This is a genomic window from Priestia sp. Y58, from assembly GCF_029522095.1.
Lineage (GTDB): Bacteria > Bacillota > Bacilli > Bacillales > Bacillaceae_H > Priestia > Priestia megaterium_E.
This window is the reverse complement of record NZ_JAKWFL010000006.1, coordinates 1-55,474: the sequence shown is the minus strand read 5'-3', so window position 1 is coordinate 55,474 and position 55,474 is coordinate 1. Positions and strand designations below refer to the sequence as shown.

Annotated in this window: 66 protein-coding genes, 1 rRNA gene and 1 riboswitch (1 of these 68 cut by a window edge); of the genes, 39 read left to right on the top strand and 28 right to left on the bottom strand. The window is 38.0% G+C overall.

From position 1 onward, the window contains the following. Positions 1–264 carry the final stretch of a sporulation protein YunB gene (gene yunB / locus MMB68_RS18330; RefSeq protein ID WP_013059640.1) on the top strand. It extends 489 nt beyond the left edge of the window, so 264 of the gene's 753 nt are visible here — the last part of the coding sequence; its start codon lies beyond the left edge, outside the window; the stop codon is at positions 262–264. A gap of 62 nt (positions 265–326) precedes the next feature. On the opposite strand, the gene MMB68_RS18325 is transcribed toward yunB, so the two are convergent. After that, positions 327–1,328, bottom strand: a complete 1,002-nt coding sequence (locus tag MMB68_RS18325; RefSeq protein WP_277448440.1) for a M23 family metallopeptidase — start codon at positions 1,326–1,328, stop codon at positions 327–329. A 316-nt stretch (positions 1,329–1,644) separates the two neighbouring features. On the opposite strand from MMB68_RS18325, the gene lipA reads away from it, so the two are divergent. Further along, positions 1,645–2,544, top strand: coding sequence for a lipoyl synthase (gene lipA / locus MMB68_RS18320; protein ID WP_013059637.1), 900 nt, complete (start codon positions 1,645–1,647; stop codon positions 2,542–2,544). A 341-nt stretch (positions 2,545–2,885) separates the two neighbouring features. Here lipA and MMB68_RS18315 read toward each other — a convergent pair whose 3' ends face one another. Then, on the bottom strand, positions 2,886–3,527 hold the full coding sequence (locus MMB68_RS18315) for a YhcN/YlaJ family sporulation lipoprotein (RefSeq protein WP_264408650.1): 642 nt from the start codon (positions 3,525–3,527) through the stop codon (positions 2,886–2,888). Between the two features lie 196 nt (positions 3,528–3,723). On the opposite strand from MMB68_RS18315, the gene MMB68_RS18310 reads away from it, so the two are divergent. Then, a complete protein-coding gene (locus tag MMB68_RS18310; RefSeq protein WP_013059635.1) occupies positions 3,724–3,999 on the top strand; it encodes a YutD family protein in 276 nt (91 codons plus the stop codon). 48 nt (positions 4,000–4,047) lie between these two features. Here MMB68_RS18310 and MMB68_RS18305 read toward each other — a convergent pair whose 3' ends face one another. After that, entirely contained in the window at positions 4,048–4,314 is a 267-nt protein-coding gene (locus MMB68_RS18305) for a DUF3055 domain-containing protein (protein ID WP_013059634.1), read from the bottom strand. A gap of 162 nt (positions 4,315–4,476) precedes the next feature. Here MMB68_RS18305 and MMB68_RS18300 point away from each other — a divergent pair, with 162 nt between their 5' ends. Both MMB68_RS18300 and MMB68_RS18295 read left to right on the top strand, forming a co-directional pair. Beyond that, positions 4,477–4,914, top strand: coding sequence for a DUF86 domain-containing protein (locus MMB68_RS18300; RefSeq protein ID WP_014457896.1), 438 nt, complete (start codon positions 4,477–4,479; stop codon positions 4,912–4,914). 74 nt (positions 4,915–4,988) lie between these two features. Further along, positions 4,989–5,759: a TIGR01457 family HAD-type hydrolase gene (locus MMB68_RS18295; RefSeq protein ID WP_013059632.1), complete on the top strand. Its 771-nt coding sequence runs from the start codon at positions 4,989–4,991 to the stop codon at positions 5,757–5,759. A 37-nt stretch (positions 5,760–5,796) separates the two neighbouring features. On the opposite strand, the gene MMB68_RS18290 is transcribed toward MMB68_RS18295, so the two are convergent. Further along, positions 5,797–6,297, bottom strand: a complete 501-nt coding sequence (locus tag MMB68_RS18290; RefSeq protein WP_221785798.1) for a phosphatidylglycerophosphatase A family protein — start codon at positions 6,295–6,297, stop codon at positions 5,797–5,799. A gap of 176 nt (positions 6,298–6,473) precedes the next feature. Between MMB68_RS18290 and yutH the strand changes: the two genes are divergently transcribed. From yutH to thrB, 5 genes are all read left to right on the top strand, one after another. Further along, positions 6,474–7,475 carry a spore coat putative kinase YutH gene (gene yutH / locus MMB68_RS18285; protein ID WP_013059630.1) on the top strand — a complete coding sequence of 334 codons (1,002 nt, stop codon included), beginning with the start codon at positions 6,474–6,476 and terminating at the stop codon, positions 7,473–7,475. A gap of 117 nt (positions 7,476–7,592) precedes the next feature. Further along, the gene (locus MMB68_RS18280) at positions 7,593–8,582 is read left to right on the top strand and encodes a 2-hydroxyacid dehydrogenase (RefSeq protein ID WP_221785797.1); all 990 of its coding nucleotides are present in this window, start codon (positions 7,593–7,595) and stop codon (positions 8,580–8,582) included. A gap of 241 nt (positions 8,583–8,823) precedes the next feature. Then, positions 8,824–10,125: a homoserine dehydrogenase gene (locus tag MMB68_RS18275; RefSeq protein ID WP_013059628.1), complete on the top strand. Its 1,302-nt coding sequence runs from the start codon at positions 8,824–8,826 to the stop codon at positions 10,123–10,125. Further along, positions 10,125–11,186: a threonine synthase gene (thrC, locus tag MMB68_RS18270; RefSeq protein ID WP_221785929.1), complete on the top strand. Its 1,062-nt coding sequence runs from the start codon at positions 10,125–10,127 to the stop codon at positions 11,184–11,186. Before MMB68_RS18275 ends, thrC begins: the two co-directional genes overlap by 1 nt. Then, positions 11,180–12,094 carry a homoserine kinase gene (thrB, locus tag MMB68_RS18265; RefSeq protein ID WP_221785796.1) on the top strand — a complete coding sequence of 305 codons (915 nt, stop codon included), beginning with the start codon at positions 11,180–11,182 and terminating at the stop codon, positions 12,092–12,094. Before thrC ends, thrB begins: the two co-directional genes overlap by 7 nt. A gap of 89 nt (positions 12,095–12,183) precedes the next feature. Here thrB and MMB68_RS18260 read toward each other — a convergent pair whose 3' ends face one another. Beyond that, positions 12,184–12,414 carry a NifU family protein gene (locus MMB68_RS18260; protein ID WP_013059625.1) on the bottom strand — a complete coding sequence of 77 codons (231 nt, stop codon included), beginning with the start codon at positions 12,412–12,414 and terminating at the stop codon, positions 12,184–12,186. Positions 12,415–12,607: 193 nt separating this feature from the next. Here MMB68_RS18260 and MMB68_RS18255 point away from each other — a divergent pair, with 193 nt between their 5' ends. After that, positions 12,608–12,934 carry a YuzD family protein gene (locus MMB68_RS18255; RefSeq protein ID WP_098600767.1) on the top strand — a complete coding sequence of 109 codons (327 nt, stop codon included), beginning with the start codon at positions 12,608–12,610 and terminating at the stop codon, positions 12,932–12,934. A gap of 43 nt (positions 12,935–12,977) precedes the next feature. Here the strand turns inward: MMB68_RS18255 and MMB68_RS18250 are convergent, their stop codons facing one another. Further along, complete coding sequence (locus tag MMB68_RS18250) at positions 12,978–14,042, bottom strand: NAD(P)/FAD-dependent oxidoreductase (RefSeq protein ID WP_013085326.1); 1,065 nt, start codon at positions 14,040–14,042, stop codon at positions 12,978–12,980. Positions 14,043–14,423: 381 nt separating this feature from the next. Here MMB68_RS18250 and MMB68_RS18245 point away from each other — a divergent pair, with 381 nt between their 5' ends. The 4 genes from MMB68_RS18245 to MMB68_RS18230 all read left to right on the top strand — a co-directional run bounded on the left by MMB68_RS18245 (position 14,424) and on the right by MMB68_RS18230 (position 16,928). Further along, positions 14,424–14,663 carry a YuzB family protein gene (locus tag MMB68_RS18245; RefSeq protein ID WP_013059622.1) on the top strand — a complete coding sequence of 80 codons (240 nt, stop codon included), beginning with the start codon at positions 14,424–14,426 and terminating at the stop codon, positions 14,661–14,663. Between the two features lie 301 nt (positions 14,664–14,964). Beyond that, positions 14,965–15,819 (top strand): diaminopimelate epimerase, encoded by an 855-nt coding sequence (dapF, locus tag MMB68_RS18240; RefSeq protein WP_277448438.1) that lies wholly within the window; start codon positions 14,965–14,967, stop codon positions 15,817–15,819. A gap of 75 nt (positions 15,820–15,894) precedes the next feature. Further along, positions 15,895–16,260, top strand: coding sequence for a HesB/IscA family protein (locus MMB68_RS18235; protein WP_013059620.1), 366 nt, complete (start codon positions 15,895–15,897; stop codon positions 16,258–16,260). A 149-nt stretch (positions 16,261–16,409) separates the two neighbouring features. Then, positions 16,410–16,928, top strand: coding sequence for a hypothetical protein (locus MMB68_RS18230; protein WP_013059619.1), 519 nt, complete (start codon positions 16,410–16,412; stop codon positions 16,926–16,928). Positions 16,929–16,955: 27 nt separating this feature from the next. On the opposite strand, the gene MMB68_RS18225 is transcribed toward MMB68_RS18230, so the two are convergent. Beyond that, positions 16,956–17,948: an NAD(P)/FAD-dependent oxidoreductase gene (locus MMB68_RS18225; RefSeq protein ID WP_277448437.1), complete on the bottom strand. Its 993-nt coding sequence runs from the start codon at positions 17,946–17,948 to the stop codon at positions 16,956–16,958. A gap of 493 nt (positions 17,949–18,441) precedes the next feature. Here MMB68_RS18225 and MMB68_RS18220 point away from each other — a divergent pair, with 493 nt between their 5' ends. The 3 genes from MMB68_RS18220 to MMB68_RS18210 all read left to right on the top strand — a co-directional run bounded on the left by MMB68_RS18220 (position 18,442) and on the right by MMB68_RS18210 (position 20,831). Continuing rightward, complete coding sequence (locus tag MMB68_RS18220) at positions 18,442–19,656, top strand: NAD(P)/FAD-dependent oxidoreductase (RefSeq protein WP_221785792.1); 1,215 nt, start codon at positions 18,442–18,444, stop codon at positions 19,654–19,656. A gap of 122 nt (positions 19,657–19,778) precedes the next feature. Continuing rightward, positions 19,779–20,102, top strand: coding sequence for a YuiB family protein (locus MMB68_RS18215; protein WP_013059616.1), 324 nt, complete (start codon positions 19,779–19,781; stop codon positions 20,100–20,102). Between the two features lie 81 nt (positions 20,103–20,183). After that, a complete protein-coding gene (locus MMB68_RS18210; RefSeq protein ID WP_277448436.1) occupies positions 20,184–20,831 on the top strand; it encodes a 3D domain-containing protein in 648 nt (215 codons plus the stop codon). Positions 20,832–20,873: 42 nt separating this feature from the next. Here the strand turns inward: MMB68_RS18210 and MMB68_RS18205 are convergent, their stop codons facing one another. Then, a complete protein-coding gene (locus MMB68_RS18205; protein WP_013085319.1) occupies positions 20,874–21,350 on the bottom strand; it encodes a divergent PAP2 family protein in 477 nt (158 codons plus the stop codon). Between the two features lie 246 nt (positions 21,351–21,596). Here MMB68_RS18205 and MMB68_RS18200 point away from each other — a divergent pair, with 246 nt between their 5' ends. Together MMB68_RS18200 and MMB68_RS18195 are read left to right on the top strand one after the other, a co-directional pair. Then, positions 21,597–23,090, top strand: a complete 1,494-nt coding sequence (locus MMB68_RS18200) for a leucyl aminopeptidase (protein ID WP_264408646.1) — start codon at positions 21,597–21,599, stop codon at positions 23,088–23,090. A gap of 266 nt (positions 23,091–23,356) precedes the next feature. Further along, complete coding sequence (locus MMB68_RS18195; protein WP_221785789.1) at positions 23,357–24,676, top strand: Na+/H+ antiporter family protein; 1,320 nt, start codon at positions 23,357–23,359, stop codon at positions 24,674–24,676. Between the two features lie 52 nt (positions 24,677–24,728). Here the strand turns inward: MMB68_RS18195 and MMB68_RS18190 are convergent, their stop codons facing one another. The 3 genes from MMB68_RS18190 to MMB68_RS18180 form a co-directional block, all read right to left on the bottom strand. Further along, positions 24,729–24,920, bottom strand: a complete 192-nt coding sequence (locus tag MMB68_RS18190) for a hypothetical protein (RefSeq protein ID WP_013059611.1) — start codon at positions 24,918–24,920, stop codon at positions 24,729–24,731. Between the two features lie 116 nt (positions 24,921–25,036). Next, positions 25,037–25,573 carry an HD domain-containing protein gene (locus MMB68_RS18185; protein WP_153253900.1) on the bottom strand — a complete coding sequence of 179 codons (537 nt, stop codon included), beginning with the start codon at positions 25,571–25,573 and terminating at the stop codon, positions 25,037–25,039. Between the two features lie 176 nt (positions 25,574–25,749). After that, positions 25,750–26,118, bottom strand: coding sequence for a YuzC family spore coat inner layer protein (locus MMB68_RS18180; protein WP_221785788.1), 369 nt, complete (start codon positions 26,116–26,118; stop codon positions 25,750–25,752). 106 nt (positions 26,119–26,224) lie between these two features. On the opposite strand from MMB68_RS18180, the gene MMB68_RS18175 reads away from it, so the two are divergent. Next, complete coding sequence (locus MMB68_RS18175; RefSeq protein ID WP_028409588.1) at positions 26,225–26,608, top strand: hotdog fold thioesterase; 384 nt, start codon at positions 26,225–26,227, stop codon at positions 26,606–26,608. 346 nt (positions 26,609–26,954) lie between these two features. Beyond that, on the top strand, positions 26,955–27,569 hold the full coding sequence (kapD, locus tag MMB68_RS18170; RefSeq protein ID WP_013059607.1) for a 3'-5' exonuclease KapD: 615 nt from the start codon (positions 26,955–26,957) through the stop codon (positions 27,567–27,569). 36 nt (positions 27,570–27,605) lie between these two features. Here kapD and kapB read toward each other — a convergent pair whose 3' ends face one another. Next, on the bottom strand, positions 27,606–27,986 hold the full coding sequence (gene kapB, locus MMB68_RS18165; RefSeq protein ID WP_013059606.1) for a kinase-associated lipoprotein KapB: 381 nt from the start codon (positions 27,984–27,986) through the stop codon (positions 27,606–27,608). An 85-nt stretch (positions 27,987–28,071) separates the two neighbouring features. Here kapB and MMB68_RS18160 point away from each other — a divergent pair, with 85 nt between their 5' ends. After that, on the top strand, positions 28,072–28,269 hold the full coding sequence (locus MMB68_RS18160) for a hypothetical protein (RefSeq protein ID WP_082595915.1): 198 nt from the start codon (positions 28,072–28,074) through the stop codon (positions 28,267–28,269). A gap of 103 nt (positions 28,270–28,372) precedes the next feature. Beyond that, on the top strand, positions 28,373–28,897 hold the full coding sequence (locus MMB68_RS18155) for a superoxide dismutase family protein (protein WP_221785787.1): 525 nt from the start codon (positions 28,373–28,375) through the stop codon (positions 28,895–28,897). A gap of 35 nt (positions 28,898–28,932) precedes the next feature. Here MMB68_RS18155 and MMB68_RS18150 read toward each other — a convergent pair whose 3' ends face one another. Beyond that, positions 28,933–30,105, bottom strand: a complete 1,173-nt coding sequence (locus MMB68_RS18150; RefSeq protein WP_221785786.1) for a MalY/PatB family protein — start codon at positions 30,103–30,105, stop codon at positions 28,933–28,935. Between the two features lie 168 nt (positions 30,106–30,273). Then, complete coding sequence (locus MMB68_RS18145; protein ID WP_277549239.1) at positions 30,274–31,122, bottom strand: alpha/beta fold hydrolase; 849 nt, start codon at positions 31,120–31,122, stop codon at positions 30,274–30,276. 158 nt (positions 31,123–31,280) lie between these two features. Here MMB68_RS18145 and MMB68_RS18140 point away from each other — a divergent pair, with 158 nt between their 5' ends. The 3 genes from MMB68_RS18140 to yugI all read left to right on the top strand — a co-directional run bounded on the left by MMB68_RS18140 (position 31,281) and on the right by yugI (position 33,550). Continuing rightward, complete coding sequence (locus MMB68_RS18140; RefSeq protein WP_013059601.1) at positions 31,281–31,781, top strand: Lrp/AsnC family transcriptional regulator; 501 nt, start codon at positions 31,281–31,283, stop codon at positions 31,779–31,781. Then, positions 31,781–32,941, top strand: a complete 1,161-nt coding sequence (locus MMB68_RS18135) for an aminotransferase (RefSeq protein WP_277549238.1) — start codon at positions 31,781–31,783, stop codon at positions 32,939–32,941. The genes MMB68_RS18140 and MMB68_RS18135 overlap by 1 nt, the downstream gene beginning before the upstream one ends. 207 nt (positions 32,942–33,148) lie before the next feature. Next, entirely contained in the window at positions 33,149–33,550 is a 402-nt protein-coding gene (gene yugI / locus MMB68_RS18130) for a S1 domain-containing post-transcriptional regulator GSP13 (protein ID WP_013059599.1), read from the top strand. Positions 33,551–33,586: 36 nt separating this feature from the next. Here yugI and MMB68_RS18125 read toward each other — a convergent pair whose 3' ends face one another. Then, positions 33,587–33,817 carry a DUF378 domain-containing protein gene (locus MMB68_RS18125; RefSeq protein ID WP_013059598.1) on the bottom strand — a complete coding sequence of 77 codons (231 nt, stop codon included), beginning with the start codon at positions 33,815–33,817 and terminating at the stop codon, positions 33,587–33,589. A gap of 220 nt (positions 33,818–34,037) precedes the next feature. Here MMB68_RS18125 and MMB68_RS18120 point away from each other — a divergent pair, with 220 nt between their 5' ends. Continuing rightward, entirely contained in the window at positions 34,038–35,201 is a 1,164-nt protein-coding gene (locus tag MMB68_RS18120; RefSeq protein WP_013085305.1) for an iron-containing alcohol dehydrogenase, read from the top strand. A gap of 44 nt (positions 35,202–35,245) precedes the next feature. Here the strand turns inward: MMB68_RS18120 and mnhG are convergent, their stop codons facing one another. The 7 genes from mnhG to MMB68_RS18085 are packed head-to-tail and all read right to left on the bottom strand — an operon-like array spanning position 35,246 to position 40,999. Beyond that, entirely contained in the window at positions 35,246–35,608 is a 363-nt protein-coding gene (gene mnhG / locus MMB68_RS18115; protein WP_221785928.1) for a monovalent cation/H(+) antiporter subunit G, read from the bottom strand. After that, positions 35,592–35,876, bottom strand: coding sequence for a Na(+)/H(+) antiporter subunit F1 (locus tag MMB68_RS18110; protein WP_013059595.1), 285 nt, complete (start codon positions 35,874–35,876; stop codon positions 35,592–35,594). Before MMB68_RS18110 ends, mnhG begins: the two co-directional genes overlap by 17 nt. After that, positions 35,877–36,353, bottom strand: a complete 477-nt coding sequence (locus MMB68_RS18105) for a Na+/H+ antiporter subunit E (protein WP_277549237.1) — start codon at positions 36,351–36,353, stop codon at positions 35,877–35,879. A 6-nt stretch (positions 36,354–36,359) separates the two neighbouring features. Then, positions 36,360–37,844 carry a Na+/H+ antiporter subunit D gene (locus MMB68_RS18100; protein ID WP_277549236.1) on the bottom strand — a complete coding sequence of 495 codons (1,485 nt, stop codon included), beginning with the start codon at positions 37,842–37,844 and terminating at the stop codon, positions 36,360–36,362. Further along, positions 37,834–38,175, bottom strand: a complete 342-nt coding sequence (locus tag MMB68_RS18095) for a Na(+)/H(+) antiporter subunit C (protein WP_013059592.1) — start codon at positions 38,173–38,175, stop codon at positions 37,834–37,836. Before MMB68_RS18095 ends, MMB68_RS18100 begins: the two co-directional genes overlap by 11 nt. Then, positions 38,175–38,597 (bottom strand): Na(+)/H(+) antiporter subunit B, encoded by a 423-nt coding sequence (locus tag MMB68_RS18090; protein ID WP_013085301.1) that lies wholly within the window; start codon positions 38,595–38,597, stop codon positions 38,175–38,177. The genes MMB68_RS18095 and MMB68_RS18090 overlap by 1 nt, the downstream gene beginning before the upstream one ends. Continuing rightward, positions 38,594–40,999, bottom strand: a complete 2,406-nt coding sequence (locus MMB68_RS18085) for a Na+/H+ antiporter subunit A (RefSeq protein WP_277549235.1) — start codon at positions 40,997–40,999, stop codon at positions 38,594–38,596. Before MMB68_RS18085 ends, MMB68_RS18090 begins: the two co-directional genes overlap by 4 nt. A 214-nt stretch (positions 41,000–41,213) precedes the next feature. On the opposite strand from MMB68_RS18085, the gene MMB68_RS18080 reads away from it, so the two are divergent. The 3 genes from MMB68_RS18080 to MMB68_RS18070 all read left to right on the top strand — a co-directional run bounded on the left by MMB68_RS18080 (position 41,214) and on the right by MMB68_RS18070 (position 43,562). Then, positions 41,214–41,462 (top strand): hypothetical protein, encoded by a 249-nt coding sequence (locus MMB68_RS18080; RefSeq protein ID WP_277549234.1) that lies wholly within the window; start codon positions 41,214–41,216, stop codon positions 41,460–41,462. Positions 41,463–41,707: 245 nt separating this feature from the next. Further along, positions 41,708–43,057: a glucose-6-phosphate isomerase gene (locus tag MMB68_RS18075; RefSeq protein WP_013059589.1), complete on the top strand. Its 1,350-nt coding sequence runs from the start codon at positions 41,708–41,710 to the stop codon at positions 43,055–43,057. 100 nt (positions 43,058–43,157) lie between these two features. Then, positions 43,158–43,562: a YugN-like family protein gene (locus tag MMB68_RS18070; protein WP_014457925.1), complete on the top strand. Its 405-nt coding sequence runs from the start codon at positions 43,158–43,160 to the stop codon at positions 43,560–43,562. Positions 43,563–43,571: 9 nt separating this feature from the next. Here the strand turns inward: MMB68_RS18070 and MMB68_RS18065 are convergent, their stop codons facing one another. The 3 genes from MMB68_RS18065 to cdaS all read right to left on the bottom strand — a co-directional run bounded on the left by MMB68_RS18065 (position 43,572) and on the right by cdaS (position 45,535). After that, entirely contained in the window at positions 43,572–44,360 is a 789-nt protein-coding gene (locus MMB68_RS18065) for a potassium channel family protein (protein WP_028409582.1), read from the bottom strand. 67 nt (positions 44,361–44,427) lie between these two features. Beyond that, a complete protein-coding gene (locus MMB68_RS18060; protein ID WP_013085297.1) occupies positions 44,428–44,811 on the bottom strand; it encodes a VOC family protein in 384 nt (127 codons plus the stop codon). A gap of 97 nt (positions 44,812–44,908) precedes the next feature. After that, a complete protein-coding gene (gene cdaS, locus MMB68_RS18055) occupies positions 44,909–45,535 on the bottom strand; it encodes a sporulation-specific diadenylate cyclase CdaS (protein WP_025752722.1) in 627 nt (208 codons plus the stop codon). Between the two features lie 313 nt (positions 45,536–45,848). Beyond that, a riboswitch (SAM riboswitch) is annotated at positions 45,849–45,951 on the top strand. Positions 45,952–46,205: 254 nt separating this feature from the next. On the opposite strand from cdaS, the gene MMB68_RS18050 reads away from it, so the two are divergent. The 7 genes from MMB68_RS18050 to MMB68_RS18020 all read left to right on the top strand — a co-directional run bounded on the left by MMB68_RS18050 (position 46,206) and on the right by MMB68_RS18020 (position 52,075). Further along, complete coding sequence (locus MMB68_RS18050) at positions 46,206–46,919, top strand: phosphoadenylyl-sulfate reductase (protein WP_025752724.1); 714 nt, start codon at positions 46,206–46,208, stop codon at positions 46,917–46,919. 19 nt (positions 46,920–46,938) lie between these two features. Further along, positions 46,939–48,018: an inorganic phosphate transporter gene (locus tag MMB68_RS18045; protein WP_221785781.1), complete on the top strand. Its 1,080-nt coding sequence runs from the start codon at positions 46,939–46,941 to the stop codon at positions 48,016–48,018. A 52-nt stretch (positions 48,019–48,070) separates the two neighbouring features. Further along, positions 48,071–49,222 carry a sulfate adenylyltransferase gene (gene sat / locus MMB68_RS18040; RefSeq protein ID WP_025752727.1) on the top strand — a complete coding sequence of 384 codons (1,152 nt, stop codon included), beginning with the start codon at positions 48,071–48,073 and terminating at the stop codon, positions 49,220–49,222. 12 nt (positions 49,223–49,234) lie between these two features. Continuing rightward, positions 49,235–49,834, top strand: a complete 600-nt coding sequence (gene cysC / locus MMB68_RS18035; RefSeq protein ID WP_014457932.1) for an adenylyl-sulfate kinase — start codon at positions 49,235–49,237, stop codon at positions 49,832–49,834. Between the two features lie 91 nt (positions 49,835–49,925). After that, the gene (gene cobA / locus MMB68_RS18030; RefSeq protein ID WP_221785780.1) at positions 49,926–50,705 is read left to right on the top strand and encodes a uroporphyrinogen-III C-methyltransferase; all 780 of its coding nucleotides are present in this window, start codon (positions 49,926–49,928) and stop codon (positions 50,703–50,705) included. 13 nt (positions 50,706–50,718) lie between these two features. Next, positions 50,719–51,486: a sirohydrochlorin chelatase gene (locus MMB68_RS18025; RefSeq protein ID WP_221785779.1), complete on the top strand. Its 768-nt coding sequence runs from the start codon at positions 50,719–50,721 to the stop codon at positions 51,484–51,486. After that, positions 51,467–52,075 (top strand): NAD(P)-binding protein, encoded by a 609-nt coding sequence (locus tag MMB68_RS18020; RefSeq protein WP_221785778.1) that lies wholly within the window; start codon positions 51,467–51,469, stop codon positions 52,073–52,075. The genes MMB68_RS18025 and MMB68_RS18020 overlap by 20 nt, the downstream gene beginning before the upstream one ends. 26 nt (positions 52,076–52,101) lie before the next feature. Here the strand turns inward: MMB68_RS18020 and MMB68_RS18015 are convergent, their stop codons facing one another. From MMB68_RS18015 to MMB68_RS18005, 3 genes are all read right to left on the bottom strand, one after another. Next, the gene (locus MMB68_RS18015) at positions 52,102–52,779 is read right to left on the bottom strand and encodes an MgtC/SapB family protein (RefSeq protein WP_013059577.1); all 678 of its coding nucleotides are present in this window, start codon (positions 52,777–52,779) and stop codon (positions 52,102–52,104) included. 119 nt (positions 52,780–52,898) lie between these two features. Further along, entirely contained in the window at positions 52,899–54,485 is a 1,587-nt protein-coding gene (locus tag MMB68_RS18010; RefSeq protein WP_221785777.1) for an AMP-binding protein, read from the bottom strand. Positions 54,486–54,729: 244 nt separating this feature from the next. After that, positions 54,730–54,924 carry a hypothetical protein gene (locus tag MMB68_RS18005; RefSeq protein WP_028409574.1) on the bottom strand — a complete coding sequence of 65 codons (195 nt, stop codon included), beginning with the start codon at positions 54,922–54,924 and terminating at the stop codon, positions 54,730–54,732. Between the two features lie 354 nt (positions 54,925–55,278). Between MMB68_RS18005 and MMB68_RS18000 the strand changes: the two genes are divergently transcribed. After that, positions 55,279–55,474: ribosomal RNA gene (locus tag MMB68_RS18000) — 16S ribosomal RNA — on the top strand; the annotation flags it as partial.

Genomic DNA, 55,474 nt, shown 5'->3' with positions numbered 1-55,474 from the left:
ATTCCGGTTAAATTTCATGCTATTGGTGACGTTCAAACAGACGTAGTGCGAAAAATCGAGGAGTATGGAATAAATAATGCGTTTCTTGAAGTATCTATCAAAGTAAAAGTAAACATGCAAATCATTATCCCATTTGCAACGAGAAAAACAACCGTTACGGCTACAATTCCTGTAGGAGGAACTGTTATCCCTGGAAATGTTCCTGATTATTTTAACGGTGGAAATTCATCTTCTCCGGCAATTGAACTTCCGAAGAAAAATTAACAATATGATATTAACTTAAAGCATCAGGATAAAAAAACAGGAAGCATCAGCTTCCTGTTTTTTTATTTTTTCTTTAGTTCTAAACGATCATTTCGTTCCCAAGTTCTTAACTGAGGATATGGGTCAAACGACCACTCATTTTTGCCGTTATCTTTATACATTCCATAGTGCAAGTGAGGAGGGAATTTCCCAGAAGTTCCAGGAGGTCCATAACCGGAACTTCCTACTCCGCCAATGAGTGTTCCTGGTTCTACAATTTGTCCTACTTTTAAATTTTTTGCAAATCCGCTTAAATGAGCTAAATAGTGATAGTTATTATGAAGGTCACGAATACCGATTCGCCAGCCTCCATATTTATTCCATCCTTTAAGCTCAATAATGCCATAGCAAGGGGATTTTACTGGAACTCCATAATCTGCAAAAATGTCTGTTCCTTCATGAATTCGTTTGCCACCCCAGCCGCGCGCATCTCCCCATGTACTGCGGTAACTGTAGTTCGCACGGAGAGGCACAGGAAATGAAGAACCTTTTAAATCAATGCGACCGTAATGGCGAAAAATTTTAGCATTCCCTAAAATAATATCAACCGCTTTAGCCCGGTGATAATAGTTCCAAAGCGCAATTTTAATATAGTCTTCGGACACCCCGAACGTCCGAATATAATCTGCCATTGTAAAAAGCATATCTTCATCATTAAATTGGTCTGCTTTTTTGTCTCCGTTCCCATCTTTACCCATTCCCCCGAGGAGAGAAATAGTAAGTGGGTTTGTATCTTCCAAATTTGGATTTAAAGAACCTGACCATTTTTCTGGAGGATAATAAATGGCGATTCCACCTTTTTCTCTTGGAATATCTTTATGAGAGCGTCGAATATTTCGTTCATACTGGTCAATCCCAGCAAAGTAGTACCAGGGAATCGTAGTAGCGGCTTCCATTTGTTTATACAGCTCTAATCTTTTTTGAATAAGTATTTTTTCTTGATCTGCTGATGATTCAGCTGTTACGTGTTGCCATCCTGTGAATATAGACATGAACATAAAAAGTAAGATAATCGTTTTGCGCATCGTGTTTCCCCCTTTCTAAAAATAGTGTGTAACACTAGTTTGCAGCGAGAAAAAAGATTTCATAAATATTAATTAATGGAAATCGCGTCAAAACTTTTTTAAAGAATTTTATTCAGAAGATAAATGGAAATTATACGGAGGATGAAAACGCACACATTTGAGTGGAAAATAGAAGAAAACTGAGGAAAATAAAGAGCAGACAACTTGTCGAATCTCACTTTTTTATGATAAAGTGACATATAGTTATGTTTTTAATATGTAGTTAAAATTAAGCATATAGGTTATAGACATTTTCTAGATTGGTGGAGTTGATAATATGGCAACAAAAGAAGAGCATGTCCGCAAACCCGAGTGGCTGAAGATTAAGCTAAACACAAACGAAAATTACACAGGCTTAAAGAAAATGATGCGTGAGAAAAACCTTCATACAGTTTGTGAAGAAGCAAGATGTCCGAATATTCATGAGTGTTGGGCTGTTCGTCGTACGGCAACTTTTATGATTTTAGGAGAAGTATGTACACGTGCCTGTCGTTTTTGCGCGGTTAAGACAGGTTTACCAACAGAATTAGATTTAGAAGAGCCAGAACGCGTAGCGGATTCCGTTCAGCTAATGAACTTAAAACATGCGGTTATTACAGTAGTAGCTCGCGATGATTTAAAAGACGGAGGAGCAAGCGTATTAGCTGAAACAATTCGTGCGATTCGTCGTAAAAATCCATTCACAACAATTGAAGTATTGCCTTCTGATATGGGTGGTGTGGAAGAGAACTTACGTATTGTAATGGACGCACGTCCTGATATTTTAAATCATAATATTGAAACAGTACGCAGCCTTACTCCTCGTGTTCGTGCTCGTGCTAAATATGAGCGTTCTCTTGAGTTCCTTCGCCGTGCAAAAGAAATGCAGCCGGATATCCCTACGAAATCAAGTATCATGCTTGGTCTAGGAGAAACAAAAGAAGAAATTATTGAAACGATGGATGATTTGCGTGCAAATAATGTAGATATTATGACGCTAGGCCAATATCTACAGCCAACTAAAAAGCACATAAAAGTTCAAAAATATTACCATCCAAATGAATTTGAAGAGCTAAAAGAAATTGCATTATCAAAAGGATTCAGCCATGTTGAAGCAGGTCCTCTTGTACGTTCTTCTTACCATGCAGATGAGCAAGTTAACGCTGCTGCAAAAAACAAAGCACAAGAAAGTAAATAAGGTAAAAAGAGGCTGGAACAAAAGTAGTTTAGCCGAAGTGAAAAACGAACCACTAATCAAACTGTTTGATTAGTGGTTCGTTTTTTTGTTACGGTTAACGTAAAATTTATCTGTTTTGTTCCTTCTAGCAGTTGATTGGAGGGCAAGGCGAAGACTCCTGCGGGAACAGCGGAACAGGTGAGACCCCACAGGAGCGTACGCGACGAGGAGGCTCAGCGCCCGCCCGCGGAAAGCGAAGCCTTGCACGGAAATCAACTGCGGTGTCACAAGCGGTTCAGCTCATGTGTCTCATTTCTTCGTCTTTCGATCACATTCTTTTAGTTACGTCTCAACTTTTTTGTTTATTCCACCATATCTTTGTCCGTCATTGGTTCATTCAATTCGTTTTTCTCTCTTCCATTTGCATCTTCTCCGCCGTTCATTTTACGCCCTTGGGGAGATTTTAGCATTTGTTGAATAACGTCATCGATTCGTTTTCTAGCATCATTCGTTTGCGTATTCATTTCACTGATATTTTCAATTTGATCCATCTGTTTCGGATTATCTGAGACGTATACATGATAATAACGAGGAACTACAGACATAGCTGTCCGTTTTACCTGATCGGCTGCGTTATTCCTGTTTTTAGCATCTGTTTTATAAGCAACAAGCACATCTTTATCGGTTACTAGCGTAGCGGCTTGCTTAATATCTGGTATAGCGGTGCTCAGTTTACTAATATTGTCGGCTGCTTCTTCTCGATTAAATGTTCCTACTTGGTTCATATTGGAATTTTGTTCATTTGTGTTTTTAGTGTATCGGACATATCCATAATTTGTGCCGCTATTATTATTTGGATTATAATAGTGATTAGGCTCGTTTACATTAATGGCATCTGGGTTGTTTGGTGATAAATTTTCATTTTCAGCTGTGTTTTTATTTTGACAGCCAATGGTTAAAATACTTGTTATCAAAGCGATTCCAAGAATAGATTTCTTCACCATTTCCACCTCCTGTAGTTAAATATCGTACGCCAGGTAAACCGGCGAACCTTCATGTGGAGCATAAAAGATCAGTAGGTATACCGATAAAACTCCTACAGGATTAGAGTGCTGCTTATACGTGAAAAATTTCATGTTAATTGATGGTTTCATCATCATAATTATGGTATGGTAAATTTTAAGAGAAGAGGTGTGAGCAATGGTCTGTATCAATAATATTTGTTATGAAGTATTAAAAGATGAGCGCGAGGCATTTAATGAAGAGGCGTTTAGAGGTCGCTTTATTGACGTGCTGAGCCGCTATGACTATATTGTGGGAGATTGGGGATACAATCAGCTTCGACTGCGAGGCTTTTTTGATGACCGAAATCAAAAGGCAACGTATGATACGAAGATTAGTACGCTTCAAGACTATTTACATGAGTATTGTAATTTTGGCTGTGCGTATTTTGTCTTAAAAAAAGTCCATAAGTAAAAAAAGGCAAGCCGAAGACACTAATTGTCCTTCACGCTGCCTTTTTTTTTAGATGATTTCATATAAAAATTCGCGAAGTTCCTGACCGTCTTCACTGTTTAATTTAAATACTTCTTCAAGATAGTTTGGTTCTTCAAGGTCATCTTGTCCAATGATGGCAAAGCGTCCTCCTTGAATATCAAGAACAACTTGTTTGCCATAATAACGGTCGGTTTGGATAATAGCTAAATCAAATCGTTGATTTTCGCCCATAAAGCTGACAAACCGGGTCTTTGTAGATACAACATCGTCATATAGATAAAAGCGTTCGCTCATAGGTATACTCCTTTCATAGGTTGTATTTGTATCATATCAAATAAGGTCAAAAACAAAAATGAATTTATCAAATGGATAATGGGTCATGATAAAATAGAACAGGAGCCCCGTTTGTTTATGAAAAAAGATTTATAGAGAGCTGACAACTAGGGAGGAAATAATATGTACTTTGTAGATCGTGAAAAAATAGAAGCTACGCTTGTTTTTTTTGATGAGCACGTTCGTTTGTTTGCTGAGCATGGGAGCTGGAACACAGAAATAGAGAAAAAGGCATTAGAGAGAATTGTACACCTTTTAATTGAAAACGTTTTAGATGTAGGAAATGCAATGATTGATGGGTTTATTATGAGAGACCCAGGCAGTTACGATGATATCATTGACATTTTAGTTGATGAGAAAGTGGTTAAAAAAGAGGAAGAAACGCCATTAAAAGAGATCGTTCAATTGCGTAAAAGCCTTGTTCAAGAATATGTGGATGTTAATCATCAGGATATTTATCAAAAAGTGATGCAGCATAAAGACGTACTGGCAGCATTTTCAGAGCGCGTAAGGACATATCTAGAGACAGAGTTAGGACCTGTGTCTGCTTTTCGTAACTAAAGGCAAGCAATTTGTAGTTGTATAAAAAATAAGCTATGATTTCAAGTATGAGACTTGAAAGGAGATCACACAACATGAAGGAATATAAAGGATATTTGATTGATTTAGATGGAACAATGTACAAAGGAACAGAGCTAATTGCCGAGGCGCGTGATTTTGTTATTAAATTAAAGGAAAAAGGAATTCCTTATTTATTTGTAACAAACAACTCAACAAAAACGCCCGATAAAGTAGCTGAAAAGCTAGAGGCATTTGGCATTCCTGCAACAGAAGAGCAAGTTTTTACAACGAGCCAGGCAACAGCTAATTATTTACACGAACGCAAAGCAAATGCTTCAGCTTATGTAATTGGTGGAGAAGGAATCCGACATGCGTTGCTTGAAAAAGGATTTACCATTGAAGAGGAAGATACGGATTTCGTAGTTGTTGGTTTGGATCAGGAAATTACATATGAAAAATTAGCAAAAGCATGTTTAAACGTTCGAAACGGTGCCTTTTTTGTTTCAACGAACGGAGATATTGCGATTCCTACTGAAAGAGGCTTACTGCCTGGTAATGGATCTATCACGTCCGTTATTACGGTTTCTACTCAAACAAATCCAGTATTTATTGGCAAACCAGAAAGTATTATTATGGAGCAAGCCCTTGAAGTCATCGGTACGCCAAAAGAAGAAACAATCATGATTGGTGATTACTATGATACAGATATTTTAGCAGGGATGAATGCAGGATTAGATACATTATTAGTCCATACAGGAGTAACTACAAGAGAGTTACTAGAAGGATATGAGAAAAAGCCAACTTATACGGTAGATTCACTAAAAGAGTGGATGGAGCGAATTTAAAAAGCTGTCAATTGACAGCTTTTTTTGTTTTTAAAACCTATTCTTGACTGGCAGCCCGATGCGCTAACCGGCTAGAAGCAGCGGCGGCAATTGCGCCTACTAAATCATCTAAGAAAGTGTGGCACTCTCCAGTCGATTTATCGTTTAATCGTTCTAGAATACCTGGTTTTTGTTTATCAATATACCCGTAATTGGTAAAGCCGATTGATCCGTACACATTTACAATCGATAATGCTAAAATCTCGTCGATACCGTATAAACCTTCGTCTTTTTCAAGAATATCTAACAGAGGCGGCTCAATCACTTTTTTTTCCGTGAGGACATCTAGTTGAATACCCGTTAAAATAGCATTTTGAACTTCTCGTTTAGAAATGACGCGTTCAACGTTATATAAACAGTCTTCGATTGTTAAGTTTGGGTGATACTTTTTTTGCAAGTAATAGACCAGTTCAGCAATGTCTGTAAGAGCCACGCCGCGTTCTATTAACCATTCTCTTGCTTTTTTTTCTAACTCACTTTGTTTATGTTTTTTCTCCAAGTATCATCACCTGTTTTCTATATATTTTTAAGTCTAAAGTTGTTTCATACTACTAACCCGGAGTAAATAACTATAAATGGTGTATTTCTAATCTATTCATTCCTCCGTAAATATTATGACAAGTAATGTTGTTTTCCATCATATAATTTCTCGAATGAATGAAGAGAGGGATTAAAATGATACAAACCATTTATGAGCATTACGGATTACGTCCAAATGAATTTATGCCCGTTGGTAAATTTGAAGGTTTTCAGTATCGAGATATTTTATATACAATCATTAATGTAAAGCAAATGGAGCAAGACGAGTTAAATGAACTATATCAAATGAGTCAATTTCTGATGGGCCAAGGTGATCGCCATGTGGCAACATTTATGCCTAATTTGAATGGTGAAATGATTACAGAAACTGAAACTGAAAAATTTATCATTTGCCGCTGTCTTGCGGAAGAGAAAAACCCCAATTTTTCACCTGGGCATGAGCTAGCTGTTTTTCATCAAAAAGGGAGGCTGTTTCCTTATGAAGTGGAAAAAGCAAACCGGCTAGGGCAATGGAAGTCCATGTGGGAGAAGCGTCTCGACCAGATGGAGCAATTTTGGTATGGAAGATTACGTGCTTTACCTAATCAAGAGATGGAAAAACGTTTTTTAGAAACTTTTCCTTATTACCTAGGATTAACGGAAAATGCTATTCAATACCTAGTAGACACGGAAATTGACGATTTGCCTCGTTCAGTTGACGCTGCGACGATTTGTCACCATCGGTTCGGGCAAAAAACATGGGGGGAAGACTACGTTTACAAGCTCCCAGCAGACTGGGTCTTCGACCATCCTAGCAGAGATATAGCTGAATATATAAGGGAACAATATTTATTAACATACGCTGTCGATGAAAGGCACATGCATCAGTTTTTAAGTGAATACGAAAAGGTAAATCCACTTTCTTCTTTTTCATGGAGACTGTTATATGCTAGACTTCTTTTTCCCGTTCATTATTTTGAGGTCATTGAAGGGTACTACAGTGTACAAGATGAGCGGCAAAAACAAAAGTATTATGAGAAGCTTGAAGGAGTATTGGCTCACTCTTCTCACTACGAAGCTTTTCTGAAGCGCTTTTACCAGTCGGTGGGTATTTCAACGTCTCGTTATCACATTCCTGAATTAACATGGATTCATTAAAAAGCGATTACTATAGAATATGATAAAATAGAAAAATAGGTGTTGGATAATCCAAACCCGTTTTTCTATTTTGTTTTTGTGCATGCAGTTTAAAAAGGATAAAGAGGTGGCGTACATATGGACAAGCCGTTTGTATTTATTACGAGAAAAATACCGAATGAATTAATCGAACCTTTAAAGGCAGTAGCGAATGTGGAAATGTGGGATAAAGAAGATGAGGCAGTCCCTCATGAGCTGCTTTGTGAAAAAGCTAAGCGCGCACATGCTCTATTAACAATGCTTTCAGATCGTATTGACAGTGAATTGCTTACGCAAGCTCCTCATTTAAAGCTTGTAGCTAACTTGGCGGTCGGATTCGATAATATTGACGTAGAAGCGGCAACTGAACGAGGAGTTATCGTTTCTAATACGCCCGATGTTTTATCTGATACAACAGCAGATTTAACGTTTGGTTTATTAATGAGTGTAGCTAGACGTTTAGTAGAAGCTGCTGAATATGTGAAAGAAAATCAGTGGAAAAGCTGGAGTCCATTTTTGTTAGCGGGCAGAGATGTTCATCATAAAACATTAGGTATTGTTGGAATGGGGAAAATTGGAGAGACGCTTGCGAAACGTGCTACAGGTTTTGATATGGAAATCTTGTACCACAATCGAAGCCGCAACCTTCAAGCAGAAAAAAAACTCGATGCAGTTTACTGTGAGTTAAATGAGCTGCTTGAACGATCTGATTTTGTTGTTTGTTTGACACCGTTAACGGACGAAACCAAACATTTATTTAATGCTTCAGCATTTGAACAGATGAAAAAAACTGCGATTTTTATTAATGCTTCAAGAGGAGCAGTGGTTGATGAGCAAGCATTGTTACATGCGATTCAATCCGGTGAAATTGCTGGAGCTGGCTTGGATGTATTCGATCAAGAGCCTATTTCTGCTTCTCACCCTCTTCTTCAATTGCCTAATGTTGTAGCTCTTCCTCATATCGGCAGTGCGAGTATCGAAACGCGCACGGAAATGATTTCTTTATGTGTTAAAAATATTAAAGCAGTACTTACAAACGAGTCTCCTATTACAATTGTAAATAAAGAAGCGTTTGCGAAAAAATCATAACAGAAAAAGGCAATTTCATTTCGGTGAAATTGTCTTTTTTTTATTAAAAAACAGTGGGAGCCATGTTATGATAATAAAATGAAATATTTTAAAAATTTACATTTATCTTTATATACAAATTTTTTTAGCGAGTTTATGAGAAAAGATGGCAAGTAAACCTTGTAAAAAAGAAAAATAAGGTCTATAATGTCCTCTATAAGAGAACAAATGTATACGTAGAAAGAACACAGAGGTGAGGAATATGACAAAAAGTATTTCAGTAGGATTATTAGGGTTAGGAACGGTAGGAAGCGGAGTAGTCAAAATTATTGAAAATCATCAGGATAAATTAAGTCATCAAGTCGGGTGTCCTGTAGAAGTTAAAAAAGTAGTAGTTAAAGATATTGATAAGAAACGTGACGTAGAAATCAGTGAAGATAAATTAACAACGAATGTTGAAGACGTTTTACATAACGCGGAGATTGACGTTGTCATTGAAGTAATGGGTGGCGTTGAAGAAACAAGAGATTATATCTTAACAGCCCTTCGTAATAAAAAGCATGTTGTAACGGCAAACAAAGATTTAATGGCAGTTTACGGCTCAGAATTGTTAACAGTAGCTTCTGAAAATAACTGTGATTTATTTTATGAAGCAAGTGTAGCAGGCGGTATTCCAATTCTTCGTGGATTAGCAGATGGATTAGCATCGGATCGTATTACCAAAATGATGGGAATTGTAAATGGTACAACAAACTTCATTTTAACGAAAATGACAAAAGAAGGAAGCGCTTATGATGAAGTGTTAAAAGAAGCGCAGGATTTAGGATATGCTGAAGCGGATCCAACTTCTGACGTAGGTGGTTTAGACGCTGCTCGCAAAATGGCAATCTTGGCTACACTAGGATTTTCAATGAAAATTGACTTGGACGATGTTCGTGTTCAAGGTATTACAGAAGTAACCGAAGAAGACTTGCAATATAGTAAACAATTAGGCTATACGATGAAACTGATTGGATATGCACATCGTGACGGCGACAATGTAGAAGTTAGTGTTCAGCCAACTCTTTTAGCAGACACACATCCTCTTGCTTCAGTAAGCGATGAGTACAATGCTGTATATGTATACGGAGAAGCTGTTGGAGAAACGATGTTTTATGGACCGGGGGCAGGAAGCCTGCCAACTGCCACTGCTGTCGTGTCAGATTTAGTAGGCGTTATGAAAAACATGCGTTTAGGTGTGAATGGTAAAAGTGCGGTAACACCTCAGTATCCAAAACAGTTAAAAGCAGAAGATGAAATGTTCTCGAAGCATTTCTTACGTATTCATGTTAAAGATCAAGTTGGAGCATTTGCAAAATTAACAACACTATTTTCAGAGCGTGGCGTGAGTTTCGAAAAAATTATTCAACTTCCTGTGAAAGGAAGCGAATTAGCTGAGATTGTTGTTGTTACACACAAAACATCTCAAAAAGATTATGAGGAAATCCTTCAGCAGCTTCGGGATTTACCAATTGTAGAAAATGTAAAAAGCAGTTACCGCGTAGAGGGAGTTGGCACAGTATGATGTGGAAAGGTCTATTAGCTGAATATAAAGAGTTTTTACCTGTAACAGAGAACACACCTATGCTTACACTACATGAAGGAAATACGCCTTTAATTCATCTTGCTCATTTATCAAAAGAGCTAGGCATTGATTTACATGTGAAAGTAGAAGGGTTAAATCCAACGGGGTCATTTAAAGACCGCGGAATGGTAATGGCTGTAGCAAAAGCGAAAGAAGAAGGAAGCAATACGGTTATTTGTGCATCTACAGGTAACACATCCGCAGCTGCAGCAGCTTATGCATCACGCGCTGGCATGCGCTGTATCGTTGTTATTCCAAATGGAAAAATTGCGATGGGAAAATTAGCTCAAGCAGTTATGTATGGTGCAGAAATTGTAGCAATTGAAGGAAACTTTGACCAAGCGCTTTCTATGGTTCGTAAGCTAAGTGAAACATCACCGGTTGCACTTGTGAACTCTGTAAACCCCTACCGTATTGAAGGGCAAAAAACAGCTTCTTTCGAGATTTGTGAACAGCTTGGAAAAGCGCCTGATGTTTTAGCTATCCCAGTGGGGAATGCAGGAAATATTACAGCTTACTGGAAAGGCTTCAAAGAATACAGTGAGCGTCACCAAACGTCTCTTCCTCACATGCACGGGTTTGAAGCAGAAGGTGCAGCGGCGATCGTGCGTAATCAAGTTATCGAAAATCCAGAAACAATTGCAACGGCTATTCGAATCGGAAATCCAGCAAGCTGGGATTATGCTGTAAACGCAGCAAAAGAATCAAACGGAAAAATTGATGAAGTAACAGATGAACAAATCTTAGAAGCATATCGTACAATTGCACGCAAAGAAGGTGTATTTGCAGAGCCGGGTTCTTGCGCTTCAATAGCTGGTGTGTTTAAAGATGTAGCTTCTGGTAAAATTGCAAAAGGTTCAACGGTTGTAGCTGTACTAACAGGTAACGGATTAAAAGATCCAAACGTAGCAATCGATGCTCATAATGTAAAGCCAGTGGTTTTACCAAATGATGAAGAAAAGGTATTTGATTATATCCAAGGTGTCGTTGCTTCATGCTAGAAAATGAGCGTTTTGTCATTACGGTCCCAGCTAGCTCTGCTAACTTAGGGCCGGGATTTGATTCCATTGGAGTGGCTTTGTCTCGCTACTTAAGATTAACAGTAGAGCGTCATGAGGAATGGATTTTTATCCCTGAAACGAAAGAAGTGCAAAGTATTCCTACAGGTACAGATAACTTAATGTATGAAGTGGCACAAGACGTGGCTCGTCAATTTAACATTGATCTTCCAAGTGCGAAGGTCAATGTTTGGAGCAACATTCCATTAGCAAGGGGACTTGGAAGCAGCGCATCGGCTATCGTAGCTGGAATCGAGCTGGCCAATGTACTGTGTGACTTGCGTTTATCAAAAAGAGAAAAGCTTCGCATCAGCAGCTTAATGGAAGGACATCCCGATAACGTCAGCCCGTCTATTTACGGCGGCATCGTTGTTGGTTACCATCATGAAGATGAAACGTACATTGCTCAAATACCTGAATTTGATGTTGATATCGTGATGGCTATTCCAGAATATGAGTTAAAAACAACGGATGCTCGTGATGTGCTGCCTTCCGATATTAATTATCGTCATGCAGTAGAAGCAGGAGCGATCGGCAATATGCTAGTAGCAGCTCTGTTAAATAAAGATTTACCTCTGGTAGGCGAATTTATGGAGAAAGATTTATATCACGAACCTTATCGTATGAGACTCGTGCCAGAGCTTTCTCTTGTGCGAAAAGAAGCAAAAGCTCTGGGCGCATACGGTGTGTCACTAAGCGGAGCCGGTCCGAGTGTATTATGTTTAGCGCCAAAAGGAAAAGGAAAAGCGATTGCTGAACATATGTATGCTTTACTGCCGAACTGCGAAATAGATGTTTTACAAATTGATCGCAAAGGTGTATTTGTAGAAGCTGAAGTCACAACGAGTTAATAAAGAAATCCTCATTCATTTGAATGAGGATTTTTCATTCGCAAGCCCCAATACAATGGGAGGTTGCTTTTATAATAAAATCAAAGAGATTAGAATACTTGTTCTACTTCAACTACACCAGGTACTTCTTCTAAAAGGGCACGTTCAATACCAGCTTTTAGCGTAATTGTTGAACTTGGGCAGCTTCCGCAAGCGCCTAAAAGACGTAATTTTACAATACCATCCTCTACGTCTACTAGCTCACAGTCTCCACCGTCGCGAAGTAAAAACGGACGAAGTTTTTCTAATACTTCTTGAACTTGCTCGTGCATTTCTGACATAACTATCGACTCCTTTCTTCTACTCTTATTATAAACGGTCTTTCATGAAAAATCTATCGGAGTATACATCGTAATGTTACCTTAAAAGAAAAAGATGTGCAATGAATCAGTTTTGTGTAAAATAGTATTCATAATGAAGTAAAAGTGTGAATAATCGTACAGTTTATATGTAAAGATTCAAGGGGGATGTGCTATGCAATCAACTGAGGTAGAAGTGTGTATTTATGGAGCTGAAATTGTTTGTGCAAGCTGCGTTAACCTGCCGTCTTCAAAAGACACCTATGATTGGCTAGAGGCAGCTATTTCTCGTAAATATCCGAATCAGCCGTTTGCTATCACGTATGTAGATATAAACGAGCCGCCTGCCGATCCGAAGAAAGCAGCTTTTGCCAAGCGTGTGATTGAAGAAGATTTATTCTATCCTGTAGTGGTCATTAACGGAGAAATTGTTGGGGAAGGCAACCCGAAATTAAAGCGCGTATTTGAGGAAATGGAGAAGTATGGTTTCTGCGCATCATAATGAAAAAAGCCGTTAGATTGTCAGTCATCTAACGGCTTTTATTTTATCCACTATGGTGTTTATACATCCAAAGAATACCTGATTTTAATAATCGAGCTACCCGTCCTGTAATTGGACGTTCGGCAACTAAGCCAAATCCATGCTTCTTGCCTAATGAACCAAGTATGCCTTTTAATTTAATAGTTGGTAATTCATCCGGAAGCGCTTCGCCTTTCCAGCGATGGAGAAGTACTTGCACGATTTGTTCAGCCTGACCTTCTGCCAGCTGAGCGCTTGGTGCATGCGGTAGACTTGCGCAGTCACCTAAAATGTAGACATTTTCGTCGTCAGGCAAGTTATGGTATTTCGTCAATACCACGCGTCCTTGAGGGTCTTTTTCTACGTCTAAATCGCGTACCACTTTATTTGGCTGGATACCTGCTGTCCACACGATTGCATCGCTTTGAATGGGCTCATCATGATTATAAAGAATGTTCGGTTCTACTTTTGTAATATTAGCACTATTTACGATTTCAACACCGTTTGAAGTAAACCAAGTTTGAACGTAATTACTTAAACGTTCTGGGAAAGCAGACAAAATTAATTTACCGCGGTCAAATAAGATGATTTTTAAATCCGGGCGGCTTTCTCTTAGCTCGCTCGCTAGTTCTACTCCGCTTAATCCCGCTCCTACAATTGAAACAGTAGCGTGGGCTGGCAAGTTGTTTAATGTCTGATAAGTTGCTCGTGAAGCATCAATGGATTGAATGCTGTATGTATGCTCAAGAGCTCCAGGAACTCCATGATATTTATCTTCGCATCCAAGTCCTACAATCAGGTCATCGTAAGCGATCATTTGATCATCTACATAGACGCATTTTTCTTTCAGGTCTATGCGTTTTACACAGCCATAGCGAATTTTTAAGCGAGGGTGTTCAGGAAAAGCAACACGAACATGCTGATCAGAGATTGTTCCAGCTGCAAGAGCATAGAATTCAGTTTTTAGTGAGTGATAAGGTGCTTTGTCAATAAGCGTTACTTCTACATCGTTAGGCAATTGATTCGGAAAAAGGCGCTGCAGAACGCGCATACCACCGTATCCGCCGCCCAGTATGACAAGGTTCTTCATGTGAATTTCCCCTTTAGCTTCATGCATTTTTGTTTTCTCTCTATTATTCTTGCTTTTAAGAATAGGAGAGTACAAATTACCGTTAATAAGGATGGTTGCCAAAAAGATATGAAAGGCTATATAAGATAACATATTTTACTTAAATAATAATTTAATATAACCTCGTTTGGTTTTCTATACATAAAAGTATAACTAAATTAATAAAAAACCACAATATGTTTCAACATAATTTCAAGCTATCCCTGTAATAAAGCTTTCTTTATACGTTTTGTTGAAAAGTCTGTGAAGTTAAGAAGCGTGCGCAAAATGAACGTGAATTTCCAAAGTTGACGTTGAAAATGAAAGGAGATAGGATAAACTAATAGTAGAGAGGTGAAAAACGTGATACAGCCAATTATTGAATTTTGCGTTAGCAATTTAGCCAGTGGTTCTCAAACAGCTTTAGAAAAGCTTGAAAAAGATCCAAATCTAGATATTATTGAATACGGATGTTTAGGTTATTGCGGGAAATGTTCACAATCTTTATTTGCCTTGGTAAACGGAGAGATTGTTACAGCGGAAACACCTGAACAGTTAGTAGATAATATTTACATTCATTTAGAAGAAAACCCAATGTTTTAAACTATCCCCGCTGTCGTATCTCTTTTTATCAGAAGAGGGACATGAGGCTAATAGAATAGATGATGTAAGCACGGCTGTCTTGCCGTGCTTTTTTATGCGTTTTTGCGCAAATATCTGCGCTTTAACCATCCTCTTTACAATCATAATGCTTCTTTTGTTTTTTAATACTCCAAAGGAGGACAAAATAAAAAACCCCTTAATCTTTATGATTAAGGAGCTAAAAAAACGGGGGATGATATTATTGTGTACAAAAGAGAATCACTTTATACTAGAGCTACATAAAAAAATAATGGGTGATAATATGAAAAAATTTCAGTTTACAAAAATGCATGCACTTGGCAACAACTATATCTACGTAAATATGTTTGAAGAACATATAGAAGAGCAAGAGTTAGCACCGCTTGCTGTAAAAGTCTCAAATGTTTATACGGGAATTGGATCGGATGGAATGATTCTTATTTGTCCATCTGAACGTGCAGATGTAAAAATGCGCGTATTTAATAATGACGGCTCGGAAGCAAAAAACTGCGGAAACGGTTTAAGATGTGTAGCTAAATATGCATATGAACATAATTTAGTAACAAGCGAAAGATTTTTTATCGAAACGCTTTCTGGAGTTGTAGAAGCAACGGTGCATCCGCAAGGCAATGAAGTTCCAGAAGTAACAATCGATATGGGAGCGCCTATTTTAGCTAGAGAACAAATTCCAATGACGGGAGCAAGCCAAGACCAGGTCGTTAATGAAGAGATGGAATTTGGAAAAGAACGGTTAAAAGGGACGGCTGTATCAATGGGAAATCCTCACGTCGTCTTTTACGTAAATGATATTGAACAAGCGCCTCTTACTACATTAGGACCCGTGGTTGAAAAAGATTCGCGTTTTCCAGAAGGAGTGAACGTTGAATTTGTCGAGGTAGTGAACGAAAGAGAGCTGAACTTTCGTGTATGGGAAAGAGGTTCGGGTATCACTCAAGCATGTGGGACAGGAGCATGCGCTGCTGTTGTTTCGTCTGTGTTAAATGAGAAGACGAAAAAAGATGCTCATACTGTCGTACACCTCGCTGGAGGAGATTTAACGATTGTTTGGCAAAATAAAGGCAATGTATTAATGACAGGTCCAGCCAATGTGATTTGTGACGGCACGTATTATTATTAAAAAATGAAGAAGCAGACGATTTGTCGTCACAGCCATTTCGTCGTATACTAAACAAAAAAGGAGGTCTGTTTAAAAATGAGTCAAGATATCCTAACAATTACAGAAGCTGCAAGCTTTCAAATAAAAGATATGATGAAAGAACATGAAGAAGAAAATGCTTATTTACGTGTTAATGTAAATGGAGGAGGCTGTTCAGGTCTTTCTTACGGTATGGGTTTTGCTCACGAAGTAAATGAAAACGATACGCTGTTTGAACAACATGGCATTAAGATTCTTGTAGATAGCGAAAGTGCTCCAATTTTAAAAGATGTAAAAATTGATTACAAGCAATCTATGCTAGGCGGAGGGTTTACAATTGATAACCCAAACGCCATTGCAGCATGCGGCTGCGGCTCTTCTTTCCGTACAGCAAGCAACGCAGGTGCTCCTGAAGAGTGCTAAATATATTTTTATAAAGAAGCTTTCTTCACCTCATCTGGTGAAGAAAGCTTTTTTAGTGAGAAATTTTTGTATGTTACATCATCTGCCAAACATGTTGACTGAATAATCAGTCTTTTTTATACTCAATAAAAAAGAGGAGATGAACGGATTTGATAGATGCGACTCGTTACGACGCGGAACAAGTAGGAGGTTACGGAAGTTTTCGCAAAAAAAACACCCTGCCTATTCTATGGAAGGGGTTTATAAACTGGTTAAAACTTGAAAGTAGGAAAATGGAGTCTAAGGATGCAAAAAGTATTCACTTCAGTGAATCGCATTTATTTGTTCAACATTTGCCTTTTTCCTCAGGTGAAGCCTGTTATCAAAACTCGTCCTCTGCGCCTCTTAACCATTCTGAACCTTACATTCGCTATTATGAAAATGCTAACGCCTCTCTGGCTGAAAGCTACGGAGCAGTTGAAGGAGAGCATATTCTGCTGATTGAACGTATTGCCGGTCAATCAGAGGTAGTAAAATATTTAAGCAAGCTCGAAGGTTTGAAGGCCTACAGGATGAGCGTAACTAGTCAAGAAGGAAACCATTCCTTTTATGAAATCTGTTTAATAAGCAGTGATGCGGAAATGATGAGTGAAATCATTCATCGAATGGTTACACCAATCCAGCAATGAAAAAAAGCAGGCGAGAGCCTGCTTTTTTTATGAGAACATTGACGTACTGTGCATAGGCTGTAAGCGAGCCTTTGGATCAATGTATGCTTTAGCGTTATTAACAGCAGTCGGACCTTCGCCAAATCCTGCCACGATGAGTTTTACTTTTCCATCATATGTGCAGACATCACCTGCTGCATAGATGCCAGGAATGTTTGTTTCTTGCTTTGAGTTAACAACAATTGCATTTTTCTCTAAATCTAAGTCCCATTCTTTAATTGGACCTAGAGAAGAAACAAATCCAAAGTTTACAATAACATCATCTACGTCTACTACTGTCTTTTCTTCACCTTTTGTGTTTTCTAACACAACTTGTGTAATACGGTCATCTCCAATAAATTCAACCGGTACATAAGGCGTTTTAATATCAACTGATGAATTATGCAAGTTTTCTACGCTGTGTTCATGAGCGCGGAACTTGTCTCGGCGATGCGTTAACGTTACTTTTTCTGCGATCGGCTCTAACATAAGAGACCAGTCTACAGCAGAATCCCCGCCCCCGCATACTAGTACTTTGCGGCCTTTGAATTTATTCATATCATCCACAAAATAATGAAGGTTCGTTTGATCGAACTGTTCTGCGTTTTCTAGCTCGATTTTACGGGGCTTAAATGCACCGTTTCCAGCCGTAATAATAATTGTTTTTGAATAGTGGACTTCAGAATTAGTAGTTAATCGAAATACACCGTCCGCTTGTTTTTCTACCTTTTCTACGGCTTGCTCTAGCGCAACTGCAGGTTTAAATTGATCCATCTGCTCTTTTAGGTTATTGACTAATTCTTGAGCCCGTACTTTTGGAAAACCAGCTACGTCATAAATATATTTTTCAGGATATAAAGCAGAAAGCTGTCCACCAAGCTGTGGTAAGCTTTCAATAATTTTTACGCTCGCTTGACGCATACCGCCATAAAATGCTGTAAATAAGCCTGTAGGGCCGCCTCCGATGATGGTAATATCATATACTTGTTTATCTTCTTTCATTTATAATCACCTCTAGATTGTTCTGTGCCAATGCATATTCTACTTTATGATAGCATAGTAAATTATAAAATATCATTAAAACACGCTGGAATGTTTGAGAAACTTTCTCAACTTAAAGAACAGTATTTGTAATCATTAACATAACCACACGTTTTGGTCAAATATAAAACTGGGTATACAGGAAAGTAATTGAAAATTTAAAAGCTTGTAAATACAAAGTGAAGGGTTGAAAAACCGATTAAAAAAGCATAAGATGTTTGTGTAAATCAAGCTAGGACTTATGCTTACATTTTTTTAAAAAAGAAAAAATGTATTTTTTTAAAAAAGAACGTGAAGTGATTCACATTATTTTTCTTATATGAATAATAAATGGATAGCGATGATCGTTCTTGCTCAAACTAACATAAAAAAGCAAACCAAATAAAATTGCTCTTATCATTATATTTGTAAGACATACTTGTGACTATAACTAAAAAAGGTGGATGACATTCCTATGAAAAAGCCTAAAATCGTCATTTTGGGTGCCGGATATGGCGGCATTATGACAATTGTTAATTTACAAAAGAAACTGGGTGCTAGTGATGCGGAAATCGTTTTGGTAAATAAAAACGATTACCATTACGAAACGACATGGCTTCATGAAGTATCAGCAGGTACAATTCATCAAGATCGCTCTCGTGTTCCTGTTAAAAATTTAATTAACACAAATAAGGTTACATTTATCAAAGACACGGTCGTAGATATTAAGTTAGATGAAAAGCGTGTTCTTCTTGAGAACAGTGAGCTAACGTACGATTATTTAGTTGTTGCTTTAGGGTATGAAGCAGAAACTTTCGGAATTAAAGGTTTAAAAGAACATGCATTTACCATTACGAGCATTAATGCAGCACGTCAAATTCGTGAGCATATTGATTATGTGTTTGCCACGTACAACAATGAAGTGGAAAAAAGAGACGAACTTCTGACAATTATTGTTGGAGGCGCTGGCTTTACCGGCATTGAATTTGTGGGAGAATTAGCAAATCGAGTCCCTCAGCTTTGCAAAGAGTTTGATATCCCGCGTGAAAAAGTACGCGTTATTTGTGTAGAAGCAGCGCCTACGGCTTTGCCAGGTTTTGATCCGGAACTTGTAGAATATGCGGTAACACAACTAGAACGAAAAGGAATCGAGTTCAAGATCGGAACAGCGATTAAAGAGTGTACAGAAGAAGGGATTATTGTATCAAAAGATGACCAAGTAGAAGAAATCAAATCAGCAACAGTTGTATGGGCTGCGGGTGTTCGAGGCAGTCAAGTGATTGAAAAAGCTGGATTTGAGAACATGCGCGGACGCGTAAAAGTAAGCAATAGCTTGCTGGCACCAGGGCATGAAGATGTGTTTGTTATTGGAGATTGTTCACTAATGATTAACCCTGAAACAGAACGTCCTTATCCGCCAACAGCTCAAATTGCTATGCAGCAAGGCGGTACCTGCGCTGAAAATATTAGCCGTTTGATGAAAGGTCAAAAAGAATTAAGCGAGTTCAAACCAGATATTAAAGGAACGGTATGTTCGTTAGGGCATGATGACGCAATTGGCGTCGTATATGGTCGAAAACTATTTGGTTCAAGCGCATCTTTTATGAAAAAAGTTGTTGATAATCGCTCGCTTTTCCTTCAAGGCGGAGCAGGTCTTGTATTGAAAAAAGGAAAATTTAATTTCTTTTAAAACAAAAAGCAAAAGGTCTTTAAGCCTTTTGCTTTTTTGGTATTAACTTACTTTTCTGTGATTGACGCCTTCATTACTCTTAAGTAAACTGAGAGTATAAAGAGTAACGGAGGCGAAAAGCAATGGAAATGAGTGTGCCTGTACTAATTATCTCCATCTTGTTGTTTTTTGTTTTGTTTTTTGGAATCGGTTTCTTATTGAATATGCTGCTTCGCATGTCTTGGATTATGGCTATTATTTATCCCGTGATTTTTATTTTTATTATTGATGATGTAAGAGCGGTTGATTACATTCAACATCCCGCTCACTCCTTTCAGCAGCTAGGGACAAAAGTACTATCTTTAGCCACAGCTGACATTGCGATTTTAATGGCTGGTTTTATAGGTGCACTAGCTTCAGGCATTACTATTAAATCTTTACGAACAAGAGGGTACCAAATGTTTTAAATGTAAATTCTTCTCGCAAACGAATAATTTGTTTTTATGTTGGAAACAAATAGATTCGTGAGAGGAGTTGTGGAAATCACAATGATTGGAAAAATAGCAAAGCGATTCATTATGTGCCTACTACTGGTCGGAGCGCTGTTTACAACATATGAAGCAATTACTGGCTTCCCAATAACCACAGTCATCAAATATATGCCTTTTATAAACCGTACAGGGCATCCTCTAATGAATGAAAGGCTCTTGCCATCATTTCTAAAACCACTAAGAGCTGAAGCGGCTAGCAATGACAAAGAGCGTCTTACAATTGAAGAAGCATTTGATTGGTCGCGTTATCCAACTAAGAATGTATTGGCTACGGGTTACACAGCTGGTTACGAATCAACTGGGAAAAATCCCAATCATCCAGGTTATGGTATTACATATTCGGGCGTTAAAGTAAAACGTGACTTGTATTCAACCATCGCTGCTGATTTAACCATATTTCCAATCGGCACGATCTTGTTTATTCCGGGCTATGGCTATGGAGTGGTAGCAGATAAAGGTGGGGCTATTAAAGGCAATCATCTTGATTTATATTTTGAGACTGTTTCCGATGTGTACAACATATGGGGTAAAAAAGAATTAAACGTCTATGTAGTAAAATCAGGGGACGGCCGCTTAACTGAAGAAGAGTTAACGATGCTGAATGAAAAGAAGTCGATGCAAGTTTTTCGCCAGCAGGTAAAATAAACGAGAAACACATGAAGAACTCTTCATGTGTTTTCTTATGTTTTATGGCCATACATAATACGTTACAAAAGCAACTGCTATCCCTGTTAAGGCTCCAAAGAAAACTTCAATAGGCTTATGTCCAAGCAGCTCTTTTAGCTTCACTTGTTTTTCGTCTTCTTCATTGGTCGTCCACAGCTTTGCTTCTTTTACCGCGCGCTGAAAGTCTTCAACCAAACGATTTAAAACCGTTGCTTGCTCTCCTGCGTGTCTTCTTACTCCTTTAGCATCGAACATGACAATAATGGCAAAAATAGCGGAGAGAGCAAAAATAGGGGATTTAAGACCTTCTGCTAGCCCAATGGCAGTTGCTAAGGAAGTTACTGCTGCGGAGTGAGAGCTTGGCATACCTCCCGTACTAAAAAATAAGCTGCCGTCTATTTTCTTAGTAGCTACAAAAGAAAGGGGAATCTTAATAAATTGAGCAAAGAAAATAGCGATTAATGAACTCCAAAGCGGAAAATTTGAGAATAACTCCATTGAGACGTCCTCCCTCAACTTAAAATGTCTGAAAAGCTAAACCTGTATGATGAAAAAAAGCGGTAGATGAAAGTATATGTGTGAAACTAAGGTTTTTGAACTGTGATTAAAAATTGTATTTCTGCTATCATATGTATATAGATGAAAACAGTGGTGAATATGATATATATTCCACTTGCTGAATAGATTAAACAAAGCAGATGATAAATAAAAATAAAATCTCTATACGTAAAAGGGAGGAATTTTATGTTTTCGCATGTAGAAACATTTGGTGTTGATCATCAAACAGAAGCGCTCGTAATCGGGTTATTTAACCAAAACCAACAGTTTGAAGGCCTTCTAAAAGAAATTGATGAAGCTTTAGGTGGACAGCTCATTCATTTGATTAAAGAAGGGGATATACGTGTACAAGAAAAACGTATTTCAACGATTCATACACTAGGAAAATTAGGAGCAAAACGTCTTTATTTTGTAGGACTCGGACGAAAGCAAGCGCTAACTAAAAATGGGCTCAAAGAGAGCTTTGGGCTGTTATTTAAAAAGTTAAAAGAAGCGAAGATTTCAAACGCATCGGTTGCCCTTTCTACGTTTGATACAGGAGCGTGGTCAGAGCAAGAAACTGCAGCTTTATTAGGAGAAGCTCAACAGCTTGCTATGTACGAGTTTGAAAACTACAAAAAGAAATCAAACGAACCTGACAAGCAGCTTGAGAAAATTGAACTGTTTTCTTTTTATAAAGACGTTGTACAATCTGCTTTGGTTGGATATACGTATGGAAAAGCAACAAACTCAGCGCGCACCCTTGTTAACTTACCAAGCAATATGCTAACGGCTACAGATTTAGCTAATTATGCAGTAGAAATGGCACATACATATGGTTTTGAATATGAAATTTTAGAAAAAGAAGAGATGGAAACATTGGGAATGGGCGCACTGTTAGCGGTTAATCAAGGTTCCGCAGAGCCTCCTAAAATGATTGTCCTGAAATATCAAGGAAAAGAAAAATGGGAAGACGTTATTGGGTTGGTAGGAAAAGGGATTACCTTTGACACAGGTGGTTACTCTATTAAATCTAAAGACGGGATTGTAGGTATGAAAACAGATATGGGCGGAGCTGCATCTGTTCTTGGTGCAATGGAAGCGATTGGAGAATTAAAGCCTCATCAAAACGTAGTAGCTGTCATTCCATCAACTGACAACGTTATTAGCGCGCGTGCTTTTAAGCCAGATGACGTAATTACAGCAATGAATGGAAAGACAATAGAAGTACTGAATACAGATGCTGAAGGGCGTTTAGCGTTAGCTGATGGTATCTCCTATGCCAAACACCACGGAGCAAATTATTTAGTAGACGTGGCGACATTAACGGGTGGTGTAATTGTAGCTCTTGGTACACATACAACTGGGGCAATGACGAATGATTCTGCTTTATTGGAGCAAATAGCGAAAGCGAGCATTGAGACAGGCGAACCGATTTGGGAGCTGCCTATTACAGAACGAGACAAAAAGCGTGTTCGGGGAAGTAAGGTAGCAGATTTAAATAACTCTCCTGGACGGGAGGGGCATGCAATTATGGCAGGAACCTTTATTGGTGAGTTTGCAGAGCAAACGCCATGGGTTCACTTGGATATTGCTGGAACTGCAACATCCGCTGCTTCTCATGAGTTAGGACCTTCAGGTGCAACAGGCGTGATGGTGCGAACATTAGCTGCAATGGTTTGTTCATTTGAAACCAATTAATGAAAAATATAGAAGTGATAGAAAGAAACGTAAAAAGAAGCATCGATGATGCTTCTTTTTTAATATGTTTACATAATGTTTTTTCTTTTTTAGTAAGAAAAGATTATTTAGAAAAATCTTTATATTGTTAAGGCTGGAGAGAAGTTAAACAAACGTTTATTTAGTAAGATGATTGACTTTTTTTCTATACCTAATATAATGAACATGTTGTTTATCTCTCTAATGTTTTAATGAGATAAAGTAAAAGAAAAAATGGAGGTTTCAAAATGAATGCAGTATTAATAGCTGTGCTCGTGATGCTGATTTTGAGCTTATTGCGTATCAACGTTGTCTTTTCTTTAGCAGTCGGAGCGCTAATTGGAGGACTTGTTGGCGGTATCAGCCTCACAGATACAGTAAGTATATACACAGATGGTCTTGGAAACAGTGCCTCTGTTGCATTAAGCTATGCTTTGCTTGGAGGATTTGCAATGGCTGTTTCTCGAACGGGACTGCCTGATGCCGTTGTTCAGCTAGCGTTAAAAATAGTAGGGAAAGAAGGAGAAACGAAAAAGAAGTCACTTTCAAAAGTACTGATCTTATTGATCATCCTTATTATTTCATGTTTTTCTCAAAACGTTATTCCGGTTCACATTGCATTTATTCCGCTTTTAATTCCACCCCTATTAAAAGTATTTAATCAGTTGAAAATCGATCGCCGATTAGTCGCAACCGTTATTACATTTGGGTTGATTACACCTTATATGTATTTTCCTGCAGGATTCGGTAAGATTTATCACGACATTTTATTTACTAACATCAAAGAAAGTGGACTAACAATTGATAAAGGAGATATTACCACGGCGATGGCTCTTCCAGCTCTAGGAATGGTAGTGGGGTTATTATTTGCTGTGTTTATTTCGTACCGCAAGCCGCGCAGTTATGAAGACATTGACATTGATCAAGGCGCAGAGGAGCGTACAGGTTACACAACAAGAGGAATTATAGTAGCTTTACTTGCGATTGTAGCGGCTTTAACTGTGCAGCTCTTAGTAGATTCTATGATTTTCGGAGCGCTTGCAGGGATTGTTGTCGTTTACTTCAGCGGGGCTTTGAAGTGGAACGAAGCAGATCCAGTATTAACGAACGGAATGAGAATGATGGCTTTCATCGGATTTGTTATGCTGTCTGCCTCTGGTTTTGCAAAAGTTCTTCAAGAAACTGGAGATGTAGAAGCGCTTGTAAAAGGCTCTGTTGCTCTTATTGGCGGCAACCAAATGCTAGGTGCATTTCTTATGCTTGTCATCGGGCTTTTAGTGACAATGGGCATTGGTTCTTCTTTCTCTACCATTCCAATTATCGCGACGATTTTTGTTCCTCTTTGCTTAGAACTTGGTATGAGTCCAATGGCAACGATTTGTATTGTTGGTACAGCGGGAGCGCTTGGAGACGCTGGTTCACCAGCTTCAGACAGTACGCTTGGACCCACATCTGGATTAGCAGTCGATCGTCAACACGATCATATTTGGGATACATGTGTACCAACTTTTCTTCACTATAACATTCCACTTATTATTTTTGGGTGGATTGCCTCGGTTATCTTGTAAATAGAGGACCTATAATGACAAAAAGCAGCCGGTCAAAACCGGCTGCTTTTTGTCATGCTTGAGAAAGAGTAGAAGCAGTGCTGTCACAAGCTCCTAATGCTTGCTCTACAGCCTGAAGAGATTGTTCAATGCGTTCACGATTTGAATCTTTCTCTACTGTTTGAAGAGCTTGTTCAAGGCTTGCTTTTGCCTGATTTAATGATGTACAAGAATCTTGCACGTAACCTCTAGCGTTTTTAGACATTCTTCTGCCTCCTAACTAACCAAAAATGAGAATCAATAAGTAGTATGAGTAATTTGCAGGGAATTATGAGGAGAAATAATAAAAAGGATTAACTCTTATGAAAGGAGTTAATCCTGTCAGCCTAACTGTTTAAATTGGTTGGAATGTAGAAGTTCAAGCACTTTCTTATCAAGCTCCTTAATTTTCTTTACAGCCAGACTATATTCCATTTCACGGTAATGGTGTTTGCCGCCTGGCTCTTCGTCAGCTTCATCAGCTAGTTTGACTACTTTTTGAAGAGGGCGTTGTTGAATTGTTCCTTCAGGTAAATATGAGTCTGTGTGTAGTAAAATAGCTAAGGCAATTTCTTTTGCCGCCTGAGGTTCCTCACCTAAACGAATGAGTAATTTATGTGCACGTTCAGCCCCTTTAATAGCGTGAATATCATTTTGACGATACTTCTCATAATCCCACTGACCATTTGTGTACCATTCATAGTGACCAATATCATGGAGCAGCGCTGCTTTTGTAGCTAAATCGGGGTTTACATTATGCTGTACAGATAGACGAAACGCATGATAGGCGACGGATACAGCATGCGCAACGCCAGAGCGAGTTAAATATTTTTGAGCGATAGGATGCGTGAAAATTTCTACTAGTGTAACATGTCTCATCATGTCATCCCTCCTAAAGAAAAAATATATTTCCAAATACAATATCATATTTATATCCTAAATACAATTATCGTGTAATTTGTTTTTACATCCAAAAAAGGCATATATTATAATATTCGAAACAAAACAACATGTACATCTTTTTTTGAATAAAATAAGACTTTTTTCCTTGTACTTTACCATCTGATATTTAACGATACGTGACAGCAGTCAAATTGGTTATCGGGGTGAATAAACGTAATTTTAATATAGTCTGGGGTATAAAAAACATCGATTTTTGTCTTAACACCAGTGGAAAGAATGAGTCTTTTTACTTCACTCATTTTAGATTCTTGAGCAGCAGCTTTTATTTTTTTTATTAAATTTGGTGAAGTATTAGCTCTTTGAATAAAGATAGTAGCGCTTTGCATGGTAGAGGGAATAACTTTAAGAGATTGCTGAAATGTCGCGATGTCCGCCTCAGGTAAGTTAGGTACCCTGTATGTATAAGGGTGAGGCATGTAGTACGATGGCCAATAGTAAGACGAGGAAGCAAATGATTTCATATAAGAATCCTCCTAGAAAACGGATTTTTATTATGTATATGTAGAGGGTTCGTATATGTTGTAGCAAAACCGTTATTGTATACTAGATACAAAGGGAGGTATGGATATGAAAACAAAAGATACGCTGTTAGAAGCATTAGGAATTGAGATTATTAGTGCGAGTGAGGAAAGAGTGGAAGCGACGATGCCTGTTGATGAGCGAACGCGTCAGCCATTCGGGCTTTTACACGGAGGAGCATCGGTGGCGTTAGCTGAAACTGTGGCTAGTCTAGGTGCCATTAAAAGTGTTGATCTCGAAAAAGAAATCTGCGTAGGTTTAGAAATTAATGCCAATCATATCAAAGGAAAAAAAGACGGAATCGTTACAGCTATAGGCGTTCCTTTACATAAAGGAAAAAAAACAGCGGTTTGGGAAGTGAAAATTCAAGATGAAAAAGAGAATTTAATCTGTATATCCAGATGTACGCTTGCTATTCTGCCTAAAGCTTAAAACATTAAGAATGTTTAGTCTAGAAGGTGTGAGGTATGCTTCTGGAGTCAGAAGTAGCCACCTCACACACTCGTGTTAGAGTTTAAAGAGAATTTGGAAGAGCGGATACATAAAAAAGTGAAAAAATAGGTAAAAAAATAAGCGAAATTATGTCTATTCGTGACAGTTACCCTGCGCATAGAGACATGCTCTAGAATATAGTAGTAGTAAAGTATTCTTTTTATTCAGCAACTAGAATATTCATAATATTAAAAATAAGAACAGAAAATAGACCTTCCGATTGTTCAATCGTGCTATAATAGCATTAGTATAGTAGGGCGGTTTATTTTACAAAGGGGTGATAATATTGGATAAGAACTCTCAGTATTTATTCATTGATTTTGAATTTACAATGCCAGAGTATAAGGGTTTTCCAAAAGGCTTTTTTCCGGAAATCATTGAAGTTGGTTTGGTGTTTGTTAAAAATCAAGAAATCATTGATCGTTTCTCCTCTTACGTACAGCCTACACACTTTACAAAATTAACTGAGCGCTGTAAATCATTTCTCCACATCGAACAAAATCAAGTAAATGAAGGCATTACGCTAGAGCAGCTTGTACAGCGACTGGGCATGTATAAACACAGCACGATTATTACATGGGGGAACATGGATATGAAAGTATTGAGGCAGTGCTGTCAAAAAAATAAGGTGCCATTTCCTTTTGCAGGTAAAGAAATTGATCTTTCAATGGAGTATAAGCGCTTTTTTGGAGATCAAAATCAAACTGGCCTTTGGAAAGCTGTGCAGGAGTATGGTAAAGAAGGAACTGGAAAGCACCACTGCGCGCTTGATGATGCGATGACGACACTCAATATCTTTAAGCTTGTAGAAAAAGATAAGCGGTACCTTCAAAAACCGGAGCCAACGACCATAGGAGATCGAATCGATTTTTCCAAAGTATTAAATAAATTTGCATTATAAAAGCCAAATCACTTCTATGTGAATTTGGCTTTTTGCTTAATGAATACCGTACTCTTTTTTTAACTCTTCTAAACAGGCAATACTTGCTTGAGCAAAAGGGCTGTCTTTGGCTTGTTGCTCAGCTATCTTTAATTCAAGTGCTTTTTTTAGTGAATTTTTATAATCGGGAACGCTGTCTTCATAGAGATGAACCATTTTTTGAGGAATATTGGCCTGCTCTCGAAATGCAAGTGCTTTTCGCTCGTGAAAAAATGGTACGTCCACTTGTCCAGGATTATGTAAGTCACCTTGTTCTGGATGCTTTAACACAGCTTGAATCCGCACAACATAATGCAGGTCTCGAACTTGTGTAATTTCACCGATGTATTTCCCAGTTTTATAAAGTGCCGTAACGGTTTGACCAATTGTAAATGTCATATTGCCAGATCTCCTTTAAGTAAAGTGTTTGTTATCACCAGTATAAATCAAAACCCACTACCGTTTCTATGAAAGGATGTTGTACATAATGTATTTAATGTTTTTGCTTTATTTTCCGGAAGATAAAAGAGAATATATTCCTGCTTTTGCTACTATGGCGATTTTTGTACTAGCTGCAGTTGCAGTATGGCGTTTAATCATTAAGATTTCGAAAAAAGAAGAAGAAAAAACGAAGGAATTAGAAGCAAAGCTGAAGGAACAAGAAAATAAGAAGTCACTGTAATGAAATGCAAATAAAATGTAAGCGTTTAAAATGATATGTTGCTGGACAATCTATGGAAAGACATCTAAAACTTTCGCTAGTGCATATGCGATTGGAGGGCAACATGAAAAAACTACTACTCATTGGAACCGTGCCTTTTTTCTTGTTAACGGGGTGTATGGAAAAAGAAATATCCAATAAAGAAGTCAAAGTCTATAACGCAGATGGAGATAGCATCGGTACAGTCAAATTGAAAGAGCAGGCCGATGGAATTGAGTTTACGTACAACTTAAGCGGACTTCCACCTGGCGAACACGGCGTACATATTCATGAAATGGGGATTTGCAAAGCTCCTAACTTTAAAAGTGCGGGCAATCACCTTGATCCTGATAAAAAGAAACACGGACTGTTAAATCCAAAAGGATCGCATTTAGGCGATATGAAAAATATTGTGGTAGAAGACGATCAGACGTATACAGGAACAGATATGGTTCCTCAAGTCACGTTAAAAGAGGGAAAGACATCTCTCGTTAAGCGTATGGATGGTTCATCTCTTGTTATTACCGAACAAGGGGATGACGGAATGACAGAGCCATCAGGTAATTCTGGAAAGCGAATCGCCTGCGGGGTTATTTCAAAAAAACATTAAAAACAGCGTTCTTTCGTGAGAAAGAACGCTGTTTTTTACGTTAAAGCTACTTTTAAGCGATTCAATCCTTCTTGAAGTTGTTCATGTGAACAGCCAATGTTCAAGCGGATAAAACCTTTTCCATATGTGGAGCTGTATTTTTCGCCTTTTTCTACGGCGATTTTACCTTTTTTTAATAAGCGCTCATGTAATTCTTCTTCTGATAAATGCAGCTTGTTGCAGTCAATCCATAGTAAATAAGTTCCTTCGGGCTGAACCACTCGCAGTTCAGGCAAGTTCTCACTTATAAAACGCGTCACGAGATCTACATTTTTCTTCAAATACACCAGCAGTGCTTCCAACCATTCTTCACCTTCGCTATAAGCCGCCTCTAATCCAATTATTCCGAATGTGTTTAAATTAGAAAATCCTTGTTTTTGCTGCTGCTGAACATACTGTGTGCGCAGCTTTTCATTTGGAATAATAACAGCTGAAGCCTGAAGTCCCGGTATATTAAATGTTTTGCTAGGGGCCATACACGTAATGGTTCGATTGGCTGCATCTTCACTCACCATGCTGATGGGAATGTGTTTATAAGGCTGGTAAATTAGATCAGAATGGATTTCATCTGAAACAATTAATACATTGTATTTTTCACAAAGATCGGCAAGCTTCTTCAGTTCTTCTTTTGTCCACACGCGTCCTACTGGATTATGAGGGCTGCAAAGAATCATTAATTTTACGCCTTCTGCAAATTTTTTCTCTAAATCTGCAAAATCAATTTCGTATTTATCGCCTGCAAGTTTTAAGGGATTTTCAACAACTTCTCGATCATTTACCTTTATCATGTTAAAAAATGGAGTATAGACTGGAGGCTGAATTAAAATTGAATCTCCGGGTTCCGTAAATGCTTGAATAGCCATACTCAGGGCAAACACAACTCCTGGACTGTATGTAATCCATTCATGATCAATGGTCCACTGATGCTTTTTTTCTACCCAAGATGATAAAGCCTTCGCGGTAGATTCAGTAGGAGAAGTGTAGCCGAAAATACCGTGTTTGACACGCTCATTAATGGTTTGAAGAACATTAGGCGGCGCTTGGAAATCCATATCAGCTACCCAAAAAGGCAGAACATCTTTTGCTCCAAAAACAAGATCAGTTTTGTCCCACTTTACGGACTGCGTACCTGTACGGTTAATTAATTGATCAAAAGAATAAGTAGACAATAAAAGTACCCCCTTTTTTAATATAATAGTTTGCTTATTTTTAATACGTTTGTCAACGAAGTTAACTTGTGGAGTCAATAAAGAAAGTGAAAAAATTGCTGAAGCACCACTAATGAATTTTTTATTAAAGTTAGCGCCTCGTGTGAAATATACGAACCCGCCCCATCATTATTGAGACAGAGCTTTTTCACCGTACAAGAAATCGACCATATAAGACTGCACAATGTCGGGACACTCTTCTGGTAAAAGGTGTCCAATTTCCTTTAAAGAGATAAAGGTAGAGTCTGTTAAATCATCTTTTAACTTACGTCCGAGATGCAAAGGAACAACCCGGTCTTCTTCTCCCCAAATGAGTAAACTTGGTTTTTTTATGTGCTGCAAATCCTTTGATGATAGGTCTCCTTCTCGATCACGAATCATTCTTGTTAAAGCCATAAACGTACGGTCATCCAAAAATGGTTCAGTATAGCCATCAATCATTTCTTCGTCGATTAACTTATGATCAAATACGACATTTTGCAAGTTACCTAATACACCTTTGCGAGACAGCCACGTTTTTACCCACAGATAAAAGAAGGGAACATAAGAAGACATGACCAACCCATAATGTGAGGGGCCTAAATAAGCTGAGCTGCACAGAAGAACTAATTTTGATACGCAAGAAGGCTTTAACTTTGCTACGTTTAAACAAACTTGTCCTCCCATTGAGTGTCCCGATAGTACAACATCCTTCAATTTTAAATATTCAATTAACTTGATGACAATTCTGGCTAAATTTTTATACGAGTATTGAAAGGTTAACGATTTTTCACTTCGCCCAAATGGCGGAAGGTCCAGCGTAATGATAGAAAACGTATCTTCAAATAAAGGAATTAAACGTCGAAAGCTAAAACTCGATGATAAAAAGCCGTGAATAAATACAATAGCTGGTTTATCAGGGTGATAGTTATGGCATTCGTAGTACACATTGACTCCATTAAAAGTACGCTGGTGGCAAGTAATTTTAGATTCAGTCAATTTGGTTCACTCCATCTTTTTCTTTCTAGTCTGTCCTAATTTCCAGCAATCTATAAAATGAAACTCAATTACCGGTATAGATTTCACATTAAAGATGTGTTTAAATTTGATATAATGGAAAAAGTGAAAAAATTTAATCGGTATAGGAGGGGAACGCGGTGTTCTTAGAAGAAAAAGAGTTAGAAATCTTAGAAATTCTAGAAAAAAATAGCCGTATTTCGATAGATAGTATTTCAAAAATGGTGGATTTAACGTTTGAAGAAACCTCTAATATTGTTAAAAAGCTAGAGAGAGAAAAAGTAATTGTGCAATATTCAGCTGATATTAACTGGAGACGAGTAGATGGACATGAGGGCGTCACAGCTATGATAGATGTAAAAGTTGCACCAAAGCGAGGAGTAGGCTTTGATGAGATTGCGGAGCGCATCTATCGTTTTCAAGAAGTGAAATCCGTGTACCTAATGTCAGGAGCATATGATTTGTCTGTTATTATTGAAGAAAAATCAATGTCTGAAGTAGCATTTTTTGTTTCTGAAAAGCTTTCTACGCTAGACTCTGTTTTATCTACAACGACTCACTTTATCATGAAAAAATACAAGCACGATGGTACCATCTACGACCAAGGCGATGAAGATCGCAGAATCGTGGTGTCTCCGTAATGAAAGAGCGCTTGTCAACAACTGTACAACAGCTGAAACCTTCAGGTATTCGCCGCTTTTTTGATTTAGCAGCAAGTATGGATAACGTTATTTCTCTTGGAGTAGGTGAACCTGATTTTGTCACATCTTGGGCTGTTCGAGAAGCGAGTATTTTATCGTTGGAAAGAGGATATACCTCTTATACAGCAAATGCGGGGCTTTTAGAGCTCCGCTTTGAAATTATGAAGTATATGAAAAGAAATTTTAACGTCTCGTATGATTATAAAGATGATATTATTGTGACCGTTGGAGGAAGTCAGGCTTTAGACATTACAATGAGGGCTTTGATTAACCCTGAAGATGAGATTATTGTCGTGGAGCCAAACTTTGTGTCTTACAGCCCGTTAATTTCGCTAGCAGGAGGAGTTCCTGTGGCAATTGAAACAACGGCAGAAACAGAGTTTAAGCTGCAGCCTAGACAGATTGAAGAAGTCATTACAAGCAACACGAAAGCTCTTCTTTTATGCTCTCCTAATAATCCAACAGGAAGCTCACTATCTAAAGAAGAGCTGCAGGCTATTGCGGATATTGTAATCAAGCATGACTTGCTTGTTATCACGGATGAAATCTATGCAGAATTAACATATGATGAAGAATTTACATCTATTGCTTCTTTAGAAGGAATGAAAGAACGAACCATTATTATTTCTGGCTTTTCTAAAGGGTTTGCTATGACTGGATGGCGTCTTGGGTACATATGTGCACCAACTGAGATTGCTAAAGCAATGCTGAAAATTCATCAGTATACAATGATGTGTGCTCCTACCATGGCACAATATGGAGCAATTGAAGCACTACAAAACGGACAGCATGACGTAGAAGAGATGAGAAAAAGCTATCGCAGAAGACGGAACTACATGGTGAAGTCATTAAATGAAATTGGTCTGGAATGCCATTCTCCCGGAGGAGCGTTTTATGTGTTCCCGTCTATCAAGAAAACTGGATTGTCATCGGAAGAATTCGCTGAGCAGCTTTTGCTTGAAGAGCGAGTAGCCGTGGTGCCAGGCAATGTATTTGGAAAAGGCGGAGAGGGACATATTCGCTGTTCATACGCCTCTTCGATGGAATCATTAGAAGAATCCATAAAACGGATTAGCCGTTTTGTTGAAAATAAGTTATAATAAAAATAAGATGTTATGTCATATCGTATAGACGGTTTGATATAATATCTTTTTTGCTATGATGAAATGTAGTGTTAGTTTATATTTGTGACGAAATTGGTAAATAATAAATATAGTATAACTACTTTTTGATTCAATCTATGAACTGTGCTATAATTTTAAATTGGCTATAATGGTGAAAATAATAAGGTATCTAGGAGTGTTTATATGTCAAAATTTGAAATCGGTACTGTTACAAAAGGTAAAGTAACAGGAATTCAACCATACGGTGCATTCGTTGCATTAAATGAAGAAACTCAAGGATTAGTTCATATCTCAGAAGTAAAACATGGCTTCGTTAAAGATATTAACGAACATTTATCAGTAGGAGACGAAGTAAACGTTAAAGTTTTATCTGTTGATGAGTCAACTGGTAAAATTGGTTTATCTATTCGTGCAACTGAGCCAGCTCCAGAAAAAACTGAAGCTTCTGCACCTAAAAAACCTGCTAAAAAGCGTCAAGGTCAAGCAACAGTTCATACTGAATCTACTCAAGGATTCAACACATTAAAAGAAAAATTAGAAGAGTGGATTGAGCAATCAAACCGCGAAGATCTAATTAAGAAATAAGAAAAAAAGAAGGATAGCTTAGCTATCCTTCTTTTTTTAATGTTCCGTTCTAGGTTCTGTACGCTCTACTTCAGCAGAAGGTTTAAATAATAGACCTAGGTTAATCAGTCCTGCGATTCCAACCAATCCATAAATAATGCGGGAGAAAGCAGATGTTTGACCGCCGAAGATTGCTGCTACTAAATCAAATTGAAAAAAGCCAATAAGTCCCCAGTTAATTGCTCCAATAATCGTTAATACGAGCGCAATACGTTGAATACCACTCATGATGAACCCTCCTTGTTTTGTAGTTCACTTATTAGCCTGCTTTTTTTAGAGGAAAATATACATATTTGCTTTTGGAAGATACAGACAAATAAACGTTCATTTGGATGGGGTGAGCGTCTAGGCAACAGGGAATAATCTTTAGGAAGTCAATTTTCTTTACAATCAAAAAGTTGTTCTTCATAATGATGCATGTAATCAAGCTCGTAAGGAGGAGTTTATAGTGAACAATTTTACATTTTATAACCCTACAAAATTAATTTTTGGTAAAGGTCAATTAGAGCAATTAAAAACAGAAGCAAGTCGCTTTGGTAAAAAGATATTATTAGTATACGGCGGAGGAAGCGTAAAACGCAGTGGTTTATACGATCAAGTAATGGATGTACTGAATGACATGAATGCAGAAGTACATGAGTTAGCGGGAGTAGAACCGAATCCTCGTCTGACAACTGTTCGCAAAGGAATCGATATTTGTAAAGAAAACGGTATTGAATTTTTACTTGCAGTTGGTGGAGGAAGCGTAATCGATTGTACAAAAGCAATCGCAGCAGGCGCAAAATATGATGGAGACGTATGGGACATCATTAACCGCGACGTATTCGCAGCTGAAGCTCTTCCATTTGGAACAGTGCTAACATTAGCAGCAACAGGTTCAGAAATGAATGCTGGTTCTGTTATTACAAATTGGGAAACACAAGAAAAATACGGCTGGGGCAGTCCGGCAACATTCCCTCAATTCTCTATTTTAGATCCCGTTAATACATTTACTGTACCAAAAAATCAAACAGTTTATGGTATGGTCGACATGATGAGCCACGTATTTGAACAGTATTTCCATGCTGCAACAAATACGCCACTTCAAGATCGCATGTGTGAAGGAGTACTGCAAACGGTTATTGAAACCGGACCAAAATTATTAAATGACTTAGAGAACTACGAGTTACGTGAAACGATTTTATACAACGGGACAATCGCATTAAACGGTATGTTACAAATGGGACACCAAGGCGATTGGGCTACTCACAATATTGAGCATGCGGTATCAGCTGTATATGACATTCCACATGCAGGTGGATTGGCAATTTTATTCCCGAACTGGATGAAACACGTAATGGATGAGAACGTAGATCGCTTCAAGCAAGTAGCTGTGCGCGTATTTAACGTAGATACGGAAGGCAAGACGGATAAAGAAGTAGCACTTGAAGGTGTTGATAAGCTTCGTGAATTCTGGTCAAGCTTAGGTGCACCAACTCGCTTAGCTGATTATGATATTGGTGAAGACAAATTAGATCTTATGGCTGATCGTGCAATGGCTAAAGGTGAATTTGGTAAATTTAAAAAATTAAACAAAGAAGATGTACTAGCAATCCTACGCGCTTCTTTATAAGATTCTCGATAAAAAACGCCGTGCAAACCGCACGGCGTTTTTTTCTATTCATGATGGCTAAGCTTTTTCTGCTGTTTGGTTTTCAAATCATCCCGAACGGTTTTATCAGAAAGAGGAACTCCGCTGTAATAAGCCGCTCTTCCTAGTAAATGGCCAGCAATAGGAGAGGTGATAAACACAAAGACAATCGCTAAAATTAACCGTGCACTAATATGGCCGGTGTCGATCCAAAAGTAGAGTAAGCAGCCCACTAATATAAACAGAACGCCCAAGGTAGCACTTTTAGATGCAGCGTGACTTCTTGTGTACGTATCAGGCAAGCGAATAAGCCCAATCATGGTCACAACTGTCAGAAGAGACCCTATTAGTACGAAAGCTCCTACAATGATTTCACTGATCACGTTCATATTCAATCACTTCTCCTTTCTCTAAAAACTTAGAAAAAGCAACCGTACCTACAAAGGCTATGATGCCTAGCAGTAAAATGACTTCGAAAAAAGCCTGAGTTCGAAAAATAATCGAGATGATAGCCGTGATGGCAATGATATTAATTCCAATAGCATCAAGGGCCATTGCTCGATCAGCAGTTGACGGACCTTTTACCACTCGATAAACAAATCCAATAGTTGAAGCAGAAATGAGAATGAGTGAAACGTTTAAAAAAATATCGAGCATTTAACGACTCACCTCCATAATAGCTTTTTCGAATGTTTGCTGAATATCTGTAATAATGTCATCAATATCGTCTGTATTGATTGCATGAATATAGATAGTAGAATTATCATCTGACACATCCATCACCAGTGTGCCTGGCGTTAGCGTAATTAAAAGAGAAAGAATGGTAATTTCCCATTCACTCTCCAGGCGGGTTGGCATTGCAAAGATAGCTGGCTGAATATTTAATTTAGGGCGCAATACGTCCTTAGTCACTGCAATATTGGCTTTGAATAATTCTCGTATAAAAATAAACAGCAGTTTAATGATCGTATACACTTTATGCAAGTAAAAACGTCTGTGAAAAAAACGGCGGAAAACAAACAGCAGTACCGCTCCCCAGAAAAATCCTATAATAAAGGAAGGTAGTGTCCAAATCCCTCTCAAAAACATCCATGTGAATGCAATGATTACGTTTAATAATAGTTGAAATGACATGCAGATCTACTCCTTTAACACCGATTGGATATAAATTGAAGGATCCATAAGCGTTTGAGCGGCTGTCGACACATAAGGAATAACAGCTTCTGCACCTAGTCCTAAAAAGACAGAAACAGCAAGTAAGATAGCGGATGGGTATAGAATACCTTTAAGGGATACTTTTTCCTGACCAGAAGAAAGCGTAGGTTCACCCCAGAAGCAGCTCATGAAAATCTTAATGGCAGAATATAAAACGAGCAGGCTTGAAACGAGTAAAACTCCTACAAACGTGTAGCTCTCTGATTCTAAACCGCCTTGAACTAAAAGGAATTTTCCAATAAAGCCGCTTAGGGGAGGAATTCCTGCTAACGAAATAGTAGCGATAAAAAACATCCAGCCAAGCAGCGGATAGTCTTTAATTAACCCACCCATTTTCTTTAATTTTGTTGTTCCAGTTATTCGAATGATGCTTCCAGCAAGAAGGAAGAGAGCTGCTTTAATAATCATGTCGTGAATTAAATAATAAATGGCTCCTTCAAAACCTGCTTTTGTTGTTAAAGTTACACCGTAGACAATGACTCCGACAGCAATAATAATGTTATAAATTAAAATTTTATTCACATCCGAATAAGCAATGGCGCCTACTGCACCAACAACGATAGTCAAAAGCGCAACGTAACCGATAATTTGATGAGTGAATTCAGGATGATGGTAAAACAGTAAAGTGAAAGTCCTGAAAATCGAATAAACGCCTACTTTTGTGAGCAAAGCACCAAACAACCCGATGATAACAGGTGGAGGGGCACTATATGAACCTGGAAGCCAGAAATACATTGGAAATAAAGCTGCTTTTAAGGCAAAGACGATAAATAAAAGCATGCCAATCGTTGTTAAAATTCCAGGCTGGTTCGCCTCAGCAATTCGCTGTGAAAGGTCCGCCATGTTGAGAGTTCCTGTTACGGCATATAAATAAGCAACGGCAATGACAAACAAAGCGGATGAAATGACATTGACTAAAATGTACTTAAGAGACTCTCGAAGCTGTGCTTTTGTACCGCCAATTACAATAAGAGCGTACGAAGACATAAGCATGACTTCAAAAAAGACAAATAAGTTAAAGATATCACCTGTCAAGAAGGCGCCAAATACGCCTACTAATAAAAACTGCACAAATGAATAAAAGTAAAAGCGTTCACGTCTCTCGCCAATTGTATGAAAAGCAAAAAGAACGCAGCATAGTGTTACGATACTAGCAGTAAGTACGAGAAGGGAAGCGAACATGTCCGCTACTAGAATAATTCCAAAAGGAGGTTTCCAGTTCCCAAGCTCGTGAGTTAAAACACCTTTTGATTGAACCAACTGTACTAAGTATGCAGCAAAAGCAGTGGTGGTGATTAATGATAAAACACTGATTATCCTTTGAAGTTTAATATTGTCTTTGAAAAAAATGAGCACAACACCTACAACAAACGGGATAAGCAGTGGGATGATTACAAAATTACTCGTCATGTTCATTTCCCCTTAACTTGTCCATATCGTCTGTTCCGAGTTCTTGATAAGCCCTGTACGCTAGTACAAGGAAAAAAGAAGTGACGCCAAAGCTTATGACAATGGCAGTTAAAATTAGGGCTTGAGGTAAAGGATCTGTATAAGAAGAAGCCTTTTCTCCCAGAAGGGGAACACTCCCCCCTTTTAATCCCCCCATCGTTAAAATCAACAGATGAACGCCGTGGCTTAATAAGCCTGTTCCAATAATAATTCGCAGTAAACTGCGGGATAGCATGAGATATACAGCGGCAGTGAATAGAATTCCCGCCACTATGGACATTAATATTTCCACTATTCACTCTCTCCAATCGTTTGAATAATGGTCATCGTGACACCAACAACTACTAGATATACACCTAAATCAAACAGTACAACGGTAGCTAAAGATGTTTTCCCGAGAAGGGGAAGGTTAAAGTAGCTATATGTGTGAGTTAGAAATGGGACTTTGAAAATAAATGACCCAAGCCCCGTTAAAATAGCTAGCAGCAGTCCGGAAGCCGCCACCTTCTTATAGTCAAATGGAATGACTTTCGATACGGTTTTTATATCGAAAGCCAGCAGTAGTAATACAAGGGCTGCTGAGGTAGTAAGTCCCCCAACAAACCCTCCCCCCGGTGTGTAATGACCTGCAAAGAAAAGATGAATGGCAAAAATGATAATAATGAACGTGACTACTTTCGTTGTGGTTTGTAGTATCAAATCATTTTTTTTCACTCTTCTTCCTCCTTTGTTAACCGAAGACGAATCATGCCATAGATAGCAAGAGCTGCTATACAAAGTACGGTAATTTCAAATAATGTATCAAATCCGCGGAAGTCCACAAGGATTACGTTTACCATGTTTTCGCCGCCTGCTTTTTCATAGCTGTTTTCAATAAAGTAATGTGAAATCGATTCAAAGAGTTTCGTACTGTTTGCTGATATGCCAAGTAGTGTAACAGTCGTTCCTACAAGAAGAGCAACCAGTAAGTTTGGCAGCTGAAACGTCACCCTTACTTTTCGCTTCCGAAACTCCGGCAAGTAGTAGAAACATAGTAAAAACAGGGATACCGATACAGTTTCAATGACTAATTGAGTCAAAGCTAAGTCAGGAGCTCGGAATAATACGAAAAATAAAGAGAGCGTATAACCGACAACTCCGAGTGAAATAATGGCTGTTAGGCGTGATTTTGCTAATAAAGTTGTAATAGTAGCTGCAACCATTACGACTGCTAATATGGCCTCATAAACGCCTATAGAAGCAGCATCTTTTAAATCAATCGCGAAGGCATTCTGAGAAAAGAGCGTCACGAGAAGTAAAATGCCTATGAAAGTAAAAATGATTAAAAGATAGTCTCTAATAAATCCCGTCATTAATGTTTTCATGACACGTGTTGACCCTTTTTCCATCCCTTTAATTCCATAATTATAGCCGTTATTAAGCGTTAAAGAAGAAGGGAATTGTGTATAAATTTTTGACCACTTTTGAATCGTCATAAATAACAAAATACCAAATATGATGACCCCTAGCGTCATAAATAATTCTGGCGTAAAACCATGCCAAAATTTAATATGCACTTGATATTCTTTACCTTCAGCTAGCAGGCTAGGTGCGATAGAGGCCATTGTTGGCTCAATAAGGGTTGATTCTAATAAATTAGGAGCAAAGCCGAAAATAACAACCAGTGATGCTAAAATAACAGGTGAAATAAGCATGCCTACTGGTGCTTCATGCGGCTTCTTCTCTAGTTTTTCGGGCTGGTATTTGCCTGTAAAGGTTTTAAAGACAAGAATCATACTATAGACGAAAGTGAAAATACTTCCTAACCAAGCAATGATAGGCAGCAAAATTCCCCACGTCTGCATGCTATAAATATCCATTTTTGTCACGTTTACCATACCTGTAAAAAACATCTCTTTACTTAAGAATCCATTAAAGGGAGGAAGACCCGCCATTGAAAATCCTCCGATGATAGCAATGGTAAATGTCACAGGCATGAAGCTCATTAACCCGCCTAACTTTCTAATGTCACGCGTGCCTGTTTCATGATCGACAATCCCTACTACCATAAACAAACTGCCTTTGAAGGTAGCGTGGTTAATCAAATGGAAAACCGCTGCAGTAAGAGCTACTAAGTAGATATTATCGTCTAAAAAATCATAGTGAATAGCTGCGCTACCTACTCCTATAAGTGACATAATCATCCCGAGCTGACTAATGGTTGAAAAAGCTAAAATCCCTTTCAGGTCTTGTTGCTTTACTGCTGAAAATGAGCCCCAAAACAGTGTAATTAGTCCTATAATTGAAATAACAAAAAACCAAGTGGCGCTTATAGCAAAAACAGGGCTAAGTCTTGCTAAAAGATAAATTCCCGCTTTTACCATTGTGGCTGAATGAAGGTATGCACTCACTGGGGTTGGAGCTTCCATTGCATCTGGCAGCCAAATATGAAAAGGAAACTGAGCAGATTTTGTAAAGGCCCCTAATAAAATGAGGACTAGAGCTGGAATGAATAGATGACTTGATGTGACTACATCTACGTTTGAGATAATTTCGCGTATGCTGAAAGTACCTGTCATGACGTATAAAAGCACAATTCCTGCTAATAGGGAAAGTCCTCCGAATACGGTAATGAGCATAGATTTTAAGGCTCCGTATTGAGATTTCTCTCGTTTGTACCAATAGCCAATCAATAAAAAAGATGAAAGGCTTGTTAATTCCCAAAAGCTGTAAAGGCTCATTAGGTTGTCTGATAATACAACTCCTAGCATCGACCCCATAAAAAGAAGCAAATAGACATAAAACGAATGCAGTGCTTCTTTTGTCTTAGAAAGATAATAAATGGAGTAAAGAATAACAAGTGTCCCAATTCCGGTGATTAATAGAGAAAACAGAAGACCAAGTCCATCCACATAGGCATCAAAGTTAATGCCCAGACTAGGTATCCATTTCATTGAATGTAGATATGTTTCCCCCTTAGAAACACCACTGATATATTGTGTAAAATAAATGAACAACACAAGTGGAAGAGGTAAAACGAACCACCCTGTATGAATACGCTGGAATTTCCTATACAGAAGGGGGACAAAAAAGGCTAATAAAAAAGGCGATAAAATCACCAAGTGCAACCACGACAAAAGACAAACCTCCTTGTGATATTCAATTCTGTAACCGATTATATAATAATTTAATTATGCATGCATCCATGCTAATTCTTAGTATCAGCAGAATTTTCAAGGCTTATTAAATAAATAGAAACTCGTCAAAAAATCCATAAAAAAAAACATAAAAAATTTTTTTCGACGTATAAAAATCATGCGAAATTGTCACTCTAAGAGTGAGGTGATGGAAATGTATAGGAAACAAATAGCCATCAGTTTTCTCATTTTTACCGCACTATGTATGAGTGGATTTGTGCTAAATAATCACTTGGAAATGAAAGAAGAAAACAGGATGCTAATCACTTCTAAAAGTGAAGCTGAAAATTCCATATCAATAGATTCTTCCCTGTTAAAAGCCTCTTATAAACCGAGACAATATGTAAAGGTAGGTGAAATGAACTATATTGCACCATCCGGTAAGCAAATAAAAAACGATTGAAGACCACTCTTTAGTCGTTTTTTATTTGCTTATTATTTGCGTAATCGTGCATGAATTACGTTCTGTAATCAAAGAACATTAGTTGACTTCATAACTGAATTTATCGTTAAATAAAAGGGTACATACAATGATTGCAGTTACAACAAACTATAATGATTGTGTCAAATTGTAAGTGGATTCACTTGAATTCAGCTAACAGTTTCGATAAAGTGGAAAATAAAGATATTTTAATGGAGGAACAGACTATGACACATGTTCGTTTTGATTATTCAAACGCGTTATCATTTTTTGGTGAACATGAACTTACATACTTACGTGATGCCGTGAAAGTAGCTCACCATTCAATTCATGAAAAAACAGGTGCTGGAAACGACTTTTTAGGATGGGTAGACCTTCCTACGGAGTATGACAAAGAAGAATTTGCACGCATTCAAAAAAGTGCAGAAAAAATTAAATCTGACTCAGATGTATTGATTGTTATCGGTATTGGAGGATCTTACTTAGGTGCTCGTGCTGCTATTGAAATGCTTCAGCATTCATTCTACAACACATTATCAAAAGAACAGCGTAAAACGCCACAAGTTATTTTTGCTGGTAACAACATCAGCTCAACATACATGAAAGACTTAATGGATGTTTTACAAGATAAGGATTTCTCTATTAATGTTATTTCAAAATCTGGTACAACAACAGAGCCGGCGATTGCTTTCCGTATCTTCCGTAAATTATTAGAAGAGAAATATGGCAAAGAAGAAGCACGCAAGCGTATTTATGCAACAACAGATAAAGCGCGCGGTGCATTAAAAACATTAGCGGACGAAGAAGGCTATGAAACGTTTGTTATTCCAGATGACGTAGGCGGCCGTTATTCAGTATTAACAGCGGTTGGCTTATTACCAATTGCCGCTGCGGGTCTTGATATCGAACAAATGATGAAAGGTGCAGCTGATGCTCAAGAAGCATTCTCATCATCAGAGCTAGAAGAAAACCCAGCTTATCAATATGCTGTAGCTCGTAATGTTCTTTATAATAAAGGAAAAACAATTGAAATGCTGATTAACTATGAGCCAGCTCTTCAATACTTTGCTGAGTGGTGGAAACAGTTATTTGGTGAAAGTGAAGGAAAAGACCAAAAAGGTATTTACCCTTCATCTGCTAACTTCTCAACGGATCTTCATTCTTTAGGTCAATATGTACAAGAAGGTCGTCGCGATATTTTTGAAACAATTGTACAAGTTCAAGATTCTCGTCATGAGCTAACAATTGAAGAAGATGCAGCGGACTTAGATGGACTAAATTACTTAGCTGGGGAAACAGTTGACTTTGTAAATAAAAAAGCGTTCCAAGGTACAATGCTTGCTCACACAGACGGAGGCGTTCCAAACTTAGTTGTAAACATTCCGGCGTTAGATGAGTATACGTTTGGATATGTTGTATACTTCTTCGAAAAAGCATGCGCAATCAGCGGCTATTTACTAGGAGTAAATCCGTTCGATCAGCCTGGAGTAGAAGCATATAAAGTAAATATGTTTGCTCTTCTTGGAAAACCTGGTTTTGAAGAGAAAAAAGCAGAATTAGAAAAGCGTTTGAAATAAATAAAAAGTTCACCTTCTTGTTAGAAGGTGAACTTTTTTGCTTTTGAGATAAAGGATAAAAAGCTGGAAAAAGGACATGTTAAAACAGAGGAGGGATAAGATGATTGAATTATCTTCAAGATTAGACGGCACATTATTCAAGCTTTATGAATTAGAAAAAACGCTTAAGCCGCTTGGGTATAACATTGGAGGAAATTGGGATTATGATCATGGTTCATTCGACTATAAGATGAATGATGAAGTCGGCTATCAGTTTTTACGTATCCCGTTTACAGCTACGAATGGAGAACTGGATTCTAAAGGAACAACCGTACAGATTGGTACGCCATTTTTACTTTCACATAAGTATCAAATTGGCCTAGATGACAATGTTCACAATGGAAACGTGGGTGCTTCATTTAATCAGTTTGCAGAACCCCAAGACGCAGACGCTTCATTTCCAGAAAAGTATATCAGCTTAGGAGAAGAGCTAATTAGAGAGGCAGAAGAGGCGCTGCTTCGGTAATTGAAGGGACTATTCTTTTTTTAAACTCTCTAATTTTTTTACAAAAATATGTTCGTACATGACCTGACTAATCAACTCGTTTGTTTTAATCATTTCATTTACCCCCAAATTTTGCGCATTTTGAATATGCTTTTTTGTTAACAGTTCAACGATGCTGTAAATAGAAGGGTTCAGTCCTTGCAGAGCGACTAGCGTAACAATAGTATTCATGTCTGCATATTCTTCTGTCTTATGCTGATCCGCAGTAATCAGCACTTTTTTTGCGTACCGAGCATTGGCAAGTTCTAATACCTCATAGTGAGAGGGACTTCCTTTAATAAAATGAACGCGATCACAGATCATGGGGTTTTTAGTCAGAGAGTCGTCGATAAGAACAATGTCTTCTTTATGAAATGCGTCGCGATAAGACTCTAACACGAGTTTGGCGCGCTCATTCCACCCCACAACGATGAAGTGATCTTTTCCATAAAACTTTAAATTTCCTTCCAGATAAGCGCTCTCAGCAGAAACAGCAATTTTAGAAAGCGTGACAAAATAAGTAGTAATAAATCCCGTTCCGATCAGGACTAAAATAATTGCAGCTAACCTTCCAATCGTAGTGGTGGGAGCAAAATCACCGTACCCTATAGTAGAGATTGTAATAATAACCCACCAAATTCCTTCAAACACATTCCCAAACGTTTGCGGCTCTAGGAAATGTATAAGCATGCCGAAAAGTAAAACAAGGCAGCCGATAATAAAAAGAAGCCGCACTAAAATAGAACGACGAAAAAGTCGAAATAATAGCCATTCCATCATAAAAAAACCTCCAGTGATTAGTCATAGCCACAGTATGACCATTTTTCACTGAAGGTATAAGATATCTTTATCTTTTTACTTCGTAATATTCAATCCATTCTTTGTCTGGACCGTAGAAAAATAAGTATCTTGCTCCATTTGGCAAAGTTACAATGTTTTCTTCCACAAATGAAACGCCTGCTGATTTTAAACGCTCAAACTCCTCTTCAATTCCATCTACTGCTAGCGCGAAATGATGTACTTTACCTTCGTTAGGTAAGCTTGAGTTATACCCTTGAATTAACTCTACGATTACATTGCCTTCTAAACCTAGAAAAGCTAGCTTCAAAGATGGATCGGTATGTGGTAGTGTTTCGATGAGCTCTAATCCCACTTTTTGCGTATAGAACTCAATAGATTCTTCTATATCCTTTACTTGAACGCCTACATGTTCAAATTTTAAAATTGTCATATGCATCACCCGTATCTATAGTATGTAAAAACTATGAAATATATTAAAGAGAAAGGATATAGAAGTCAAGATAGGGCTGCTTATCAGGAAAGGGCTCTTAAATCATATTTTTGCTGGAGTGAATAGGGTAGAGGCTTCCATCAAGAGCAAACGAAATTTTGCCTGTTTCTTCAGATACAACTAAAATTAATGCATCCGATTTTTCCGACATTCCAATGGCTGCACGGTGACGTGTTCCCAATTTTTTGGTCGTTGAAATAATAGACGAGAGAGGTAAAACATTAGCAGCTGAGATAAGCTGATTATTTCTAATTAGGACGGCTCCGTCATGTAAGGGTGTCCCTGGATAGAACAGTGTTTCAACTAGCGTAGCGCTGACAGGAGCTTGAATAGGCATTCCTTTTTGAATAAGAGGGTCTACATTTTGTTCCCGTTCAATGACAATTAAAGCGCCGTGACGTTTCTCAGAAAGGTTATGAATAGCTAAGGACAGAGCAGCATATTCAAATGTATAAGGCGATAAGTAATGACGCAAGTAATAAGAGGCGGCCGTAGCTTGAACATCTTGAAATAACCTTCTCATCTCCTCAAAATCACATAGGATACAATGATCACTCGTGTCTAAATGTTTAATTAAATTAGAGGCTTCAGTTGAAATTTGCTGTAAATATGTTCGCACATTATTTTTAATTGTATCGTCTAATTGAAAAGGTTGTCTCTCCATCTTATATAGCTCCTATCTGTCAGTCAGTGTTATCTGTAATGTGTGCTAATGTGGGTGAATTATCCGTAAAGCTTATAAATCCCTTATTAATTTTATAGGGAGGTTTTGTGTTTTATTTAGCAAGAGAATATAAAAAGTTGGAGAAAAAAGAAAGCGTTTTATAAACTGGTATGTTCACATTTGGTTTAAATTTACATATGTTGTTTTAAATAAAAGTATAGATATTTCTGTGAATTTAAAGTATAGTTTTCTTATCGGATATATGATTTTTAATGTTGACAAATATTCTAAATATGCTAAAATTTTTAAAAAATGCTTATCAAGAGTGGTGGAGGGATCTGGCCCGCTGAACCCCGGCAACCTGCTTAGCAAGGTGCTAACTCCAGCAAAGTGTGTATCATTTTGAAAGATAAGGTGAAAATTTATTGCCTACCCAGTCTTTCAATATGGAAGACTTTTTATTTTGATATAGCGCAAGCGATAATTTAAGGAAGGACATTAATGACTGTAACCCCCGACTTAAAACAAATCTTTGAGCACGTGGAAGCAAAGTAAGAATTAAATAGTTTCGCTGACTAGACACACTAGAGGCGGTTTTATCCAATTCTAGTGGGTAAAACCGTCTTTTTTTATTGGATAACGCGGATAACTAAGAATTGGAGTGAAGAAAATGGCAGACTTATATACGTACGAAAACTGGAGTGATACATTTCCAGAGTTCGACAGTGAAGACGAAACAAAAGGAGCCCTTTCAGCATTGCAGTGGGCGTATGATACCTACGGAGATTCAATTATTTATGCATCAAGCTTTGGTATTGAAGGGATCGTGTTAATTGATTTAATTTCAAAAGTGAAAAAAGATGCTGAAATTGTCTTTTTAGATACGGGCGTTCATTTTAAAGAAACATATGAAGTAATTGATGCAATTAAAGAACGCTTTCCTGATTTGCGTATTCATATGAAAAAACCGGATTTAACGCTTGCAGAACAAGCTGAGAAACATGGAGATGAGCTTTGGAAGAGTCAGCCTAACTTATGCTGTCAAATTCGAAAAATCATCCCGTTAAGGGAATCTCTTGCTCCTTATGATGCGTGGATTTCTGGTTTGAGACGCGAGCAGTCTGAATCTCGTGCCAACACGAATTATTTTAATAAAGATGAGAAATTCAAGAAAGTGAAAGTCTGCCCGTTAATTCATTGGTCTTGGAAAGAAGTTTGGCGCTATGTGTATAAGCATGATTTACCATATAACAAACTTCATGATCAAGGCTACCCAAGCATCGGCTGTGAGCCCTGTACCGCACCTGCCTACAATGTAGACGATTTACGTTCAGGAAGATGGGCAGGTACACAAAAAGTTGAATGCGGATTACACGAATCTTAAATACGAAAGAGCTGAATAAATGATGCTTTTATATGTTGCCTTTATCATTGCGCTTTTTTTTGCAATGAATATTGGGGCAAGCGGTGCAGCAGCAGCTATGGGCGTTTCATACGGCTCCGGTGCGATTAAAAAGCGAAGAGTAGCCCTGTTCATCTGTGCTGTAGGTATTGTGCTCGGAGCCATTATCGGGGGCGGCGAGGTGGTAAAAACCATCAGTTCAGGTATCATACCTGAAAAATTGCTGTCAGTAGAATTAGTTATTATCATTCTGGCTGCTGCAACGCTGTCACTCTTTTTCGCGAATTTAATTGGTATCCCTCTATCAACAAGTGAAGTAACGGTTGGTTCAGTTGTTGGAGTAGGAGTAGCTTATCAATCTCTGTATGTGGAAAAACTTTTAGTTATCATGTCTTTTTGGATTATTGTTCCGCTGGTTTCATTTGTTATTGCTTTTTTGATTGGAAAAGTGATAAAACGCAGAGCGCATAAAAAAGAAGTAGAGGGAAAATGGAAAAGAGTTTTAACGATTTTAGTTATAGCCACGGGATTCTTTGAAGCCTTCTCAGCTGGAATGAATAACGTGGCAAATGCTGTCGGTCCTCTAGTAGGAGCTGGATTAATGGATGCCACAACGGGTGTCATAGCAGGAGGATTGGCTGTGGCGCTTGGAGCCCTTTTACTAGGAGGCAGAGTTATTGAAACAAACGGGAAAAAAATTACTCGCTATTCTGTAGGAGAAGGGTGCATTATCTCGGGTACTGGTGCTTCTCTTGTTACAGCAGCTTCACTTTTTGGTTTGCCAGTACCGCTTACACAGGTCACTACGTCTTCTATTATTGGAATAGGAGCAGCGAAAACGGGATTCACGAAAGAACAGCGTGAAGTGGTCATTCAAATGTTAAAGGTTTGGATGGTATCCCCCGTATTTTCACTCGTAATCTCATATGTTCTTGTGAAATTAGTACTTGAAAGCGACTTATATTCATTTGTGGTGCTAGCTAGCGGCTGCATTGCCACAGCAGGTGTTCTAAGCTTAGCTAGAACGACTAGAAGAAAAAGAGCAAGCTTGCAGTCGGAAAAAGAAAAAATGACTGCGTGATTCAAGTGCTTTTTATTATATTGTGTTAATTATTTAAGGAGGATTTTACAAAATGACAACAATTCAAGCACACGGTGGAGAATTAATTAATTTATATCAACCAACATATGACTACACGTCACTAACAAAAGAAATCGAAGTAGATAACATGGCTTTAAGTGATTTAGAACTAATTGGAATTGGTGCTTACAGCCCAATTACAGGATTTTTAGGAGAAAAAGATTATCAATCAGTTGTTGAAAATATGCGTTTAGCAGATGGAACAGTATGGAGTATTCCTATCACTCTTCCTGTAACAGAAGAGCAAGCTAAAGAATTAAACATTGGCGACAAAGTAAAGCTTGTTCAAAACGGCGTAACGTATGGTGTTTTAGAAGTTTCTGAAGTATATACGCCAAATAAAGAAAAAGAAGCGGAAAATGTGTACCGCACAGCAGAACTTGCTCATCCTGGCGTGAAAAAAATGATGGAACGCCCAAATGTATACGTAGCAGGTCCAATCGTACTAGTAGAACGTACACCTAAAACGCGTTTTGAAAAGTATTACCTAGATCCAACTGAAACAAGAGCAGCATTCGAAGAACGCGGTTGGAAAACGGTTGTTGGATTCCAAACTCGTAACCCTGTTCACCGTGCGCACGAATATATTCAAAAAACGGCATTAGAAATTGTAGACGGCCTGTTTTTAAATCCTCTTGTAGGAGAAACAAAGTCAGATGATATCCCAGCAGATATCCGTATGGAAAGTTATGAAGTACTTTTAGAGAACTATTATCCTAGCGATCGTGTAGCTTTAGCAGTTTTCCCTGCTGCGATGCGCTATGCTGGACCTAGAGAAGCGATTTTTCATGCAATGGTTCGAAAAAACTTTGGATGCACGCATTTCATTGTAGGCCGTGATCACGCTGGTGTTGGTGACTACTACGGAACATATGATGCACAAAAAATCTTCAGTAACTTTACAGCAGATGAATTAGGAATTACACCTTTATTCTTTGAACACAGCTTCTACTGCAAGAAGTGTGAATCGATGGCGTCAACGAAAACATGCCCTCACAGCAAGGAAGATCATATGATTCTATCTGGAACAAAGGTACGTGAAATGCTTCGTAACGGAGAAGTGCCACCAAGCACATTCAGCCGTAAAGAAGTAATTGAAGTGTTAATTAAAGGATTAGCAAAACAAAAAGTATCTTCAAAATAAGGAGCGGTTGAAGTGAGCAAATCAACAAACATTACGTGGCATGATGCTGGAATTACAAAAGAGGAAAGACGGGAGCAAAATAATCATCACAGTTTTGTATTATGGTTTACAGGTCTTTCGGGTTCAGGTAAATCTACCGTAGCAAACGCAGTGGCAAAAGCGCTTTTTGATAAAAATATTCGTAACTATGTATTAGATGGTGACAATGTTCGTTTCGGCTTAAATAAGAATCTAGGGTTTTCTGCTGAAGATCGTACAGAAAATATTCGCCGTATCGGTGAAGTTTCTAAGCTATTTGTAGACAGCGGTCAAGTAGTACTAACAGCATTTATCTCTCCATTCCAAGAGGACCGCGCTCAAGTGCGTGAGATCTTAGAGGGGAATGAATTTTTAGAAGTATACGTGGAGTGTCCGTTAGAAGAATGTGAAAAAAGAGATCCAAAAGGCCTTTACAAAAAAGCAAGAAGCGGAGAAATTCGTGATTTTACAGGAATTGATTCTCCGTATGAGTCACCGGCTAACCCTGAATTAACAATTAATACAAGCACACAGTCTGTAGAAGAATGTGTACAAACTGTTATTGAATATTTAGCTAACCGAAAATTTATCTAAATGACAGCGGACTTTGTCCGCTGTTCTAATTCAAATTAAAATGTGGGAGCGCTGCGGAGACGTGGAAATGATGGAAGGGTGAAAGGCATTCATGGGGAAAGTATATCTAGTCGGTGCAGGACCGGGAGATCCAGATTTAATTACGTTAAAAGGGTTAAAAGCAATTCAGCAAGCAGATGTTATCTTATATGATCGTTTAGTGAATAAGGACCTGCTGGAGTATGCTAAAAGTGATGCAGATATTATTTACTGCGGAAAGCTTCCGAACTACCATACCCTCAAGCAAGAAACAATTAACAACTTTTTAGTGAAATTCGCTAAAAAAGGAAAAATTGTAACGCGCTTAAAAGGCGGAGATCCATTTGTTTTCGGACGCGGAGGGGAAGAAGCAGAAGCTCTCGTGCAGCAGGGCATTTCATTTGAAATTGTTCCAGGAATTACATCAGGCATCGCAGCTGCTGCTTATGCAGGAATCCCTGTCACTCACCGGGAATACAGCGCAAGCTTTGCTTTTGTAGCAGGCCATCGTAAAGATAGCGAGCACGATGCAATCAAATGGGATAGCCTAGCTAAAGGTGTAGATACTCTTGCAATTTACATGGGGGTGCAGAACTTACCGTACATTTGCCAACAGTTAATGAAACATGGAAAAACTTCAGCTACGCCAATTGCATTGATTCACTGGGGAACATGTGCGGACCAGCGCACTGTAACTGGAACTCTTGGTACAATTGTTGATATTGTTAAAGAAGAGCAAATTGAAAATCCAAGTATGATTATCGTTGGTGAAGTTGTGAATTTTCATGACCGATTAAATTGGTTTGAGAAGACTGGACAGCATTACTATTCGTTTGCACAAGAAGCTTACTAAAGAGGTTGATTATATGGATGCAGTTTTATATGTTTGCCATGGCAGCCGCGTAAAAGAAGGCGCTGATCAGGCAGTTGCTTTTATTGAAAGATGTAAAAAAAATCTAGATGTACCGATTCAAGAAGTTTGTTTCCTAGAACTAGCTTCCCCCACTATTGAACAAGGATTTGAAGCGTGTATTGAACAAGGTGCTACCCGTATTGCAATTGTGCCCCTTCTGTTATTAACAGCTGCGCATGCAAAGCATGATATACCTGAAGAAATACACAAAGTATATGAACGTTATCCCCAGGTAGAAGTGCTGTACGGAGAACCGTTCGGCGTGGACGAACGAATTGTTGATATCTTGCTAGAGAGAATCAATGAAACCAATGTGGATAAGCATGAAGATTCGATGGTATTGTTGGTCGGCAGAGGAAGCAGTGATCCTGCTGTAAAAAAAGATTTTAACGAAATAGCTCAACTGCTAAAAGGCAAAGGTGCTTTTAAAGAAGTGAGGACATGCTATTTAGCTGCAGCTTCTCCTAATTTAAAAGAAGGCCTGCACCTTGCTAAACGAACTTCGTATAAGCAAGTATTCGTTCTTCCGTACCTTTTGTTTACCGGTATTTTAATGAACGAAATTAAGGAAGAATTGGAGCAGCTGTCAACAGATGCCCAGCAGTTTATCTTAGCTAACTACCTAGGTTATCATGATGGACTTGCACACATTTTAAATAACCAAGTAAAAACGTTATTATCGAGCAAAGGAAATCAATACGATGTATACCGTTATGCTTGATTTAAAGGGTCGTTCGGTCTTAGTAGTTGGGGGCGGAACAATCGCAACTCGTAGAATTAAAGGTTTTTTACAAGAAGGAGCAGCCATTACAGTGGTTGCTCCAACTGTTTCAGCTGAAATAAATGAATGGGAAGCTAAAGGTCAGCTGCGTGTAAAAAGAAAAAAAGTAGGAGAAGAAGACTTACTTAATGTCTTTTTAATTGTTGTGGCTACAAATGATCAAGCTGTGAATAAGTTTGTTAAGCAGCATATTAAAAATGATCAGTTGGTTAATATGGCCAGCAGTTTTTCCGATGGAAATATTCAAATTCCTGCACAGTTTTCTAGAGGGAGATTATCGCTAGCAATATCCACAGATGGTGCTAGTCCTTTGTTGACAAAACGAATCAAAGAAGACTTATCCTCAAATTATGATGAAAGTTACACACAGTATACACAGTTTTTGTATGAATGCAGAGTTCTTATCCACAAATTGAATGTGTCAAAGAGTCGTAAACATGAGTTATTAACAGAAATTATCGATGATCAATACCGGCTGTCTCTAGTAAAACAGCGAGAATTTTTACAACAGATTGAAAAATATAAATAAAAAACGGCCAGTTGGCCGTTTTTTATTTATACATTTTCAACTTCAATGCTTCGAATACCGCTAATTTTTTGAATTTCGTAATACACTTCTGTAGTAGGGCGCTGGTTATTAACTGACACTTTCATTCGTATATACAATTCATTGGTGTCTAAATCTTTGATTCGAATATTTTTAATTGTAATATTCTTTTCTCTAATGCTATTAGTTGTATCAAAGATATTGTGCTTATCCGCCAGCTTGAGTTGAAGAATAAGCTCTTTCTCGCGCAGTTGCCTAGGCCCCAAAATAGTAATAAGGAAGGGAAGAAGCTCAACGCTGATAATGAGCAGTACAACTCCGGTAATAGCTTCGGGATAAAACCCTGCACCTACAGCAATGCCTATACCTGCTGCTCCCCAGATAATAGCCGCTGTTGTAAGCCCTGAGATGCTGTCATTTTCTTTTCGTAAAATGACGCCCGCCCCTAAAAAACCAATTCCAGAAACAATTTGAGCGGCCAGACGAAGCGGGTCCATTGTGATATGATCACCTTTATTAAAAATTTGAGAAGACTCAATCGAAACAATCGTGAGTAAACAGCTAATAATGGAAATTACGAGAGATGTTTTTAAACCAACAGGCTTTCGTTTTAGTTCCCTTTCAATTCCAATAATAAGACCAAGTACAGCGGAAATACCTAATTTGAGCAACATTTCATTTTCCATTATTTTCACCTATTTCAATAAACATTGTTGTTTATATCTGTATGAAAGAAGAAAAACAGATATGTATCAGTATAGTAAACTTTTCTTCATAATGACAGGTGAAATTCAAAAAAATCTGATTATTTATAAAGCGCTACGATCTTTTCTTTTAATTTATATTTTTGAATCTTGCCGGATGCCGTCATGGGAAAGTCGTCTATAAAATAAATATGTTCCGGAATTTTGAAATGAGCAAGCTTACCTTTGCAAAAGTCTTTGATTTCTTGAGCGGTAAGAAAAGAATGTTGCTTGAGTTTAATGCATGCAGCAACTCGTTCTCCATACTTTGGATCAGGAATACCGACAATTTGCACATCTTCTACCTCGGGTATTTTATATAAAAACTCTTCAATTTCTCTTGGGTAAATATTTTCTCCGCCTCTAATAATCATATCTTTTAGACGTCCTGTAATTTTTACATAGCCATCTTTATCAATGGTAGCTAAATCTCCTGTATGTAGCCAACCTTCTACAATTGTTTTTTCTGTTTCTTCCGGCATTTTGTAATATCCTTTCATTGTTAAATATCCTTTTGCACAAAGTTCTCCTTGTTCTCCGAAAGAAGCTGGTTTACCTGTAACTGGATTAATAATTTGAATCTGTACATGATTATGAACTTTGCCAACCGTTTGTACTCGCCGCTCGATAGAATCAGTTGGGGTTGTTTGGGTGATTACAGGAGATGTTTCGGTTTGACCATAGGCGATGGTAATTTCATTGATGCCCATGTCATGTATGACTCGCTTCATTACTTCTGCTGGACAATTAGAACCAGCCATGATTCCTGTGCGAAGAGTAGATAAATCATATTGATCAAACTCAAGTGCATTTAATTCCGCAATAAACATAGTGGGTACACCGTGAAGAGCTGTACATTTTTCTTTCTCTACGGTGCGTAAAACAGAGGCAGGTTGGAATTCAATAATCGGTAGCATAGTAGCACCTACAGATACGCATGCTAGAACACCCAGCACACATCCAAAGCAATGAAAGAAAGGAACTGGGATGCATAAGCGGTCTTCGTTAGTCAGTTTCATAGATTGAGCAACTAAAAAGCCGTTGTTTACTATATTATGGTGACTTAGCATAACTCCTTTTGGAAAACCTGTTGTTCCGGAAGTATATTGCATATTGATAACATCATGGATATGTAGGGATTGTTCATGCTTATCGAGAACCTCATCCGATATCATTAAGCTACTCATTAAAAACTCCTTCCAAGATGTATGTTCGCTTGATCCACTTAAGTTTATAAGATGTTTTAGTTTGGGAAGATTATGTTCAATACCGGTGATAATAGATGTATAAGAGGTGCTTTTAAATTCATCAATGAAAAATAGCGCTGTTGTATCAGAATGACTCAATACATACTCTAATTCAGAGGATTGATAACTTGTATTAAGGGTAACCAAAACAGCGCCTATTCTAGCTGCTGCGAATTGAAGAAGTAACCATTCCGGTACATTGGTAGCCCAGATAGCGATATGGTCGCCTTTTTTGAGACCGGTGGCTAGAAGTGCCTTTGCAACTCGAGAGGTTTCTTGGTAAAATTCCGCGTACGTATAGCGAATATTTTGTTCAGAGTAAATAACCGCTTCTTGATGCCCAAACTTTTTTGTACTTTCTTTTAAAAGTTCTCCAACCGTTAATTCAAGCAATGGTTTCATTTGGTTTCCTCCTTGAATAATGTTAAAGTGTATATGAAAGCGTTTTCTAAAAGTAGTTTATCAAATTTAAAGAAAGTGTTCCAAAAAATCATTCGACAAATTCCTTCATTGTCCACTGTACGTATGAAGAAGGGGAGTAACTGAATTTATCGTATTGATTTCAATAAGTAAGTATACCGAATGCGAATATTGTAATAAAATAAAGAAATGTCTCCTTTTTATAAGAAGACAACGTAACATCACATTAATAAAGAATGGTATAAAAATATGAAGTAAACAAACAAAAAATCATGCTGAACGTTGAAAGTGAAATAAATGAAAGGCCGTTGACTTTTCCTTCTTTATTAGAAATTTGAATTGATTCCCAATAAGCAAGTGAAATTAAGAGAATAGACATACAAAAGGACAAATAGAGTGCAGCTGCAATTAAGGTATCCAAGTGAACGCCTCCTTGGCGGATAATGATTTAATAGACATTATGCTAGTGTGGCTCTAGATATGCTAGTATCTATTAATTGGCGAACGTTTCACTTACAAGAAAATAGTCTTTAAAAATATATCGAAAAACTATTGCACAATAAAAGAAGGCGTGGTATATTATTAAATGTCGCTAAGATGAACTGCTAAAGCAAACATCGAAGTGATAAACAAATAAAAAAACTTGTTGACAACTAGCTTGCAACTTGTTATGATGGTAAAGTCGCTTAAGAGCGGCGGTTGAACTTTGAAAACTGAACAAAGCGACAAACGTCAACGTTAAATTTTATTTTTTTAAATGAGCAAGTCAAACATTTCTTCGGAGAGTTTGATCCTGGCTCAGGATGAACGCTGGCGGCGTGCCTAATACATGCAAGTCGAGCGGACTGATTAGAAGCTTGCTTCTATGACGTTAGCGGCGGACGGGTGAGTAACACGTGGGCAACCTGCCTGTAAGACTGGGATAACTTCGGGAAACCGAAGCTAATACCGGATAGGATCTTCTCCTTCAT

Bases quoted from the DNA above. Each gene is read 5' to 3' on its own strand.
- MMB68_RS18020 (WP_221785778.1), top strand. From the start codon at position 51,467: ATGTATACCGTTATGCTTGATTTAAAGGGTCGTTCGGTCTTAGTAGTT.
- yugI (WP_013059599.1), top strand. From the start codon at position 33,149: ATGTCAAAATTTGAAATCGGTACTGTTACAAAAGGTAAAGTAACAGGA.
- thrC (WP_221785929.1), top strand. From the start codon at position 10,125: ATGTGGAAAGGTCTATTAGCTGAATATAAAGAGTTTTTACCTGTAACA.
- kapB (WP_013059606.1), bottom strand. From the start codon at position 27,986: ATGACATTTACAATTGGTCAAACCGTTACGGCACTTTATAAAACTGGG.
- mnhG (WP_221785928.1), bottom strand. From the start codon at position 35,608: ATGAACGTGATCAGTGAAATCATTGTAGGAGCTTTCGTACTAATAGGG.
- MMB68_RS18280 (WP_221785797.1), top strand. From the start codon at position 7,593: ATGGACAAGCCGTTTGTATTTATTACGAGAAAAATACCGAATGAATTA.
- MMB68_RS18110 (WP_013059595.1), bottom strand. From the start codon at position 35,876: ATGCTCGATATTTTTTTAAACGTTTCACTCATTCTCATTTCTGCTTCA.
- MMB68_RS18180 (WP_221785788.1), bottom strand. From the start codon at position 26,118: ATGAAATCATTTGCTTCCTCGTCTTACTATTGGCCATCGTACTACATG.
- MMB68_RS18210 (WP_277448436.1), top strand. From the start codon at position 20,184: ATGATTGGAAAAATAGCAAAGCGATTCATTATGTGCCTACTACTGGTC.
- cdaS (WP_025752722.1), bottom strand. From the start codon at position 45,535: ATGGAGAGACAACCTTTTCAATTAGACGATACAATTAAAAATAATGTG.
- MMB68_RS18315 (WP_264408650.1), bottom strand. From the start codon at position 3,527: ATGGTGAAGAAATCTATTCTTGGAATCGCTTTGATAACAAGTATTTTA.
- MMB68_RS18295 (WP_013059632.1), top strand. From the start codon at position 4,989: ATGAAGGAATATAAAGGATATTTGATTGATTTAGATGGAACAATGTAC.
- MMB68_RS18045 (WP_221785781.1), top strand. From the start codon at position 46,939: ATGATGCTTTTATATGTTGCCTTTATCATTGCGCTTTTTTTTGCAATG.
- MMB68_RS18070 (WP_014457925.1), top strand. From the start codon at position 43,158: ATGATTGAATTATCTTCAAGATTAGACGGCACATTATTCAAGCTTTAT.
- MMB68_RS18175 (WP_028409588.1), top strand. From the start codon at position 26,225: ATGAAAACAAAAGATACGCTGTTAGAAGCATTAGGAATTGAGATTATT.
- MMB68_RS18275 (WP_013059628.1), top strand. From the start codon at position 8,824: ATGACAAAAAGTATTTCAGTAGGATTATTAGGGTTAGGAACGGTAGGA.
- thrB (WP_221785796.1), top strand. From the start codon at position 11,180: ATGCTAGAAAATGAGCGTTTTGTCATTACGGTCCCAGCTAGCTCTGCT.
- MMB68_RS18200 (WP_264408646.1), top strand. From the start codon at position 21,597: ATGTTTTCGCATGTAGAAACATTTGGTGTTGATCATCAAACAGAAGCG.
- MMB68_RS18080 (WP_277549234.1), top strand. From the start codon at position 41,214: ATGTATAGGAAACAAATAGCCATCAGTTTTCTCATTTTTACCGCACTA.
- cobA (WP_221785780.1), top strand. From the start codon at position 49,926: ATGGGGAAAGTATATCTAGTCGGTGCAGGACCGGGAGATCCAGATTTA.
- MMB68_RS18250 (WP_013085326.1), bottom strand. From the start codon at position 14,042: ATGAAGAACCTTGTCATACTGGGCGGCGGATACGGTGGTATGCGCGTT.
- MMB68_RS18325 (WP_277448440.1), bottom strand. From the start codon at position 1,328: ATGCGCAAAACGATTATCTTACTTTTTATGTTCATGTCTATATTCACA.
- MMB68_RS18255 (WP_098600767.1), top strand. From the start codon at position 12,608: ATGCAATCAACTGAGGTAGAAGTGTGTATTTATGGAGCTGAAATTGTT.
- MMB68_RS18235 (WP_013059620.1), top strand. From the start codon at position 15,895: ATGAGTCAAGATATCCTAACAATTACAGAAGCTGCAAGCTTTCAAATA.
- MMB68_RS18125 (WP_013059598.1), bottom strand. From the start codon at position 33,817: ATGAGTGGTATTCAACGTATTGCGCTCGTATTAACGATTATTGGAGCA.
- MMB68_RS18100 (WP_277549236.1), bottom strand. From the start codon at position 37,844: ATGACGAGTAATTTTGTAATCATCCCACTGCTTATCCCGTTTGTTGTA.
- MMB68_RS18225 (WP_277448437.1), bottom strand. From the start codon at position 17,948: ATGAAAGAAGATAAACAAGTATATGATATTACCATCATCGGAGGCGGC.
- sat (WP_025752727.1), top strand. From the start codon at position 48,071: ATGACAACAATTCAAGCACACGGTGGAGAATTAATTAATTTATATCAA.
- MMB68_RS18015 (WP_013059577.1), bottom strand. From the start codon at position 52,779: ATGGAAAATGAAATGTTGCTCAAATTAGGTATTTCCGCTGTACTTGGT.
- dapF (WP_277448438.1), top strand. From the start codon at position 14,965: ATGAAAAAATTTCAGTTTACAAAAATGCATGCACTTGGCAACAACTAT.
- MMB68_RS18065 (WP_028409582.1), bottom strand. From the start codon at position 44,360: ATGATGGAATGGCTATTATTTCGACTTTTTCGTCGTTCTATTTTAGTG.
- MMB68_RS18190 (WP_013059611.1), bottom strand. From the start codon at position 24,920: ATGTCTAAAAACGCTAGAGGTTACGTGCAAGATTCTTGTACATCATTA.
- MMB68_RS18105 (WP_277549237.1), bottom strand. From the start codon at position 36,353: ATGTCATTTCAACTATTATTAAACGTAATCATTGCATTCACATGGATG.
- MMB68_RS18155 (WP_221785787.1), top strand. From the start codon at position 28,373: ATGAAAAAACTACTACTCATTGGAACCGTGCCTTTTTTCTTGTTAACG.
- MMB68_RS18050 (WP_025752724.1), top strand. From the start codon at position 46,206: ATGGCAGACTTATATACGTACGAAAACTGGAGTGATACATTTCCAGAG.
- MMB68_RS18300 (WP_014457896.1), top strand. From the start codon at position 4,477: ATGTACTTTGTAGATCGTGAAAAAATAGAAGCTACGCTTGTTTTTTTT.
- MMB68_RS18305 (WP_013059634.1), bottom strand. From the start codon at position 4,314: ATGAGCGAACGCTTTTATCTATATGACGATGTTGTATCTACAAAGACC.
- MMB68_RS18215 (WP_013059616.1), top strand. From the start codon at position 19,779: ATGGAAATGAGTGTGCCTGTACTAATTATCTCCATCTTGTTGTTTTTT.
- MMB68_RS18135 (WP_277549238.1), top strand. From the start codon at position 31,781: ATGAAAGAGCGCTTGTCAACAACTGTACAACAGCTGAAACCTTCAGGT.
- MMB68_RS18195 (WP_221785789.1), top strand. From the start codon at position 23,357: ATGAATGCAGTATTAATAGCTGTGCTCGTGATGCTGATTTTGAGCTTA.
- MMB68_RS18310 (WP_013059635.1), top strand. From the start codon at position 3,724: ATGGTCTGTATCAATAATATTTGTTATGAAGTATTAAAAGATGAGCGC.
- MMB68_RS18010 (WP_221785777.1), bottom strand. From the start codon at position 54,485: ATGAAACCATTGCTTGAATTAACGGTTGGAGAACTTTTAAAAGAAAGT.
- yutH (WP_013059630.1), top strand. From the start codon at position 6,474: ATGATACAAACCATTTATGAGCATTACGGATTACGTCCAAATGAATTT.
- MMB68_RS18025 (WP_221785779.1), top strand. From the start codon at position 50,719: ATGGATGCAGTTTTATATGTTTGCCATGGCAGCCGCGTAAAAGAAGGC.
- MMB68_RS18060 (WP_013085297.1), bottom strand. From the start codon at position 44,811: ATGACAATTTTAAAATTTGAACATGTAGGCGTTCAAGTAAAGGATATA.
- MMB68_RS18220 (WP_221785792.1), top strand. From the start codon at position 18,442: ATGAAAAAGCCTAAAATCGTCATTTTGGGTGCCGGATATGGCGGCATT.
- MMB68_RS18260 (WP_013059625.1), bottom strand. From the start codon at position 12,414: ATGTCAGAAATGCACGAGCAAGTTCAAGAAGTATTAGAAAAACTTCGT.
- MMB68_RS18185 (WP_153253900.1), bottom strand. From the start codon at position 25,573: ATGAGACATGTTACACTAGTAGAAATTTTCACGCATCCTATCGCTCAA.
- lipA (WP_013059637.1), top strand. From the start codon at position 1,645: ATGGCAACAAAAGAAGAGCATGTCCGCAAACCCGAGTGGCTGAAGATT.
- MMB68_RS18075 (WP_013059589.1), top strand. From the start codon at position 41,708: ATGACACATGTTCGTTTTGATTATTCAAACGCGTTATCATTTTTTGGT.
- MMB68_RS18205 (WP_013085319.1), bottom strand. From the start codon at position 21,350: ATGGAGTTATTCTCAAATTTTCCGCTTTGGAGTTCATTAATCGCTATT.